The sequence below is a fragment of the Microbacterium oxydans genome (assembly GCF_900095745.1).
Lineage (GTDB): Bacteria > Actinomycetota > Actinomycetes > Actinomycetales > Microbacteriaceae > Microbacterium > Microbacterium oxydans_B.
The window spans coordinates 114,530-170,507 of sequence record NZ_FMIR01000018.1; the positions used below are offsets into that span (position 1 = coordinate 114,530).

Below are 55,978 nucleotides of genomic sequence, written 5' to 3' on the forward strand. Positions count from 1 at the left end.
GTCTTCCAGGCGACGCTCGCGACCGTATCGGTCGTCGGTGTGACCCTGGCGCTCTTCGCGAGCGGAAAGATCCGCGCGTCGAAGAAGGCGACCAAGATCTTCATGATCGCCATGATGGGCTACCTCGTCTTCTCGCTGCTGAACCTGGTCCTCATGTGGACCGGCGTGCTGCCGCAGGACCAGGCGTTCGGCATGCTCAGCGCCACCATCATGGGCATCCCGCTCGGCGTCATCATCGGCGTCCTGGTGGTCATCATGGCCGCGTACTCGCTGGTGCTCGACTTCGACCAGATCCAGCAGGGCGTCCGCAACGGGGCTCCCCGCCAGTACGGCTGGCTCGGCGCCTTCGGCATCATGGTCACGGTCGTGTGGCTCTACGTCGAGATCCTGCGCATCATCGCGATCGTCCGCGGCAACAACTGACGCGAACCGTCTTTCGAAAGGCCCGTCTCCCCTGGAGGCGGGCCTTTTGGCATACCCGGGGAGGTGTGCGCAAGGGGTTGTCGTGCGGTCTCGAAGAGCGGCAGTGTGGGTGTCACGAAGCCCTGGCACCCCGGGGCTCCCGACACATAGGAGCTGACCATGAGTTTTCTCGGCTTTCTTCTCCTCGGCCTCATCGCCGGGGCCATCGCCAAGCTGATCCTGCCCGGCAAGCAGGGTGGCGGGTGGTTCATCACCCTCCTTCTCGGCGTCGTCGGCGCCCTGCTCGGCGGCTGGCTCGGCAGCCTGATCCTCAACCGTCCGCTGACCGAGTTCTGGGATCTGGGCACCTGGCTCCTCGCCATCGCCGGCTCGATCGTCGTGCTGCTGATCTACGGTCTGATCGCCGGTCGCGGTCAGAAGGTCAACGACTGACGCTTCCCCGAAGTCCCACACGCCCGTCCCCTTCGGCAGCCTCGTGCTTCCCGAAGGGGGCGGGTCATTTCTCTGCCCCGGCGGCCTTCCGCTCGAGCAGCGACCGTTCGCGATCGTTCCCCGCGAGGCCGGCGGCGACCGCGAATTCGCTCCGCGCCTCCTCCTCGCGCCCGAGCCGGCGCAGCAGCTCCCCCCGGGTCGCGGGCAGCAGGTGGTACCCGCGCAGCGCTCCCGCGCTCGAGAGCTGATCGATGATGCGCAACGCGGATGCCGGGCCGGTCGCCATCGCGACCGCCGCCGCGCGGTTGAGCTCCACCACCGGCGAGGGGGCTACCCGTCCGAGCGCTTCGTAGAGCAGCACGATGCGGTCCCAGTCGGTGTCATCGATGGATGCCGCCACGGCATGACACTCGGCGATCGCGGCCTGCAGGCAGTAGGCACCGCGACCGCGGCCGAGTGCGTCGGCCGTCGCCAGCGCCGCTCGACCGCGGGTGATGCGCCCGCGATCCCACCGCCCACGGTCTTGATCGGCGAGCAGCACGGGATCGCCGTTCCGGTCCACGCGCGCGGCGAACCGCGCCGCGGTGAGCTCCATCAGCGCCAGCAGGCCGTGCACCTCGGGCTCGCGCGGCATCAGCGCCGCGAGCACCCGGCCCAGACGGATGGCCTCGTCGCTCAGCTCGGGCCGCATCCATTCCGGGCCGCTGCTCGCCGCATGCGCCTCGTTGAAGATGAGGTACAGCACGCCGAGGATGGCACTCAGACGCGCTGCATGTTCCTCGCGGGGCGGCACCTCGAAGGGAGCGTTCGCCGCGGCGAGGGTCTTCTTCGCCCGCACGATCCGCTGCTGCACGGTCGCCGTCGGCACGAGAAAGGCGCGGGCGATCTCCTCGCTCGACAGACCGCCGACCACCCGCAGCGTCAGGGCGACCTGCGCTTCCTTCGACAGCACCGGGTGGCAGGCGATGAAGATCAGACGCAGCACGTCGTCGTCGACCGCATCCGGGTCCCACAGCACGTCCGGCGCCTCGGCCTGCTCCCGCTCCAGGTCGTGACCGAGAGCGGCGACCCGGGCATCCAGGCGCTCCGCGCGGCGCCACCCGTCGATCGCCTTGCGCTTCGCGACCGCCGTGAGCCAGGCCCCCGCGTTGCGCGGCACTCCCTCGACCGGCCACTGCCGGAGCGCATCGACCAGCGCCTCCTGGGCGAGGTCCTCCGCGAGTCCGAAGTCGCCGACCATGCGGGTGAGCGCCCCCACGATGCGCGCGGACTCGATGCGCCACACCGCGGCGACCGCACGCTCCGCCGACCCGTCCTCGGGGGCGGAGCGCGCCGTCTCGTCGTTCGCGGATCCGTCCATCACTGCTGGGCGCGCTGTGCCGCTTCCTCGCGCCAGCCGGCTTCCTTCTCGATCCACTCGTTGTCGGCCGGGAAGTCCTCCACACCGGTGACACGACGCACTTCGAGGAACGATCCGGCGCCGAGGGGTGCGCGGCTCGCCCATTCGGCGGCTTCCTCGCGCGACGAGACCTCGACGATCCAGAACCCGTTGAACAGCTCTTTGGTCTCGCCGTAGGGGCCGTCGGTGATGAGCGGCTTCTCGGCGCTGAAGTCGACGACGAATCCCTCGGCGGCGTCGGTCAGGCCCTCGCCCGCGACCAGCACGCCGGCCTTGATCATCGACTCGTTGTACTTGCCCATGGCCTCGATGACCTGCTCGAAAGGCATCTCCTTGTATGCCTCGACGGCGGTGTCGTCTGCGCGCATGATGAGCATGAACTTCATGATGTTCTCCTTGTTCGAAGGGCCGTCTCTCGACCCTCTCACTTCAGACGTCGAACGGGAACGGCCCGGATCGACATCGTCGGCAGAAGTCTTCGAGATTTCTTTTGCCGTCGCGCATGGGTCCGTCGTCGAGCCGGATCCGGCGCGACGGAGAACGGGGTATCAGCGACGCGGCGGGGCTGCGACCGCGGTCGCGATCACGGAGGCGAGGGCGTCGAGCGAGCGCTGCGGGCTCCAGGCAGCGGCGACCGTCGGCGCCTCAGCGCTCAGCGCGGCGAGTCGATCGGGGTCGGTCAGCAAGGAACGGACCGCGTCTCCCAGCGCCTCGATGTCGCCGTCCGGGACCAGCACTCCCCCGCCGACGCCGAGGACGTCGCGGATGCCGTAGCGCACGTCGTACGACACCACGGGCGTGCCGTGGAGGAGCGATTCGACCACACCGAGCGGCTGCCCCTCGAACGCCGTCGACGTGACGAGGAGCGATGCGCGATCGAGGACGGTGCCGGGGGTCTGCGTGTAACCGGCGAGGACGACACGGTCCCCCGCCGCGAGTTCCTCGATCAGCGCCTGCAGTCGTCCCTGCTCGGGGCCACCACCCCAGATCTCCATCCGGGTGCCCGGCACGTCGGCCGCGAGGAACGCGCGGATCGCCTGGTCGACGCGCTTCCCGGGTGCGAGGCGTCCGAGCATGATCACGAGGCCGTCCTCGCGCAGGTCGTCGCGGGCCTCCACCGGAGCGATGGGATTCGGCACCACGACGTGCGACGCCGCGTCCCCGAACCGGGCCACCACATCGTCGCGCTGGGTGACGGTCGGCCAGATCACGGCGTCGAACCGGTCGGCCAGGCGGAACCACCGGGTCCAGAGCGTGTTCATGGTCGCGTCCGGCGTGTACGGCGCCTCGACGTGCATGGTGTGAATGGTGTGGACGATGCGCACGCGCGGATCCGCCCAGTCCGCGATGAGCTCGCCCAATTGGCGGGACTCGCAGATCACGACGATGCGACGGTCACCGAACGCGGCCGTCACGTGGTCGAGCCACGCGCGGTAGAGACCGCGGAAGCCGTGCAGCGCTCCGGAGACCTCGCCCGCGCCGTCGTAGACCAGTACCGGCTCCTCCGTGAGATGCCAATCCGGGTTGCCCGGGATCACCGGGAGCGCCGCGAACGGTCGGCCCTCGGCATCCGTCAGCACGCGGTACTCGACGTCGGGATCGGGGGTCACCGCGGCGTCGGCGGCAGCGCGCAGCCAGCCTGCCGCTCCGCCATCCGGCTGCACTGCCTCGTCGAAGAGGTTGCGCATCCGCGACGCGTCGAGAAGCGAGCCCTGCTCGACGAACGTCCCGCGGTGCGCAGCATGGTCCGCCGCGGTACCCGGGTCGAACGTGAGCAGCTGCGGGCCGGAGCCGTCGGCGACACCTGCGCCCGCCAGCTGACGGGCGCGCGCGAGCGTCGCGATCGTGTACCCGCCGTCCAGGCCCGGGATCAGCCGGCTGGACAGCACCAGGTACTCGGCGTCGGGCAGAGCCGGCGCCGCATCGGGGAGCATGGTGCTCCCTACTCCCACTCGATCGTCCCCGGCGGCTTCGACGTGACGTCGAGCACGACGCGGTTGACGTCGCGCACCCCGTTCGTGATGCGGTTCGAGATCTTCGACAGCACGTCGTAGGGCAGGCGCGTCCAGTCGGCCGTCATGGCGTCTTCACTCGACACGGGCCGCAGCACGATCGGGTGACCGTAGGTGCGACCGTCGCCCTGCACGCCCACCGAGCGCACGTCGGCGAGCAGCACGACGGGGCACTGCCAGATCTCCTGGTCGAGACCCGCCTTCGTCAGCTCTTCGCGGGCGATGGCATCGGCCTCACGCAGAATCTCGAGACGGTCAGCGGTGACCTCACCGATGATCCGGATGCCGAGACCGGGCCCCGGAAACGGCTGACGCCCGACGATGGCCTCGGGGATGCCGAGCTCGCGACCGATCGCGCGCACCTCGTCCTTGAACAGGGCGCGCAGCGGCTCGATCAGCTCGAAGTCGAGGTCGTCGGGCAGGCCGCCCACGTTGTGGTGCGACTTGATGTTCGCGGTTCCCGCACCACCGCCGGACTCCACCACGTCGGGGTAGAGCGTGCCCTGTACGAGGAACTTCACCGGAGCGCCACCGGAGGCCTTGGCCTCGGCGACGAGGTCGAGCTGCACCTTCTCGAACGCACGGATGAACTCGCGGCCGATGATCTTGCGCTTCTCCTCGGGGTCGGTCACACCCTCGAGGTGACCGAGGAAGGTGTCTGCCGCGTCGACCGTGATCAGGCGCACGCCCGTGGACTCGACGTAGTCGTTCTCGACCTGCTCGCGCTCACCCTTGCGGAGGAGGCCGTGGTCGACGAAGACGGCGGTCAGCTGGTCGCCGATCGCCTTGTGCACGAGCGCCGTGGAGACCGCGGAGTCGACGCCGCCGGAGAGAGCGGAGATGACGCGGGCGTCGCCCACCTGCTCGCGGATGCGCTCGATCTGCTCGGCGATCACGTTGCCGCTGTTCCAGTCGGACGCGAGACCCGCGCCCTTGTGCAGGAAGTTCTCGATCACGCGCTGGCCGTGGTCGGAATGCTTGACCTCGGGGTGCCACTGCACGCCGTAGAAGCCGCGCTCCTCGTTCGAGAACGCCGCGACCTTGGTCGCCTCGGTCGTGGCGAGCACGTCGAAGCCCTCGGGTGCCTTGGCGACCTGGTCACCGTGGCTCATCCACACGTTCTGCTCCGCCGGCTGACCGCCGAGCAGCGTGCCGCCGTCGCCGGAGATCGCGGCATCCGTCGCGCCGTACTCGCGCAGTCCGGTGTGCGCGACCTCGCCGCCGAGCGTCTGGGCCATGTACTGGAAGCCGTAGCAGATGCCGAGCGTCGGGACGCCGAGGTCGAAGACCGCCGGGTCGAGCTTCGGCGCGCCCTCCTCGTACACGGACGAGGGCCCGCCGGAGAGGATGATCGCGACGGGGTTCTTGGCGGCGATCTCTTCGGCCGTGGCGGTGTGCGGCACGATCTCGCTGTACACGCCCGCTTCGCGGACTCGACGGGCGATCAGCTGCGCGTACTGCGCGCCGAAGTCGACGACGAGCGCAGGACGCTGCTGGGTCTCGGACTGTTCGGTCAACGGACACCTTCCGGGGCGGGGGTGGAGGCCTCGGCGGCCTCTCGGGTGGCGAGATAGGTCTTGACCTCACGGGCGACGACCGCCTCCATGAAGAACGACAGCAGCGGGATGACGCCACCGAGCGCGAGGAGGATGAAGCGCGGGAAGCGCCAGCGCATCAGGCTCCACATGCGGAAGCACGCGAAGAGGTAGACGACGTAGAACCAGCCGTGCGCGACCAGGATGAACAGCGAGAGGTTGAACCCGTCGCCCAGCGAGGTCATCTCGCAGGAGTTGGTCATCGGGGCGAACAGCGACCACCACTGGCAGTCGGGTCCGGCGAGCACGCCGGCGAACCACAGCGGTCCTCCGGAGCCTCCCAGGAAGAGCTCGAGGTGGATCGGCGTGTACTTCAGCACCATCTCGGTCAGCAGCAGGAGCAGCATGACTCCTGTGATGATCGACGCGATCTGGTAGAACTTCAGCGCACCGCGGATCGCCGGAAAGCTGGCGACTTTCGGTTCGGGCATGCGTCCAGTCTAGCCGCCGGGATTCGCCGCTCGATCCCGCGCGACCGGCCTCACGACGCCGGGGGCCGCGCGATCAGGAGCTCGGCGTCGCCGCTGATCTCGATCCTGCCGGCGGCGGCCGGGATGAGGACTGCGGCGCCGGTCGGCAGCAGCTCGCCACGGAGGTCGACGGTGCCGTCGGAGACGATCACGATCGCGAACCCGGGTTCGATGACCGACGGTCCGTGCACCGGACGCCGCTCGAGTCGGAAGTACCGATCCGCCGCGCGCGGGAAGACCGAACCTGACCGCGGCGCCGGATGCACGAGGGCGGCGAGCTCCGCCGGGCTTCGCGCGGCGGTCGTGACGGCGGCGAGTGCGAGCTCGAAGCCCAGCCCGAGGTGCCCCTCGCCGGGGCCGTCGATGGCGAAGCCGTCCCACTCCAGCAGGATCGACAGGTCCTCCGGCTGCTGCAGTTCGAGCAGCAGCACCCCGGCACCGATCGCGTGGAGCTCACCCGGTGGCACCCAGACGACATCGCCGGGGCGGACCTCGACCTCGTGCAGCAGGCCGAGGAGCGCCGCCACGTCCTGGCGCGAGACCAGGTCTGCGAGCGCCTCGACCGTCGTCTCCTCGCGTAACCCGACGTGCACGGTCCCTCCCTCGAGGATGTACCAGGCCTCCGCCTTGCCATGCGCGCGGCCGAGATGCGAAGCGGCGAAATCGTCGTGCGGGTGCGCGTGCACGGGAAGCCGCTGTCCCGCGTCGAGGAGCTTCACCAGCAGACGCGTGTCCGCTCCCCACCGCTCGGCATGCACGGACCCGAGCCACGACACGGGATCCTCGGCGATCGCATCGCGCAGGACCCTCCCGTCCGGGAGCGTCGTCAGCCCGAGCACCTGCTCGCCGCGGATCGTCGTGGTCGATCCGACCCAGTCCTCGGGCTCACGCGGTGCGGACTCGCGCTCCCCGCGGAAGGCAGAGATGCGGGCACCGCCGCGGTAGAAGCGTTCGGCCGGACGGTTCGACGCGAGCCGGATCGGTTTCACGGGTACTCTCCGTCCTGGGCATGGGCGGCGAGGAACCCGCCCACGAAGGTGTCACCGAGGCCGATCGTGGTCGGGTGTTCGACCTCGAGGGCGAATGCCGGGACGCCGACGGCATCCGGCACGGCCGCCGTGACGGCAGCGACGAGGGTGGCTCCCTTCCCGTGCCGGGGCATCCGGGCCGTCTCGGCTGCCTGCGCCGCCGTGAATCCGTCACCGAGCCGATAGCGGGTGGCCGCCACGCGCACGGCGCTCTCCAGCGCGGCGCGGTGGCGGTCGGCCTCGGCTCCGATGGCGAGCGCCCAGTACCGCGTATGCACGACCAGCGCGGGGACGGGAATGATCCGACGGACGTCGGCCAGGGCGCGGATCACGTCTGCCGGATCGAGCAGGTCTACCGGCCGCCCGACGTACTCCTGCAGTTCGTCCTCGTTCATGCCGTACACGTCGATGCCGGGGAGCAGCCGGATGCGTACCGTCTCCGCGAAGGCGCGCGTGTAGAAGCCGGCGTCCTCGTAGTAGACCAGCGCATCCTCGGGCAGCCGGAGCAACGCCTCCTGGAGCTGCTCCAGGCGCTGCTCGAGCAGGGCATGGTCCTGCATGGTGTTGAAGCCGGAGACGAGGAGCACGGAGGCGGTGGCCAGCGTCTCCCCCAGCTCGGCCGCGAGCCGCATCTCACGGTTCGGCGGATCGTTGGCGAAGATCAGCCGATTGGGTCCCGGCGAGAAGACATCGCCGGCATGAAGTCGTATGCGTGCACCGGCCGGATACTGCACGATCAGGTGCGGATCCAGGGTGTCCTGCGTCGCCGAGCACACGAAGGACACCCCGGGAGGCAGCAGCCGGCGCACGTTGTCGTCGATGCTCACCAGATGCTGGATGCTCGGGATTCCGAGGCTGTCCAGAACGAGCCCCGCCCGCACGCCGGTGCCACCCAGGGTCACCGCGTACTCGAAGTGCGAGGAGAACGCCTCGATCACGTCGGATGATGCGACGAAGCGCTCCGCGCCCGTACCGGCGTCGACGAGGGCGAGGACGGCGACCAGGAGCGATCGCTCGTCGACGATGGGCGCCGTCGAGGTCAGCTCCTGCCGCCGCACATGGTGCGCGGCGGCCAGCCGTTCGAGTACGGCGGCATCCCACCGCAGTTCGTAGTCGACCGTTCCCCCGAGCCCGAGTACGAGCCGCCTGTCCTCGCCAGCGCTCATCCGCCGATCGCCCTCCCCTTCGAGATCTGCCGTCCGGTCAGTACAGGTCGGCCTTGCCGTCTGCGCCGAACAGCTCGATCTTCTCAGCCGCCGTGGCCTTCAGTGCGGCCATCGGCTCGGGCTGGATCGCGTTCGGCTCGCGCAGGCGCTCGTCGGTGCCGAGGATCTCGCGCATGCGGTTGTGGTACGAGACCTTGATGTCGCTGGAGATGTTGATCTTGTTGATACCGAGCTCGACCGCGCGGCGCAGCTCGGAGTCGGGGTTCGCCGATCCGCCGTGCAGCACCAGGGGGATGCCGACCGCGGCCTTGATCTCCTGCAGGAGGTCGTGACGGAGCTCCGGGTTCTTCTCTGCCGGGTACAGCCCGTGCGAGGTGCCGATCGCGATGGCGAGGCTGTCGACGCCGGTCTCCGCGACGAAACGCACGGCGTCTGCCGGGTTCGTGTAGATGATCTCGGCGGCGCCCGACTCGCCGTAGCTGTCGTTGGCGCCGATCGTGCCGAGCTCGCCCTCGACCTGGATGCCGACCGCGTGGGCGGCATCGACGACCTTTCGAGTGAGGGCGACGTTTTCGTCGAACGGCAGCAGGGAGGCGTCGATCATGACCGAGGTGAAGCCCGCCTTGATCGCGGTGATCATCTGCTCGTAGCTGCCGCCGTGGTCCCAGTGGATGGCGACGGGGACGCTCGAACGGTGCGCACGGGAGTGCATCGCGGCGATCAGGTCGGTGGTGATGTGCGAGACCTCGTCGGGGTGGATCGCGATGATGACCGGGGCGGCCTTCTCCTCGCTGATGTCCATGACGCCGTTGAACATCGCCCAGTCGCTGATGTTGAACGCGGGGATCGCGAAGTTGTTCGCGTTCGCGACATCGAGGATGGATTTGCCGGTGTAGAGCACTTGTATCTCCTGTTTCGTGGTGGTCGGAGCCCCGGACGGGACGTCGTTCAGCTCTTCACGGACCCGGCCGTGAGGCCGCTGATGAAGTACCGCTGGAAGAAGAGGAAGAGGATGAGCACGGGGATCGACCCGAGCACGCTCATGGCCATGATCTGGTTCCACTCGTAGGAGTGCTGGCCCATGAGGAGCTGGATGCCGATCGGCACGGTGCGCATGTCGATCGTGCGCGTGAGCGTCAGCGCGAACAGGTACTCGTTCCACGCGATCATGAAGGTGTAGATGCCGACCGAGACGATGCCGGGCACCGAGATCGGCACCAGGATGCGCCAGAGGGCCGTCATGGATCCGGCACCGTCGACCCGCACGGCCTCGTCGAGCTCCTTCGGGAGCGTGTTGAAGTAGCCGGTCATCATGATGATCGCGTAGGGCAGGGTGAACACCATGTAGGTGAGGATCAGCCCCGCGTACGAGTTGTAGAGGCCCAGCCCGACCATGAGCCCGAAGTACGGGATGAGCAGGGTGATCGGCGGCACCGCCTGCACGCTCACGATCACCACGTTCAGGATCCGCTTGCCCCGGAACTCGAAACGGCTGAACGCATAGGCGGCCTGGATCGCGACGATCAGCGTGAGCACGGTGACGGAGCCGGCCACGATGTAGCTGTTCAGGAAGAACCGCATCGTCTCGGCATTCGTGAAGATCGCGACGTAGGCGTCGAACGAGAACGTGTCGGTCAGCAGCCGCGGCGGCAGTTCGAAGATCTGCGTGTTCGACTTGAACGAGCTGGACAGCATCCACAGCACGGGCCCCGCGGCGAAGACCGCACCGATGAGGAGTCCGATCATGAGGCCGGTCTTGCCGACCCGACGCTGGTTCCGGGCGGTGAGAGCCATGGTCAGTCCCTCGCTTTCTGATGACGGACGTAGAACACGGCGAGCACCATCGACATCAGCAGCACGAGCACGGCAGAGGTCGACGCGAGCGAGAAGTCGTATTTGGCGAAAGCGAGCTTGTAGGTGAAGGTGCTGAGCACCTCGGTGACGTCGATCGGGCCGCCACCGGTGGTCATCCAGATGAGGGCGAACTGCTGCGAGGTCCAGATCAGGTCGAGCAGCACCAGGCTCACGATGATCGGACGCAGCTGCGGGATCGTCACGTTCCAGAAGCGCTGCGTGGCGCTCGCACCGTCGACGGTGGCCGCCTCGTGGAGTTCGGCGGGAACGCCCTGGAGCCCGGCGAGCAGGCTCACCATGAAGAAGGGATACCCCGCCCAGATGTTGATGAAGATGATCGTGCCCAGAGCGAGCTGGGGCGAGGCCAACCACTCGATGTCGGTGTTGAGCAGGAAGTTGACCACGCCGTTCGGGGCGAGCAGCATGCGCCAGAGGACCGCGATGACCGCGACCGTGAACAGCCACGGCAGCACGTAGAGGGCCCGGAAGAGCGACCGCGAGAACCGGCCGAGGATCGGGCTGTTCAGCATCATCGCGAAGGCGAGGCCGAGAACGAGGTGGGCGGCGACGCTCGTCACCGTGAAGAGGATGGTGTTGCCCGTCGCCTTCCAGAAGCGCGGGTCGGACAGGATCTCGACGTAGTTCGCGATGCCGACGAACTCGGGCGACTTGTTCAGGATCACGTTGTCCTGGAACGAATAGCCGATCACCATGACGATCGGCACGATCATCAGCACGAACAGCAGGATGACCGTCGGCGAGAGGAAGGCGTACGACTCGCCGGTCTTGCGCAGCTGCCGTCGGCGCCGCGAGAGTGCGACTCCGGTGACGATCACCTCGGTGTCGTCGGTTGTTCTGAGACTCATGGGAACTCGAGCTCCTTGGTTGGTCGGGTGCCGCATCGCGATCGCGATGCGGCACCCCGTTCAGGCGGGGAGGCGGGAGGTCAGAACTCCGCTTCCCACGAGGCCTGCGCCTTCTTGAGCGCGTCGGGGATCGACTGCTGCCCGTCGAGCGCGGCCTGGAGCTGCTCACCGAACTGGCGCATGAGGTCTTCGGCGACCGGGAGGCCCGTGAACTCGTTCGCCGGGTAGCCGGCCTGGTAGATGTCGAACGCCGTCTTGAAGAGCTCGTCGTCGTTCACGAAGTCCGGGACCGACTTCGAGTTTCCGGGGAAGGCCTTGGCCATCGTGGACAGCTCGGAGTTCGTCTGCTCGCTCATCAGGAACGACACCAGCTTGAACGCCGCTTCCTTGTGCTCGGAGTTCTCGGCGACGCCGATGCCCCAGGAGGCGTAGGGAATGCCGCGTTCGCCGTCGTAGCCGTCCTCGGCGGGGATCGCCGAGATCGAGAACTTCAGATCGGGGTTCGTCTCGCGGATCAGGTTGATGTGCGCGAGCGAGTCGATCATCATGCCGGCGCGGCCGTTGGTGAACTCCTCGACCTTGTCCTGCTCCTTCATGGTGAAGGAGCCCGAGGCGATGACGCCGTCGTCCCACAGCCCGCCGATGTACTCGACTGCGGAGGTCACGTCGTCGTTCGTGAGGTCGGGCTGACCGTCTTTGAGCATCGAGCCCCCGGATGCCCAGACCCACGACATGACGTCGTTCTGCACGCCGTTCGGCGATTCGAGGGACAGCGGGAGCACCCAGCCCGAAACATCGCCGCCGAGCGCCGACACCTTGGCCGCCGCATCCGCGAATTCGGTGCGGGTCTGAGGGGGCGCGCTCACCCCAGCCTGGGAGAGCAGGTCGTCGTTCGTGAACATCGGGTAGACGAAGTTCACGACGGGGATCATGTAGGTGCTGCCGTCGACCTGGATCTGGCTGGCCAGCTCGCTGTCGTCGTAGTCGTACTCCTTCATGAGCGCGCTCAGATCGGCGATGACGCCCTGAGAGGCGAAGTCGTTCACCCACGCGCCGTCGAGTCCGACCACGTCGGGCATGGTGCCGGATGCCGCACCGGCGAAGAGCTGCTCCTTGGTGGACGCGTACGGGCCGCTCACCAGGTCGACGGTGATGTCGGGGTTCGCCTCCTCGAACTCGTCGATGAGTGCGCGGAACTCGCCGTCGGGCAGTTCCGGCTCCCACCACTGCGCGAATTCGATGGTGACCTTCCCGTCACCGCCGCTGTCGCCATCCGAGCCGGGCGTGCAACCCGCCAGGGCCAGAAGGGTAACCGCCGCGGTTCCGGCGCCGACGATCATTCGGGTTCGTCGCTGCCCTCTTCCGACTGTGCTCATCACTTCTCCTCGTTGAGATCGTGCCGCATCACGCGCTTCAATGCTTGTTCATGCGGTTTTGAGCCATGTTATGCCGTCTCATGCCGATTCGTCAAGCGCATTCTTCACACTTTCGGACCCGCACCCCCGGCTTTCTGCGACATAACCGGACGCCCCCGGGTTTCGTCGACATGCCGTTTTCTGCACGAGTATGCCGCGTTGCCTCTGTTCCTGTGCTAGATATGGGTGCATGAATGCTTCAGCGACCGGACAGCGACGCCGTCTCCCCGCCGGACGGAAAGCCGACCTCGCCACCTACGTCGAGCAGACCGGTCAGGTGACCGTGAGCGATCTGGCGGAGCACTTCGCCGTGTCGATCGACACGATCCGCCGAGATCTCGACCAACTCGATCGAGAGGGAGTCCTGATCCGCACGCATGGCGGAGCGGTCAGCGCAGCCAGCGGCCAGCTCAAGGACCGCGCCCTCGACGTGCGCCTGCGCATGCAGACGGAGGAGAAGGAGCGCATCGCGCGCATCGCCGCCGGTCTCGTCGAAGACGGCTCCGTCGTGATGCTCAACGCCGGGACGACGACGCTCGCCGTCGCTCGTGCGCTGCGCAATCATCACGATCTGACGATCGCCACGAACAACCTGCGCATCCCCGGCGAACTGTCACCGTCGGTCTTCCGCGACCTGTACGTCTTCGGCGGGGCGGTGCGGTCGATCACGCAGGCCACGACGGGCCCCGTGACCTTCACGATGACCCCGGGCGGCCCGGAGGTCGACATCCGCTGCGACCTCGCCCTGATCGCTGTGGGTGCGGTCGACGAGGCCGGATACTCGACGTCGAACCTCGGCGACGCCGCCATGATGTCGGAGATGATCCAGCGCGCCGAGCGCACGGCCATCCTCGCGGACTCCACCAAGCTCGGGCGTCGGTTCTTCGCCCAGATCGCGCTGCTCGAGCGCGCGGACTACCTGATCACAGACGCTCCCCCTCCGCCGCGCATCGCCGCTGCCCTCGCGCAGGCCGACGTCCAGGTACTCACGCCGTAGGGCCAGACGCCTGTTCGCGCCCGCGGGGTACGCGCCTCGAACTCCGAAGCCGTGCGGGGGCGGAGGCAGGCCGCGCGACGGCGACGACGAAGGCCGCCAGGATTGCTCCCGGCGGCCTCCGCCTGTGTCATCCGACTAGCGGATCAGAACCGCTCTTCCCCGATCAGAACCACCGGGTGAGCAGTTCCCAGAGCCAGTCGAGGATCGCGCCGATGATGCCGCCGGCGCGGTTGACGGTGACCGTGGCGGTCGCCGCGTCCCCGTCGGCCTGAGAAGCGGCGACGGTGTACTTGCCCGACGGCGCGCTCTTCGGCACGGTGACCTGGGTGCTGAACGTACCGTCAGCCCCCACCTGGACCGTGCCGACCTGGACGGGCTTGCCCTTCTTCGGACGCAGCTCGATGTTCACCGTCTCACCGGGCACGTATCCTTCACCGGTCACCTTGAGGTTCTTGCCCGCCGTCACCTTGGACGACCCGAGGGCGATCGTGCCGGCGAACTCCTCCTCACCGGCGATCGTGAACGGCACCTGCACCGTCGTCCCGGTTCCGGCGACCGCGACAGTGAGCGACTGCTCGCCGAAGACGCCCGAGGGAACAGTGAAGGTGAGGCTGGCGCGCCCACCCTCATCGGTGGTGTCGACGACTGCGGGGTCGACGGCTCCGGTGGCGAGCACCGTGTCGCCCAGCGAGAGCGTCACATCGCCCGGCGCCGGCTCGCCCGCGCTGAAGGCCAGCGAGGAGAGCGACACCGTCACCTGGTCGCCGGCGCTGTAGCCGTCGGCATCCGCCGCGCTGACGGCGACACCGACCGCGCGCTGAGCCTGGTCGGGGCTCGCGGTCTTGTTCGCGTCGAACCAGTCGACCATCGACTGCAGGTCGATCTTGCCGGTGTCGCGCTTGCCCGCGCCCTCCTTGAAGGTGAAGAAGTTGTCTCCACCCGCAGCGAGGAACGAGTTGGCGGCGACCGTGTAGTTCGCTGCCGGGTCGACCGGCGTGCCGTTGAGCGTGATCGACGTGATCCGCGAGCCCTGCGCCGCGGTGGGGTCGTAGGTGTAGACCAGCCCCTCCGAGACTCCGAGCTTCAGGAACGGACGCGCCGAACCCGCCGGTTGCCACTGCTCCTCGAGCACGCCCTTCAGCTGCGTGCCGGTGAGCGTCAGCGTCACCAGCGTGTTGGCGAACGGCTGTACCGTCGCCGCCTCGCGATAGGTGACGTTGCCGTTCGGGTCGTTCGCGTTGGACGAGGCGTAGGTGAGGTTCGCGCGGATGCCCCCAGGGTTCATGAGTGCCAGGTCGGCGCCCGTGGACCACTGCTGCACATCGGCGACGAAGTTGCCGATGGTGGACTCGCCACCGCGGTTCTCCGTCTTGCCGTCGCTCTGGCGTGCGCGGTTGAAGTCGGCCGTGATGTCGCCGACCTTGATCGCGCCCAGCACGTCGGCCTCGGCCTTGGCCTGGTCGACGATCGCCTGCACCGCGGGCACCGCCGGGTACAGCGGCTTGCCGGCAGCGGTGAGGGGCTTGATCTCGTTGGTGATCGAGATCAAGTCCTTCGTCTTCGGGTCGACCTTGATGTTCATCAGGCCCAGGTTCTCGCCGTACTGCCCCGCCGAGACGACCGGGCGGCCGTCGATCACGTGGTTGTACGCGAGGTGGGTGTGTGCCGACACGATCGCGTCCACGTCGTCGTCGACACCGTAGACGATCTCGCCAAGGGGCGAATCCGGGGTGATGCTCGACAGCTCGACGCTGGAGGCGCCCTCGTGCACGAGCAGGATGACGACATCCGCCTCACCGTTGGACTCGTCACCGTCGCGCAGATCGTCGGCCACCGCATTCACGGAGTCGGCGATGCTGCGGACCTCGAGGTCCTTGATGCCCTCGGGCGAGACGAGCGAGTCGAGGTCTTCGGTGACGGCACCGACGAAGCCGACCTTCACGCCGTCGAGCTCCTTCACCCAGGCCGGTGCGAGCGCAGGCTCGCCGGTCTCGGTGACGAACACGTTCGACGAGATGTACTCCCAGTCCGCACGTTCCTGCACGCGGTCGCGCAGGTCTTCCCAGCCCTGGTCGAACTCGTGGTTGCCCGCAGCGCTGACATCGAGACCGGCCGCGTTCAGCGCGTCGATCGTCGGGTTGTCATCGTTGATGAACGAGGTGAACGTCGAAGCCCCGATCAGGTCGCCGGCACCGGCGAAGATCGTGTTCGGGTTCTCGTCGCGGAACTGCTTCACGGCTCCCGCGAGGACGGCGGCACCGGCGGCAGCACCGTCGGCCTCGATCCGTCCATGGAAGTCGTTGACCGTGACGACGTCGATGCTCACCGGCGGGATCTCCGAGGAGACGCCGACGATGATCGGGTCATGGTCGCTGGACCGGTAGGGCGTGCCCTCGTCGGTGGCGCCGTACGCGTAGCCGCGGTCGCTCCACTCCGGCGAGTTGATGCCCCACACGCCTGCGCCCGTGATCGACGAGGCGAGCGACGGCGACGCGATCACGTGGTCGAGCGAACCGAGCTCGCCGTCGAACGTGTACGTGTACTGGCCATCGGTCTTGTCGGCGACGAGGTCGCTCCACCCGTTCGACGTGAACACGTTGATCGGGTCTTCCTTGCCGTAGGCGTTGAAGTCGCCGATCAGCAGCATGTCACTGCTGCCGGTGGTCTCCTCGAGGTCGGCAGTGAAGGCGAGGATCGCATTCGCCTGCTTCACGCGGTCGGCGTTGAAGAAGCCCTGGCCGTCGGCCGGCTCCGCGCCCGCCCCCTCGGGCGGCGACTTCGACTTCAGGTGATTCGCCACCACAGTGACGACGCGACCGTCGATGTCGAACGCCTGCGCGATCGGCTCGCGGGCGTTGCCCCACACGGTCTCGTCGGTGACGGTCGCGCTGTCGCCCACCGTCTCGACGGCGTCTTTCTTGTAGATGATCGCGTTGGTGATGAAGTCGGTCGTCGCCGCATCGTTCAGCGCTGCGGGCGTGGGAACGTAGCCCCACACATCGCTGCCGGCGTCGGCGTTGAGGCCCGCGACCAGGTCTTTGAGGGCCGTGTCGACGGGCTTTCCGAGCTTGACCGAGTTCTCGATCTCCATGAGCGAGACGATCTCGGCGTCGAGTCCGTTGATCGCCGCGACGATCTTGGACTTCTGGATCGCGAACTGCGCCGCGTTCGCGGCCCCGCGGGCGTTCGAGTTCTCGCTCTTGAGCGTCGTGAAGTAGTTGTAGACGTTGAAGGACGCGACCTGGACGTCGCCGCCCACCTCGGGCGCGGATGCGGTGCGCGGGTTCGTCGCCTCGAAGCCGACCTTGAGGTCGGCGGACGAGGAGTCGTCGATCGGCACGACGGGCTGCAGACGCCAGTCGTTGAAGCCCCACTGCAGCACGTAGCCGTTGTCGCCGAAGTCGACCGTGTCGCCGTTGCGGACGACGGCATCCTTCGTGAAGTACGGCTGCTCGCCCGGGTGCCCACTGTTCGACACCTGGATGGACCAGCCGTCGTCGAGCAGGATGCGGTTGGCGCGGTTGGCTGCGGCGATCGCCGCGGCCTCGTCGCCCGGACGCGTGGTCTCGGTGCTCTTCACCGCGAGGTCGGCTCCGGCGTTCAGCCACAGCGAGCCGAAGTTGAACAGCTGGTGGCTGGACGCGAGGCGGTAACTGCCCTCGGGAGCCACGTACATGTTCTCGTACTGCTCGCGGTCGGCACCCTGCACCGTGGCGGGCAGGGGCGTGACGGCGGGAACGCCGACACCCGCGGTGAGCACCTCGACGTCGGCGGCCGCAGCGGGGTTGAGCTGCGTCTGGCCGAAGTACTCGCTCACGGAACCGGTGACCGAGACGAGGTCGCCGATCTCGAGGCTCGGAGCCAGTGCGTTCAGGAAGACGAACACGCCGTCGGAGGCACCGGGCGTCGCGTCCGTCGCACCGCCGGAGCCCTGCGTCTGGATGACGATGCCCTTGTAGCCGCCGGTGCGGTAGTCGGCGGTGACGACGCCCTCGACCTGCACGGTCTTGCCGCTCAGCGGAGACACGTCGGTCGTGCCCTGCACCTCGGCGATCGTCGCCTTGGTCGGCTCGCCGCCCGGGTCCGTGCCCGGGTCGGTGTCGCCGGAGCTCTGCGGGGTGATGGTGGCCGAGAGCGTGAAGTCGGCGCTGTTGTCGTCGGTGTCGACACCGTCGGTGCGATTCAGCGACTTCACGTCGGTGTTGCCGGCGGGCGGGGTGGCCGCCTTCGTCTCGAACGTGTTCGAGGTGCCGTAGCCGAGCAGGTCGACCACGCCGTCGACGCCCACGGCCGAACCCGGGGTGAGTGTCACGGCGGCCGTACCCTCGACCAGCGCCAGCGTTCCGGTGGTGCCGCTCGGGGTCAAGGTGCTGACCACGTCGGGAGCGGGCAGCTCCGCACCGTTCGCGCCGTTGCTGTTGCCCTGCACGAGGTAGTGACCGCCGGCCGGGATCACGCCGGTGAGCGCGGCGACGCCGTTGGCGGCGCCCGTGCCGGTGCCGGACCGGTACTGCAGCGACATGCCGTCGAGGGTGATCGGCGCCGAGGTCGGGTTGTAGAGCTCGACGAACTTGTTCTTGAACGCCGCCCCTGCGCTGCCGCCGGAGAGGTACGCCTCGTTGATCACCACCCCCGTGCCGGTGGTGTCGGCTGTGGCGGGCACAGCGGCCAGCGAGCCGAGGCTCAGCGCGGCGACGCAGGTCACGGCGAGAGCGCCGATGCGCCCCCGACTTCTACGGTGCGAGACGGAACCCATGCGGTTCTCGTCGTCTGGAGCGGACATCATCGGTGCTGTCTCCTCGGTCGGGTTCGACACTTCTCAGGACTGACGCTGCACACAGGGGAAACTCCCAGCATGCTCACATGGTGCGAGCATACGTAGCGGTCCGGACATCCTCAACGGAGTTTTCCGATTCGACATCCAGCGCTCACCGGATGGCCTCGACGACCCCTGACGAAGGTCGCTATCGGGAGGCGGCGGCACGCAATTGCGCACCGAATCGCGCGCGGATGCGCGGATCGATCAGACGGTTTCCGCGGCCGCCGCGTCTTCGAACTCTTCGACCTCGCGCTCCCAGGCGTCTTTCGCGAGGCGATACCAGAGGTAGAACGCGAACCCGGCGAAGATCGCCCATTCCACGGCGTAGAAGACGTTGAGCCAGTTCACCGGCGACATCTCCTCGGGGGCCGGCGACGAGATGTCGACCAGCCCGGCCGACGCGGTGGTCGAAGCCAGGTAGGGGCGGTAGACGTCGAGCTGCTCGATGTCGTGCCAGCGGCTGAGAAGCGCGGCGGGCGACATCCTGTCCAGCTGTGCGGGATCGGAGTGCGGGGGGACCTTGGGGCCCTCGTCCGAGATGATGCGCCCGGTGATATCGACAGGAGAGCCGTCGGCACCCGCCTCGAGTTCCTCCACCGCCGCGTCGGCGGTGGACCGATCCGGCGCCCATCCGATCGCGACCGCGATGGAGGTGCGCTCGTCGACGCGCAGCTGACCGGTGACCCAGTAGCCTTCGACGTCGTCGTTGAACCGGCTCGACACGACGATGAAGTCCTCGGGAACCCACGCACCGGAGGTCTCCACCCGCTGTCCCACCAGGGGCTCCGGGAGGTATTGCGCCGGCTCGAGGACGTCAGTGAGCTGCTGCACCTGCTCGGTCGCGCCGGGGTCCGGCGGATCGGTCTCGATCGCGCGCTCGAGCTGCCACTGGCCGAGCCAGGCGAACACACCGGCGACGAGGAGGCAGAGCAGCAGCATGCCGATCCAGCGTCCCCGGAGCATGACCTCACGAAGGGTCGGGGGGAACAGAGCAGGTGTCGTCACGGTGGTGCGCTGAACCTCAGGCCTCGTACGGCGCGAGCACGACCTCGACCCGCTGGAACTCCTTGAGGTCGGAGTATCCGGTGGTCGCCATCGACTTCCGCAGCGCACCGATCAGGTTCGCGGTGCCGTCGGCGACCGGCGCGGGGCCGTAGAGGATCTCTTCGAGCGTGCCGATGCCGCCGACCTCGACCCGACGACCGCGCGGGAGCTTCGGGTGGTGGGCCTCGGGACCCCAGTGGAATCCGCGTCCCGGCGCGTCGGTGGCACGGGCCAGCGCGACGCCGAGCATGACGGCATCCGCTCCCATGGCGAGCGCCTTGACGATGTCGCCGGAGGTGCCGACTCCCCCGTCGGCGATGACGTGCACGTAGCGGCCGCCGGACTCGTCGAGGTAGTCGCGTCGCGCGGCGGCGACGTCGGAGACGGCAGTCGCCATCGGCGCGTGGATGCCGAGGGTCGCGCGGGTCGTGGACGCCGCTCCCCCGCCGAAGCCGACGAGCACTCCGGCTGCTCCGGTACGCATGAGGTGCAGGGCCGCGGTGTAGGTGGCGGCTCCGCCGACGATGACGGGGACGTCGAGGTCGTAGATGAATTTCTTGAGGTTCAGGGGCTCGGCGACGCTGGACACGTGCTCGGCCGAGACCGTGGTGCCGCGGATGACGAACAGGTCGACTCCCGCACGAGCCACCGTGTCGTAGAACTCCTGCGTGCGCTGCGGCGTGAGCGAGCCCGCCACCGTGACGCCGGCCTCGCGGATCTCGGCGAGGCGGCGAGTGATGAGCTCGGGCTTGATCGGCTCGGAGTACAGCTCCTGCATGCGGACCGTGGCCGTTGCCTCGTCGAGACCGGCGATCTCGGCGAGCAGCGGCTCCGGGTTCTCGTACCGGGTCCACAGCCCCTCGAGGTCCAGCACGCCCAGTCCGCCCAGCTGGCCCAGCATGATCGCCGTCTGCGGGCTAACGACCGAGTCCATGGGGGCTCCGAGCACCGGGATGCCGAAACCGAAGGCGTCGATCGTCCAGGCAGTGGACACGTCCTCCGGGTTGCGCGTGCGCCGAGAAGGCACCACCGCGATGTCATCGAACGTGTACGCGCGACGTGCGCGCTTTCCTCGGCCGAGCTCGATCTCCATGGTCACCCCTCCAGCCTACCCGGCGGTCGGACGCCTCCGTGCGGGGAGAGGGATCCGAGCTCGGGAGCCATCCCGCGTCCTGAACCCGCGCCGTCAGCGCGCACGAGCCACCCGCTTCTCGTCCCACACGGGTTCGCCCGATTCATAGACGTCGCCGTCCGACCCGAAGACCAGGAAGCGGTCGAACGACCGGGCGAACCAGCGGTCGTGGGTGACCGCCAGCACCGTCCCCTCGAACCGCGCCAGGGCCTGCTCCAGCGCCTCGGCGGACTCCAGGTCCAGGTTGTCGGTCGGCTCGTCCAACAGCAGCAGCGTCGCCCCGGAGAGTTCGAGCAGCAGCACCTGGAACCGCGCCTGCTGCCCGCCCGACAGCGAGTCGAACGTCTGCTGCGCCTGCCGCACGAGCCCGTACCGGTCGAGTGCCGAACTCGCGGCATCCCGAGGCATCCCCGCACGACGATCGTCGCCGCGGTGCAGGATCTCCAGCAGCGTGCGCCCGACGAACTCCGGGTGCGCATGGGTCTGCGCGAACAGCCCCGGCACGACGCGTGCACCGAGAGTCGCCGTGCCGGTGTGCGCGACCGCGCTGACCTGCTCTCCGGTCGTCGTGACATGGCCGAGGGTGGCATCAGGGTCGCTGCCGCCGCGCGCGAGCAGTCGCAGGAAGTGCGACTTGCCCGATCCGTTCGAACCGAGCACTGCGACCCGGTCGCCGTACCAGACCTCCGCATCGAAGGCACGCATGAGCCCGGTCAACTCGAGACGCTGTGCGACCACGGCCCGCTTGCCGGTGCGGGAGCCGCGCAGACGCATGTCGAAGTCCTGCGCGGGCGGTCGCTCCTCGGGCGGCCCCGCCTCCTCGAACTTGCGCAGGCGGGTCTGCGCCGCCTGATAGCGCGAGGCGAAGCCGTCGTTCGCCGACGCCTTCACCTTGAGGTTCGCGACCAGCGTGCGCAGCTTCTCGTGCTGCTCGTCCCAGCGCCGACGCAGCTCGTCGAGGCGGTCCATCCGGTCGGTCCGCGCTTGCTGGTAGGTGGCGAACCCTCCACCGTGCACCCACGCCGTGGCACCGGCGCCGCCCGGCTCGAGCGTGATCAGCCGGTCGACGGCACGGGCGAGCAGCTCCCGGTCGTGCGAGACGAGCAGCACGGTCTTCGGCGTCTGACGCAGCTGATCCTCCAGCCAGCGCTTGGTCGGCACATCGAGGTAGTTGTCCGGCTCGTCGAGCAGCAGCACCTCGTCGGGTCCGCGCAGCAGGGCTTCGAGCGCGAGCCGCTTCTGCTCTCCGCCCGAGAGCGTCGTGAGCTCGCGATACCGCGCCCGCTCGAACGGCACGCCGAGCGCGGCCACCGTGCACTGATCCCAGACGGTCTCGTGCTCGTAGCCGCCGGCGTCCGCATACTCGGAGATCGCCGACGCGTACGCCATCTGCGTGTCGTGCTCGTCGCGCTCGATCAGTGCGTTCTCGGCGGCCTCGAGAGCTTCGGCCGCCGCGCGAATGCGGGCCGGGGCGACGCGCGTCAGCAGCTGGTGCACCGTCTCGCCCGCCTCGCCGTGACCGACGAACTGATCCATGACGCCGAGTCCGCCGTCGATGGTCACGACCCCGTCATCGGCCGCCTGATCGCCCCGGATGATCCGCAACAGGGTGGTCTTGCCCGCCCCGTTCGGTCCGATCAGGGCGCTGGTGGAGCCGGCGCCGACCCGAAAAGTCGCCTCGTCGAGAAGCGGTCTGCCGTCGGGGAGCGTCAGTGAGACGCTGGAGACATCGATGTAGCCCACGGTGCGTGGCCGTCCTTCCGCCCGCGCATGCCGAGCCGACCAGGCTATCAGGCGTGGACGCCACGCACCGAACCGCGCTCAGGCGAGAGCGCTCGATGTCGGCACGGGCGCCGCGAAGAGATCGAACACGGGGCAGTGCGCATCGACGACGGTGCGCAGGTTCTCGTACTGCTCGGCGCTGTCCGGTCCCGTGATGTCAACCGAGACCCGGACATCGTGGAAGCCCGCCCTCCCCGACTCGTCGATACCGAAGAGCGTGCGCACATCGAGGTCGCCCTCCGCGGTGATCTCGATCTCATCGATCGTGAGACCGAGCGCCTGCGCGTAGAGACGGTACACGACCACCTGACAGGAGATGAGCGCACCCAGCGCGTACTCGACGGGGCTCGCCGCGACGTCGTCACCGGCCAGCGCGCCGGGCTCGTCGACCAGGAACCGGTGCTTCCCTGCGCGGATCTCGGTGGCGACGGAGCCGATGCCCCGCCCGCTCACCCGGTAGGTGAGCTGTGCGTTCGCGGCATCCGCGGCGATCCGCTCGTTCCACGCGGTTCCCGCGTCGGTGAGTCGCTGCGAGCGCTCGGCGGGAGTGACATCGGCGATGCCGGCGAGCTGGTCCTGGAGAAGAGTCATGGCCCGACGGTAACGATCCCCGCGCTCGGGCGGCATGAGCCCCGTCATCCGGCTTCACACCCGGACACGGAGCGTCACGGATGCGATGATCCGCGGTTCAGGTCACCGCCGGAGCTGCTCGACGCGTTCGGATTCGCCCCAGGCGCGATCCGCCGTGAGCGCGACCGCGTCGAGACGCGCCGCTACCGCGAGGCACAGCCGATCGCCGAGCGAAAGGCCGCTCCCACGCTTCCACAGCCGGGCCGCCTCCTCGGCGTCACGGTGCGACACCGGCTCGACGCGCAGTCGATAGCTGAGCAGCAGTCCGGACGCCACGCCCCAGTCGGCACCGGAGGCGCGCACCTTCTGCGCGACCTCGGACCAGTTCGCCGCTCCGACCACCGCTTCGTCGAGAGCCTCCTCGACGCGATCGGCTCCGGGTTCGCCCTGCAGGAATGCGAGGAGTGCGGACGCATCCAGGACGATCACGCAGCGGCGTCCTCGGAGCTTGCGGCCGCCCGACGTTCGGCGAGAAGCGATTCCAGAACGTCCTTGCCTTCCAGCTGAGACCTGACGAGGGCCTTGGCCTGCTCGCGGGTGACCAGGATGACCCCACCCGCAGTCTCGATCATCAGCAGCGGCACACCCTGCTCCCAATGCTGGCGGCTGCGGAGCTCGGCCGGGATGACCAGACGACCACGATCACCCATCGGTGCGACGAATGTGGTATCCATTGCCCCACGGTACCACTCGCGCTCTCGCGGTGGGAGATCAGTCGGCGCGGCTCACACTCATCAGCACTTCGGTGCGGGGCGCCGACGGCAGGACGAAGCGGAACTCGGTGCCCACGCCCTCCTGGCTGGTGACATCCATGCTCCCGCCGTGCGCCAGGACGATCGCCCGGGTGATCGTGAGCCCGAGCCCCACGCCCGGCACGGCGTTGCGCGTCGCGGTCGACGCACGGAAGAACCGGGTGAACAGCATCCCCTGTTCGTCTTCCGGGATCCCGACGCCCGTGTCCTGCACGGCCAGCTCCACTCCCCCGTCGACCGGACGGACGCGGGCGTTGACGCGCCCGCCACGCGGGGTGAACTTGATCGCGTTGGACAGCAGATTGTCGAGAGCCTGACCGATCCGCCCGGAGTCGATCAGGAGAGGAATGGCGTCAGCACCGACCTCCGCCGCGATCTCTATGCCCTCGCGCTGCGCGTGCGGACCCGCCGAGACAACCGCCGATCGGACGAGCTCGGCGATATCGACCTCTTCGCGCTCGAGCGGGAACCTCCCGGACTCGACCTGCGCGGTGAAGAGCAGATCGCCGACGAGGTTGAGCAGACGCTTCGCATTGCGCTCGATGATGCCGACGAACTCCTGCTGGTCCTCGGTGAGAGGCTGGCCTGGATCGTTCTGCAGCAGATCGAGGAAGCCGATGATCGCGCTCAGCGGCGTGCGCAGCTCGTGGGAGATCATCCCCACGAACTCGTCCTTCATGCGCGCGACCTCGACCGCCCTGGTCTCGTCGGTGAGCACGAACAGGTATCCCTGCTGCGCGCCGGCGCCGTCCTTGTGCGGGGTGACGGTGACCCGGGCGGGAACCGTCGTACCGCCCGCCGTCGTCACCTCGACGTCCCCGTCGACCGGGAGCCCGGCGTCAGCCTGCGAGAACAGCGCCTGGATTCCGGGCGAGAGCTCCGCGTAGCCGGGCAGAAGCTCGTGGTCCGAGCCGGGACGGTCGACGTTGTCGGCGGCCAGCATCGACAGGACCGCCGTCGAGAAGAAGCGGTCGATGCGCACGTCGTCGCGGGCCTCCTCCGCCGAGAGTCCCAGCAGGCGTTCCGCTCCGGGATTCCAGGCCGTGATCTTCCCGCTGCAGTCCGTCGCGATCACCGCCTGCGCCGTGATCGACGCCCACAGGCTCTCGAACGAGTCCAGCAGCTCGCGGTACTGACGTTCTTTGTCGCGGAGCTGCACGATCATCGCGACGTTCTCCGACAACGCTCGCGTGCGTTCGACGACGAGCTCCTCCGCCTGGTCGACGCGCATGCGCTGCTGTCGGGACAGCTCATTGACGACGGCCGCGACCGCGGAGAACACCAGCGGCCCGATGACCCCGCGCAGCCACTCCACCGACGTCGAGGGCGGATCGGCGAAGTACGGCAGGAGCAGGGCGATGGAGGTGAGTCCGCCGACCACGAAGACCCAGCGGATGCCGGGGGCGGCCGCGATCCACACCACAGGCAGGATGACCAGCGAACCGAAGATGGACGAGGCGCCGCCCGTGCCGGCCCGGAAGAAACCGAACCCGATGATGTCGATCATCGGGACGAGCAGCACGACCCAGCCGTCATAGACGTGACGGGCGCTGAGCACCGCAGCCTGCAGCGTCGCAGCGAGGAGAAGGCCGATGCCGAGGAGGGCGACGCCGAGGTTCGTGAAAGGCAGGTCCGCGTTCCCCCATGACAGCAGCGCCGCGATGACAATCGCGGCCGCCGACGGCAGCTGCTTGACCAGCGGGCTCGGGTTGTCGAACATCCGGTACCACCGGCTCTCGGCCCGGTCGATCGGGGTCGCCCTCACCGCTTCACCTGCTCCACGATGCGATGCAGGTCGGCGCCCGTGATCGGTTTCGGCAGCGCGGCATCCGCCGGCGGGTAGTCAGCGGCATCGAGCACCGAGCTGATCACGAGGAAGCAGTCGGGGAATCGCTCCTGCACCAGGCGCGCGCAGGCCTGCCCGGAGATCCCCGGGAGCAGCAGATCGAGCACGGCGACCACCGGATCGATGTCCGGGAAGGCCGCGATCGCCGACTCGGCGTCGTGCGCGATGAAGACATCGAAGCCCTCACGATCGAGATAACGCCGCAGGAGCGCAGCCTGGTCGGGAGCGTCCTCGACGACGAGGGCCAACGGCCTCCCGGTCATCGAAGGAACAGCTCTCGCACGACGACGACCACGACGACGACGACGAGCGCGAGAACAGCCTGCGGGATCAGTCGTCGCTCGCGCCGGGCATCCGCGACGATCTCCTCCCGCTCGGCTTCGGGTGACGGTGCAGCGTTCATGAGTCGACGCGTCCGATCTTCTCGGTCTTGATCCAGGAGGCGTCGGCACGACGCCACTCTTTGATGTAGGAGTCCACGGTGATCGCGCACAGCAGGGAGCCGTAGCCGCAGATGTAGAGCAGGAGCCCGGCGAAGAAACGCCCGCCCGGAAGCTTCTCGACCGCGCGCGCGAGCCAGATCCCGAGCATCGAGATCGGGCCCCAGAGGTAGAAGATCACGGCCCAGAGGATGCGCGTCTCGTCGGTGAGATCCAGTCCGACGGCCTCGAGACCGGATTCGAATGCCCACGGGAAGAGGGCGATCGCCATCAGGAGGAGCGCACCCAGCCCCGGGAACATGATCGCCTCGCGCCAGGAGTGCCGGCCCGTACGGGGATCGAGCTGCACCGCGTACAGCATCGAATACAGGTAGATGCAGGCCGCCGAGATCCACATGAAGCGGAACACGAACTCCGCGATGTCGCTGTGCAGCACGAGCAGAGCGAGCATTCCCGCCGCGGCGAGCAGCATGAACGCGGGCAGCAGGAGGATGGTGAACCAGGCCAGTCCGAACGAGAAGCTGCCCAGGTTGTGCTCGCGGCTCGGACGGAACCACAGCTTGCGGTAGATCGAGGTCAGCTGCACGTTGCCGCGGGCCCAGCGCAGTCGCTGCTTCCAGAGGCTGTCGATCGTCCGCGGCTCTTCGGCGAGCACGACGGCGTGCGGCTCGAACACCATCCGGCGACCCTTGAGCTGACCCTCGAACGTGGTCATCGTGTCTTCGGCGAGAGTCCCCGTCGGGATGTGCCCGCCGATCGCCTCGAGGTTGGCCCGCGAATGCAGCTGGGCGCCGCCGGCGAGACAGGCGATCGCGCCGCCGACGTTCTGCACCCGACGGGCGGAGAGCTGGCCGATCACGTACTCGATCGCGATGAACCGCGTGAGGTAGTTGCGGTCGCGGCTGCCCTCGGCAATGTAGGCGGTCACCGCCCCGACCTTGTCATCGGCGAGATGCCGGCTGAGTTTGCGCAGGGAGTCGCGCGCGAAGATCACGTCGGCGTCCATGATGAGCACGGCTTCGGTCCAGGCATCGGCGAGGACCACGTCCAGGCCGTGGTTGAGCGTGTGCGCCTTGCCCTCGCCGCCCTTCTCGCGCCGCAGGTGCACGACGCGGCCGGGGTGGGCTTCGGCCTTCGCCGCGACGATGGCGGGCGTGTCGTCGGTGGACGCGTCGTCGACGACGAACACGCGCAGGCGCTCCGCGGGGTACTCCAGCTGCAGCAGCCGCTCGATGGCCGGCCCGATCACGAGCCCCTCGTTCCAGGCCGGGATGATGACGGCGACGTTCGGGTGGAACGGCGCGGCTTTCTTGTAGTGATTGCGGAACGCGTGCACCGGCAGCATGAGGAACTGCAGTCCCGTGTTGATCACCGGCAGCGTGCCGACCAGGACGCACAGCAGGAGGATGACCACGAACACGGTCTGCAGCCAGGTCAGATCGGCCATCAGCTGCCCCCGACCGCATCGAGCAGCGGGATCACGCGCGAATAGCGGCCGACCTCGGCGGCGTCGTGGCTGTCGGTGGAGGCGACGATCTCTCCTCCGGCGCGGCGGAGGGCCGACAGCGCTTCAACGCCGGGGCATCCCCACTTCTCGTTGACCTCGACGAGGGTGTCGGTCTGCGCCGCCGCGCGCGCCCACGCCTCCGTGCGCTCCGGGCCGAGATCGAGCTCGGACAGACCGATCTTGGGGAGGATCGAGAAGCAGTGCGCGAGCTGATTCCCGGGATGCCGACGCATCGTCGCGATGAACGCGTCGACGAACTGATCCAGCACATCGTCCGGGGCCCACCCCGAGGCGATCCGTTCGCGCACGGTCGAGGGACCGAGGGGGCCCTCCGTTCCCGGGAACTGGTGGTCGGCGATCAGGATCCGGTCGATTCCGTCCGGGAGGATCGGGATGTCGAGCGAGCCCGCAGCATCGAGGATCTTGGCCTCGACGCCCGAGAGCACGGTCAGTCCATCGGGCACCCGCAGCGCCCGGACGGCGGCCAGGTACTCGGGTACCCACGTGGTGCTCTGACGCACGTGGTCGACGAGACGCAGCGTGGTCAGCCCCGCCGCGACCGCGGCATCGACGTTCTGCGCGAGCGTGGAGACGGCGTCGTCCGAGAAGGTCGAGTGCACGTGATGGTCACCGCGCAGCACGGCGTGGGTCACAGCTCCTCCTGATGACCCGCGTGCTCGGAGACCAGCAGGTCGTCGACCTCGACGATCACATCTTCGAGGAAGCGCACCGACGCGACCTCGCGGAACGGGACGCGCACCGGCAGCTCGCGTCCGAGGAACAGGTCGGCCACGAGTGACGGGATGTCGACACCGGCGGCGATCGTCAGCGGCAGCGCGCCGGGGAAGCGCGGATTGACCTCGAGCAGCACGGCCCGGCCGGCGCGGTCCCGGCGCAGCTGCACGTTCGCGACGCCGACGAGTCCGATGGCGCGGGCGATCGATGCCGCCGCCTCTTCGAGCTCCGGGTCCTGCACGGTGCGTCCGGCGATGGCGACGCCGGAATCGACCCGGGCACGGGTGCGGGGCACCGCGGCGACCACGTGACCCGTCGCATCCGCGATGACGTCGACCGAGTACTCCTCCCCCGGAAGGAAGTCCTGCACGATCAGACCCTCATCCGTGGGGAGCGCCTCGAGTGCCGCACGATCGGGCACGAGCCGCACGCCCCGGCTGCCGGCGCCCTGGCGCGGCTTGGCGAAGACCGGGAACTCCCAGTCGACGGCCTGCGCGTCGGGTCCGGCGAGCACCGTGCGGGGAGTGAGACCGGTGGGAGCGCACCGTTCGGCGAGCGCGAGCTTGTCCAGCGCGGTGTTCAGCGTGTCCGCCGACGGGGCGGCGAGCACGGCGGGTGCCAGTTCGTCCCGTCGCTCGGCCAGCGCGATGAGCTCGACGTCGACGGTGGAGATCACGAGATCGATCCGGTCCGCCTCGACCATCCGCGCGATCGCCGGCACGAAGTCGTCGTCCCTTCCCGGAGGGACCAGGCGACGCTGCGCCGGTGGCACCAGATAGATGCCGCTCGCCCAGCCGTCCATGTCGGCGGCGAACACGGTCAGATCGGATCGGCGGAGGAGGGATCGGATCACGGCGACTCCGGCCGGTCCACCCGCTCCGGTCACCAGGACACGTGTGGTCATCAGCTCTCCCGTCGGCTGAGTTCGTGGGCGCCGATGAACTCGGCCGTCTCGCGCACCACTTCGAGGGGTTCCACGGCTGTTCCGCCGCCGAACCGCGACCAGTACCGCGCGGTCGCGGTGACGAACTCGGGAGCCAGGTAGTCGCGGTTCGCCGTCTGCGAGCCGAAACGCTCGAGCAGCCGGAGCTTGTCGTCGAGATACTGATCGATCCGCACGAACCGGGTGGGACGGAAATCGATCGTCGACGACGGGCTCTGGTAGCAGGCGACCGTGCCCACGCGGCGGGTCGCCACGATCGTGGCCTCGCTCACGGCGCGGTGGTCCTGGTGCCGGTCATTGCTCGAGTGCGTGTAGACGATGGTCGGCTGAATCTCCTGCACGACCTCCTCGATGAGGCGCACCGTCGATCCGCCGCCCGAGATCTCGGTGTCCACGAGGTCCTTCAGGAACAGCCGGGCGCCGAGCATCTCCGCCGCCGCCAGGGATTCGTCCTGTCGGCTCGCGGCGTCGCCGCCGCGGGCCCCGCGAGACAGGGTGAGGATCGTGATCTCGTCCTGCGCCCGAGAATGAGCGGCGAGAAGTCCGCCGACCCCGATCTCGACGTCGTCGGGATGGGCGCCGATCGCGAGCACACGCTCCGTCGGGCGCGCCTCCTCCCGGCGACGGCGTCCTTCCTCGACCAGTCGCATGACCGACTCGACGAGCTTGGCGTTGTCGAGGGGCTTGGTGAGGAACTCGTCCGCCTGCGCGCGCAGCGCCGAGACCGCGTACTCGACCGACACGTGGGCGGTCATCACCACGACGGGCACGGTGGGAACCGTGCGCCGGAGTTCGGCGAGGAGTTCGAGTCCGTTGAGTCCGGGCATCTCGATGTCGGTCACGACGACGTCGGGGCGCACCTGCGCCACGCGTTCGACGGCGGCCCGCCCGTCTTCGGCGACGTCGACGATGCAGCCGGCCCGCCTCTCGAGCACGGTCTTCACGAGCAGGGCGACGTCGGCGTCGTCGTCGACGACGAGGACTCTGGGAGCATCCTCAGGCATTTGTACAGCTCTCCTTGGGGAGGTTCCCTGACCGATGGGGATCGGCGAGTGCGATCTCGGCGCCTTCAACACCGGACCGCTGGGAAAGTCGAGCGGGGTATGTCGATTCTGGCATAGCCCGTTCGCCACCCGGGCCGCGCGGATCACGACCTCGCGGCAGCGGCCTTCTTCTCCTGTTGGTAGACCCGGATCGCCTCGTAGCGCTCGGCGGAGCGTGCACGGCGCTTGGTCGCCTCCTCGTCGCGATTCTTGGGCGGCGCGGTCGTGACGAGCTCGTCGAGGAGGGCTCTCGTCGCCTGTGCGATCTCAGCGACGGCGCGGTCGAACACGGCCTGATTCGCACGCGACGGCGCGTTCGCTCCGGAGATCTTCCGGACGAACTGGAGCGCCGCGTCGTGGCACTCGTCATCGGTCGCGGCGGGCTCGAGGTTGTTCAGCGGGACGATGTTTCGGCACATACCGGCACGCTACGCCGCGCCCTGGACAGACGGAAGGGGCCGGATGCGCACGGCATCCGGCCCCTCTGCGAAGATCCCGTCGGGATCCGACGTCACTTCTTGTAGTTGGGCGCTTCCACGACGATCTGCACGTCGTGCGGGTGCGACTCCTTGAGCCCCGCCGAGGTGATGCGCACGAACTTGCCGCGCGTCTTGAGCTCTTCGATCGTGCGGGCACCGACGTAGAACATCGACTGGCGGAGTCCGCCGACCAGCTGATAGGCGACGGCGGCGAGCGGGCCGCGGTACGGCACCTGCCCTTCGATTCCCTCGGGGATCAGCTTGTCGTCGCTGGGGACATCGGCCTGGAAGTAGCGGTCCTTGGAGTACGAGGTCTGCTTGCCGCGGGTCTGCATCGCCCCCAGCGAGCCCATTCCGCGGTACTGCTTGAACTGCTTGCCGGACTGGAAGACGATCTCGCCCGGGGACTCGTCGGTTCCGGCCAGGAGCGAGCCGAGCATGACGGCGTCGGCGCCGGCGACGAGCGCCTTGGCGATGTCGCCGGAGTACTGCAGTCCTCCGTCGGCGATCACGGGCACGCCGGCCGGTCGGGCCGCCAGAGAAGCCTCGTAGACGGCGGTGACCTGCGGCACGCCCACACCCGCGACGACGCGCGTGGTGCAGATGGAGCCGGGCCCGACGCCGACCTTCACGGCGTCGACGCCCGCGTCGACCAGAGCCTGCGCTCCCTCGCGGGTCGCGACGTTGCCGCCGACGATGTCGATGTGTTCGAACGACGCGTCGGCCTTCAGGCGGCGGACGAGGTCGATGACGCCCTGGGACTGCCCGTTGGCGGTGTCGACGACGAGCACGTCGACACCGGCGTCGCGCAGCGCCTCGGCGCGCTCCCACGCGTCTCCGAAGAAGCCGATCGCGGCACCGACGCGCAGACGACCCTGGTCGTCCTTGGTGGCGAGGGGGTACTTCTCGCTCTTGTCGAAGTCCTTGATGGTGATGAGGCCCGCGAGCTTGCCGTTCTCGTCGATGAGCGGCAGCTTCTCGACGCGGTGCTTCGCGAACAGGGCGATGACCTCGCCGGCGGCCACCCCGACCGGCGCGGTGACGAGGTTCTCGCTCGTCATGACGTCTTTGACGAAGGTGCTCTGCCGCTCGAAGCCCGACACGAAGCGCATGTCGCGGTTCGTGATGATACCGACGAGCTTGCCGTCGTCGTCGACCACCGGCAGTCCCGAGATGCGGTACTTGGCGCACAGGTTGTCGACCTCTTCGACGGTCGCATCCTGCGTCGTGGTGATCGGGTCGGTGATCATGCCCGACTCGCTGCGCTTGACGCGGTCGACGTGCGCGGCCTGGTCGGCGATGGAGAGGTTGCGGTGCAGGATGCCGATGCCGCCCTCGCGCGCCATGGCGATCGCCATTCGGGATTCGGTGACCGTGTCCATCGCACTCGACAGCAGCGGGGTGGCGACCGAGATTCGGCGGGTGATCCGCGACGAGGTGTCCGCCTCGCTGGGGATGACGTCGGTGTGCCCCGGCAGGAGCAGCACGTCGTCGTACGTCAGTCCGACGAAGCCGAAGGGATCGTGCTGTTCCATGGATTCTCCTTCTGCGCGAGTCGCGCATGTCCGAGTGCGAGGGGGGTGGTCGACGTCGGCCTTTGCGGGGCCACGGCCCGTATGAAGATTCTAAGCGCGACGCGCCCGAGAACATTCCCGGAGCCCGCCGTTATCGGACCGTTGACCGCGACCGTAGGTGATTCGGGGATCGCACACTACGCTCAAATGCGTCGTCCATCCCTGCGGTTCATACCCGATGCCGCAGTGACAGCACTCACAGTGGAGGTTGCGTGGGACCCACAACAATCGCCGTGCAGCGAAGGCGCCCCTGGGCCGTCATCTGCCTCGGTATCCTCATGGCGCTCATGGCGTTCCTGTTCCTGCCCCCCTCATCGGCCTCGGCCGAGACGACGGATGACGGGCAGGAGGTCACGGACTTCTACTTCGCCGGTGTCGTCACCAACGCGGATGAGCCGGTCGAGGGCGTCGTCATGTCCATCGAGGGCAACGGCTTCGAAGCCGAGACCGAGACCGACGCCGACGGCAAGTGGCGCCTCTACGTGCCGGAGATGGAGACGTACACCCTCACGGTGGATGAATCCACGCTGCCGAAGGGCGTCATCGTCGATGCGACGCAGCTCCCCGAGGGCATCCAGCCCGTGTCGGGGACGACCGCGTCGTTCGAGCTCGAGTTCGGCCTCACCGGCACGAAGATCGTCAACTTCTTCCTCGGGGCGGGCGAACGGGTCACCGTGTCGTTCCTCGACCAGCTCCTGTCGCGCATCGTCGGGGGCCTGAACTTCGGTCTCCTCCTCGGACTCGCCTCGATGGGCGCCGCGCTCATCTACGGCACCACCCGCCTCTCCAACTTCGCCCACGGCGAGATGGTCACGTGGGGTGCGGTCGTCGCGCTGCTGTGCACGACGTTCTGGCATCTGCCGCTCTGGCTCGGCATCATCGCCGCCGTCATCGGCGGAGCCGCGCTCGGGTGGGCGCTGGATGCCGGGATCTGGAAACCTCTGCGCCGAAGGGGCCTCGGGGTGGTCCAGCTCATGATCGTGAGCATCGGCCTCTCCCTCGCCCTCCGCTACGGCATGCAGTACTTCATCGGCGGCAACACCTACCAGCTGCCGGGAGCGAGCCCCGAGCCCATCCGCCTCGGCCCCATCTCGCTGTCGTACATCGACATGATCGCGATGGGGACGAGCATCATCGTGATCCTCGGTGTCGCGTTCTTCCTCACCAGGACCCGCACCGGAAAGGCGACCAGGGCCATCTCGGACAACCCGCAGCTGGCCGCGGCATCCGGCATCGACGTCGACAAGGTCATCCGCACGGTGTGGATCCTCGCGGGCGCCCTGGCCGCGATCTCCGGCATCCTGTGGGCGTACTTCCGCCCCGGGGTGAAGTGGGACATGGGTATGCAGATGCTGCTGCTGATGTTCTGCGCGATCACGCTCGGTGGCCTCGGCTCGGCGATCGGCGCCCTGATCGGCTCGATCATCGTCGGCCTCGCCGTCGAGGTGTCGACCCTGCTGGGTGTGCCGTCCGATCTCAAGTACGCCACCGCACTCGTCGCGCTGATCATCATTCTGCTGGTGCGGCCGCAAGGCATCCTCGGACGCAAGGAAAGGTTGGGCTGACACATGGACTTCGGAAGCATCTTCGGCAACACCGCCTCCTATCTCTTCAGCCCGACGACGATCGCGTACGCCCTGGCGGCGACCGGCCTCGCCGTGCACTTCGGCTACACCGGCCTGCTCAACTTCGGTATGGCCGCGTTCATGGCCATCGGCGGCTACGGCTACGCGATCTCGATCCTGACCTTCGGGTTCCCGTGGTGGGCCGGCGTCCTCGTCGGCATGCTGGGCGGGGCGGCGTTCGCGCTGATCCTCGGTATCCCGACCCTGCGTCTTCGCGCCGACTATCTCGCCATCGCGACCATCGCCGCCGCCGAGGTGGTGCGGCTCATGTTCGTGACCGAGCTCTTCAAGGACTGGACCAACTCCGCCGGCGGACTCTCCGGGTATCACCAGAGCTTCCGCGACTCGAACCCCTTCCCCCCAGGCACCTACGGCTTCGGCCCATGGACCTACAACGCGACCGATCTATGGGTGCGCGTGGTCGGACTGATCGCGCTCGTGATCGCCGTGCTCGTGGTCTGGGCGCTCATGCGCAGCCCGTGGGGCCGTGTGCTCAAGGGCATCCGCGAAGACGAGGATGCGGTGCGCTCGCTCGGCAAGAACGTCTTCGCCTACAAGATGCAGGCGCTCGTGGTCGGTGGTGTGATCGGCGCCCTCGGCGGCATCATCTTCATCCTGCCGTCCGCGGTGATCCCCGGCAGCTACTCCACGTCGCTGACCTTCTTCCTGTGGACGATCCTCCTGCTCGGCGGCGCAGCCACCGTGCTCGGACCGACGCTCGGCGCGGTGCTGTTCTGGGTGGTGTTCGCCTTCCTCGGCGCGCTCCTCCCCGCGATGGCGAACGCCGGGTACCTGCCGATGTCCGGCGCACAGGCCGACGTCGTGCGGTACATCGTGATCGGCGTCGTGCTGATGCTGATCGTCATTTTCCGCCCGCAGGGCATCCTCGGAAACAAGAGGGAGATGACCTTTGTCAAGTAATGACGACGCGGTGGTCACGCCCGCGAAGAGCACGCCCCGCGCCAAGACCGGGGGCCTGGCCGCCGGTCCCGCCGCGCCCGGGGTCAAGAAGGTCGACCCGATCCTCATCGCCGATGCCGTGGAGCGCCGCTTCGGCGGTCTCACCGCGGTCGATGTCGACCACCTGGAGATCCCGCGCGGAGCCATCACTGCACTGATCGGCCCGAACGGCGCCGGCAAGACGACCCTGTTCAACCTGCTGTGCGGCTTCGACAAGCCGAACGCCGGTACCTGGTCGTTCGACGGGAAGAACCTCTCCGGCATCCCCTCGTTCAAGGTCGCGCGGATGGGACAGGTGCGCACTTTCCAGCTCACCAAGTCGCTGTCGCTGCTGACCGTGCTCGAGAACATGAAGCTCGGTGCGAAGGACCAGCGCGGCGAGGGCTTCTGGGCGGGGCTGTTCCCCTTCCTCTGGCGCAAGCAGGATCAGGAGATCGAGGCGCGCGCGCACGAGCTGCTCACCCGCTTCAAGCTCGACGCCAAGGAGCAGGACTTCGCCGCATCGCTCTCGGGCGGTCAGCGCAAGCTCCTCGAGATGGCCCGTGCCCTCATGAGCGACCCGACGCTCGTCATGCTCGACGAGCCCATGGCCGGCGTGAACCCCGCGCTCACGCAGTCGCTGCTGGAGCACATCCTCGACCTCAAGGATCTGGGGATGACGGTGCTGTTCGTCGAGCACGACATGCATATGGTCCGCCACATCGCCGACTGGGTGGTCGTGATGGCGGAAGGCCGTGTCGTCGCCGAGGGGCCGCCCGACCAGGTCATGGAGGATCCGGCCGTCGTGGACGCCTACCTGGGCGCACACCAGGACGTCGACCTCGGGGCCGTCACGGGCCGCCTCCCGGTGATCTCGGAAGAGGACGCGGTCCGCATCCGGGAGCAGATCGAGACCGAGGTCGAGGCCGAAGTCGAGGCCGAAGACGTCGAGGAGGAGAAGGCATGACCGACGCATCCGCCCCCACGCCCGCGCCCGCACCCGCACCCGCTGAGCGCAACGAGATCAAGAACGACGACGTGATCGTCGAGCTGAACGATGTGCACGCCGGGTACCTGCCCGGGGTGAACATCCTCAACGGCGCGAACCTCGTGGCCCACAAGGGCGAGCTGATCGGCATCATCGGCCCGAACGGCGCCGGCAAGTCAACGCTGCTCAAGGCGATCTTCGGCATGGTCGAGATCCGCTCGGGCGACGTCACGGTGAAGGGCGAGAGCATCGTCGGGCTCAAGGCCGACAAGCTCGTCCGCCGTGGTGTGGCCTTCGTGCCGCAGACGAACAACGTGTTCCCGTCGCTCACGATCCAGGAGAACCTGGAGATGGGGCTGTACCAGAACCCCAAGATCTTCGCCGAGCGCCTGGAGTTCGTGAGCAGCATCTTCGGTGAGCTGGGCAAGCGCCTCAAGCAGCGCGCGGGTTCCCTCTCCGGCGGTGAGCGGCAGATGGTCGCCATGTCGCGCGCGCTGATGATGGATCCGTCGGTGCTGCTGCTCGACGAGCCGTCGGCTGGCCTCTCCCCCGTGCGTCAGGACGATGCCTTCATCCGCGTCTCCGACATCAACAAGGCGGGCGTGACGACGATCATGGTCGAGCAGAACGCGCGCCGCTGCCTGCAGATCTGCGACCGCGGCTATGTGCTCGATCAGGGCAAGGACGCCTATGAGGGCACCGGGCGCGAGCTGCTGAACGACCCCAAGGTCATCGGGCTGTACCTCGGCACGCTCGGCACCGACGCCGCCTGAGCCGCGTCACACAGAAGGGGGATGCCACGCGGCATCCCCCTTCTTCGTGTCCCCGATGCGTGAGCCGGGGGACGACGAAGGCCCCGGATGCTGAGCATCCGGGGCCTCGTCTGTGCGCTTACTTGAGGCGCGTGGTGGTGTTGTCGGCGCCGAACTCGTAGACGCCGATCGCGGCGCCCTTCGGGTCGTTGTTCTCGTCGAACGTGATCTCGCCGGAGAGACCGTCGTAGTCCGCCGTGCCGCCGCCGTTGATGATGTCGGCGCACTCGGCGTACGTGGTGCACTTCTCACCCTTGTCGCCGCCGCCGGACACGGTGCCCATCTGCTCAGCCATGTCGGCGCCCTCGACGGAGCCGGCAGCCAGAGCCGACAGCGCCATGAGGATGACGGCGTCGTAGGCCTCAGCCGAGTAGGTCACGGCGTCGATCGGGTCGTTGCCGTCGGCCGTCCAGACCTCGTTGAGCTGGTCGAGGAAGTCCTGCGGCAGCTCAGCGCCGGCGCGGGTTCCCTTCGAGCCCTCGAGGTTGACCGAGACGTCGGTGCCCCAGTCCTTCAGGTTGCCGTCGACGAGGTACAGCGAGCCCGTGTCGACGCCCGCGTTGCCGAGCAGCGGCGCGATGGTCGCGAACTGGTCGTACGAGACGACCGCGACGGCGTCGGGCTTGGCGGCCGCGATCTCAGACACCTGAGCGTTGAACTGACCGTCGCCCTGGTTGAAGGATGCATCGGCGACGACCTCGCCGCCGGTGCCCTCGAACGTCGACTTGATGGCCTCGAACAGACCGGTGCCGTAGGGGTCGTTCTGGTAGATGATGCCGAGGGTCTTGTGACCGTCTTCGGCGATCTGGTTGCCGAGGACCTCGCCCTGCAGGTTGTCGCTCGGTGCCGTGCGGAAGTACAGCGGGTTGATGCCCGAGAAGTCCGGCGACGTGTTCGACGGCGAGACGGTGAGGATGCCCGCGCCGGCGTTGCCGTCGAGGATGAGCTTGGTGACGCTCGACGACGCGGCGCCGACCATCGCGGTGATGCCCTCGTTCTGGAGGTTGGTGATCGACGTCTCGTACGCCTTGTTGTCGAGGTCGCCCTCGTCGGCGGTGGTGAGGTCGATCGTCACGCCGGCATCGGCCTCGTTGATCTCGTTGACAGCCAGCTGCACGCCGGCTTCCATCGGAGCGCCGAGGAAGGCGAGCGAGCCGGTCGCGGGAAGCAGCGAGCCGAGCTTGAGCGTCAGATCGACGGCCGGCTTCTCACCACCTTCGCTGGGCTCGGCGTTCGGCGTGCTGCTGCAGCCGGCGATGACGATGGCGGATGCGCTGATCAAAGCGATCCCTGCGAAGACCTTCGCGGTGCGCGAACCCTTCATTGCGTTCATGGTGCTCCCTTGCGTAACTGAACGTGGATTGTGACCACGGGCGGGTGCTCTAACACTAGGGCGTGATACCCGTCCACAGGGGGTGCAAGTATCTCGGTGCGTTAACGATCCGATACCGGGATTCCGGGCCGGAGAACCGCGGGTTCAGACGAGTTCGGGCTGGCCGATCCGGCGTCCTCGACGGGCGGCGATCAGCAGGTCGACGACGAAGACGCCGATCGCGATCCAGACGATGATGAACCCGGCCCAGCGCTCCGGCGGCATCGGCTCGTGCAGGATCGCGACGCCGATGAGGAACTGCATCACCGGGGTGATGAACTGGATCATCCCGATCACCGTGAGGTTGATCCGGCGGGTTCCCGCCGCGAACAGCAGCAGGGGCACGGCCGTCGCCACACCGGCGAAGGCCAGCAGCACCGCGTGCACCCACCCGTTGCCGCCCATCGTGATGCCCGCGGGAGTCGTCGCGACCACGATCAGCTGCACGACGGCGATCGGGATGAGCCAGAACGATTCGAGGGCGAGACCGCTGACGGCGTCCACCGCCCGACCGATCTTCTTCTTGATGAGCCCGTACACCCCGAACGACGCGGTCAGCGAGAGCGCGATCCAGGGGAAGTCACCGTAAGCCACGATGATCACGACGACCGCGATCGCGGCGATGGCGATCGCGGCCCACTGCAGCCTGCGGATGCGCTCTTTCAAGACGAAGACACCCAGCAGCACCGTGGTGATCGGGTTGATGAAGTAGCCCAGGCTCGTCTCGACCACGTTGTCGCTGAGCGTTCCGATCAGGAACACCTGCCAGTTGATGTAGATCAGGACACCCGCGAGCGCAGTCCATCCCAGCAGCTTCGGCTGCCGCAGGATCACGCCGAACGGCCCCCAGCCGCGCGTGACCGTGAGCAGCAGGATGCAGAAGACGAACGACAGCAGCACCCGCCACGCGACGACCTCCCACGGACCGGTCGGAACCAGGAGGAGGAAATAGAGCGGGAGCACGCCCCAGAGGAGATAGGCGGCTCCGGCGTAGGCGACTCCGGCGGTCTGGGTGGCGCGGGTCGTCTCGGGGGTCACCGCACAACACTATGCCCGCGTCGACGGTCCGAAGAGCGACGGTGAGCCGTCCTCGCGGAGTTCGGCAGGAATCGGATGCTCGATGGCGGGATGCAGAAGGGGGCCCGGATGCCGAAGCATCCGAGCCCCCTTCGAGGACCTGGGCACCGCCTCTTCGAGAGCGGCGGAACCGGGTTCAGCAGATCAGCGGACGACGACCGCCAGGACGTCGCGAGCGGACAGGACGAGGTACTCGTCTGCGCCGAACTTGACCTCGGTGCCGCCGTACTTGCTGTACAGGACACGGTCGCCGACGGCGACGTCGATCGGAACGCGGTTGCCGTTGTCGTCGATGCGGCCGGGGCCGACAGCCACGACCTCGCCCTCCTGGGGCTTCTCCTTGGCGGTGTCGGGGATGACCAGGCCACTCGCGGTGGTCTGCTCGGCCTCGACCTGCTGGATGACGATGCGGTCTTCGAGCGGCTTGATGGAAACCGACACGGTCTACCTCTTCTTTCTTGACACTGACACGAAAGACTTGTTCGCACTCTCAACCCGAGAGTGCTAATCCAGTCTATGCGCTGGGCTGGCACTCATGCAATGCGAGTGCCAGCGCACGCCGCGATTCACCGACGCGAGCGGGAATTAGGCTGAGGGCGTGGAGATGTCCGAGCTGCGTGCCCTGCTGATCCCCGCCGGTCTCGAACTGCTCGACGCGGTCGGGACGATCGGGTCGACCGCCGACGTCGCGCGGGCCGTGTCGCGGCTGCGTGCCGCCGGACACTCCCCCGAACTGGTCTCGGCGGTGGTCGGCCAGGCGCACCTGCGGTCCAAGGCGACGGCGAAGTTCGGCCCCTTCGCCGCGCGGATGCTGTTCACCAGAGCCGGGCTCGAGCAGGCGACGCGGCTCGGTGTGGCCGCACGGCACGCCCAGCGGATCCGCAGCGCGGGGTTCACGACCGTGGCCGATCTCGGCTGCGGGATCGGTGGCGACGCACTCGCATTCGCCGGAGCCGGGCTCGACGTGCTCGCCGTCGATGCCGACGAGGTGACCGCCGCCATCGCGGCCTACAACCTCGCCCCGTTCGGTGAGGGTGCAGTGGTGCGGCACGGCACGGCGGAAGACGCCTTCGAGGGCGCGGAGGCGTCGGCCGCGCGCGCGATCTGGATGGACCCGGCGCGGCGCACCTCCGGGCACAGCGAGACCCGTCGTGTCTCTGCCGACGACTACTCCCCCTCGCTGGACTGGGCGTTCGACGTCGCCGCGCGCGTGCCGACGGGCATCAAGCTCGGCCCCGCGCACGACCGCGACACTCTTCCCGTCGACGCCGAGGCGCAGTGGGTGAGCGCCGACGGCAGCGTCGTCGAGCTGGTCGTGTGGAGCGGCGCCCTCGCCCGAGAAGGCGTGCGGCGCTCGGCACTCGTGATCCGCGACGACCGCTCGCACGAGATGACCGCGCCCGCTGACGTCGCCGACGAGCCCGTGCGCGAGCTCGGCGCCTTCCTGCACGAGCCCGACGGCGCCGTGATCCGTGCCCGCCTGATCGGCGATGTCGCACGGAGCCTCGACGCCGGGATGCTCGACGAGCACATCGCCTACCTCACGTCGGATGCCGCGCTGACGAGCCCGTTCGTGCAGTCGTTCCGCGTGCGCGAGACCCTGCCCGCCAACCCCAAGGCGATCAGCGCCGCTCTCCAGGCGCACGGCATCGGTCGCATCGAGATCAAGAAGCGCGGAGTCGACATCGACCCCGCGGCGTTCCGGAAGAAGCTCGTGCTGCGCGGCGATCAGGAGGCCACGCTGATCCTCGCGCGCATCGGCGATCAGCGGCGGGCGATCCTCGCCGATCGGGTTCCTGCCGCCAGCTGACCGTCGCCGAGCCCCGCCGGGGTCAGCCGCCGTCGCTCGGGTCCTCGACCTCGATCTGCTCACCCGGCGACACCTGGATCACGACGGGGTCGTTCTCGACGCCGGGCACCGCGGACTCGACCGAGACGGACAGGTACGGCGTCAGCTGGCCCGTGAACTGCAGGTCGAGCGCGGCGGTCGAGACCCGCGCGCCCGAGGGATCGACGGTCTCGAGTTTCACGGTGAGGCCCTCCGCGAATGCGGTCTCTGAGGGCTTGCACACCACGGGACCGGCGGCATCCACGATCAGGCATCGCTCCGTCGCTCCGGCATCCGACAGCCGATCCCCCAGCCACACCGGCGCGTTTCGGAAGGTTCCGACCATCGAGAGGCCGAGCTCGAACCCCTCCGTGGTGAGCGATTCCGCTCGGTCGCGCACTTCTTCGGGGAACTGGGCCAGGAGCGAATCGATCCCGCCCCATCGTTGGATCGCGACCAGCGGCTCCCCCGCCGTCGAGAGGAGCATCGTGGCGTGGATCGTGTCGGAACCCGTGTCGCCCGGGAGCGTCAGCGATGTGGACAAGCCGCGCTCCGTCTCTTCCGCGGCGAGACAGTTGGTCTGCGACTGCACGCCGACGTCGAGGATCAGGCAGGCGTCCGATCCTTCGTCTTTCGTCGCGTACCAGACCAGTGCATCCTCGTCCTGCGCCACCGCGCGGATGGACCCGGGATCGAACGCCTCCGTGGCCAGCTCTCCCCGGCGCTGCTGCTGCTCCTGCGTCAACGGGATGCTCGCGGCCCGCGGTGCGAACAGTCCCCAGCCGACGCCGACCCCGATCGCGAGCAGGACGGCGGACGCAGCGACCGACGTCATCATCGCCCGACGGCGCGTCACACCTCGAGCCGTCGTCGGCATCGGCGGCGACGTCGGCGATGCCTGCGAGTCCGGAGCGTCCTGTGGGTCTCTCCCGGCGGCAACGTCGGCGGCATCGGACACCGGGAGCGCTTCATCGACGAGCCCGATCACCCGTTCCGCCTGATCCTGTCTCGTCGGCCCGCCAGCGCTGTCGGATTCTCCGCCGGGCTCGATCCGCTCGGGTGGAACGACGGCAGAGCTCGAACGATGCGAATCCTCGAGCGCGCGCAGACGCTGGGATTCCGCCTCGGTCAGCAGTCCACTCCGGCCATAGGCCTTTCGCTGCAGGACCCGAAGCTCTTCGGCCTCAGTCGCCGACGGCACCCGAGGCATCTCCCTCCCGGGTGATGGTCAGATACCCGGGCCCCCGATTCGACATCAACTCCAGGTGCGTCACGCCACCCGTCTCGGCGTCGACGACGTTGAGCACGAGGCCCGAGGCCTGCTCCTGCATGGTCTGCGGGTCGGCGCAGGCCACTGGAGCTTCATCCGTCGACCCGTCGTAGATGAGGCACTGGTTCTGCGACTCGGTCTGCACGGCGGTCCAGATCGGCACGTCGCCGTCGTAGCCGACCACCCAGAGCGAGCCGGCCTCGAAGCCGTTCTCCGACAACCGGGCCGCGGCCTCCGATTCCGCCTCGTTCGCGTAGGTGATGCCGCTCTCGCTCGTGTCGTAGTCGTACGCGCTCACCGCGACAGCGGGTTCGCCCGACGCGGTGAAGAGCATCTGCGCGCTGACCTCGCGCTGCAGGTCCCCTTTGCCCTTGACCGAGATCGAGCCGTACATGCCGGTCGCGGCGATCATCTCGGTGCGTTCGCAGGTCGGAACCGTCGCCTCGCCCGTGCCCAGGATCAGGCAGGTGCGCTCCTGGCCGCCCTTCGTCGCCGTCCAGATGACCACGTCCTCCTCGACGCCGAGCGCGTGGATCGAACCGGGATCATACACACCGGTCGCGACGAGATCGTTCTGCCATCCCTGCTGATCGGCGGTCAACTCCACCGCTGCGGCGCCGGATCGACCGAACGCGAGCCAGCCGATCCCCACTCCGATCGCGAGCACCACGACCGCCGCCAGGGCGACCGGGCGCCAGCGAGGACGCAGTGCGGAGAGCGCGGAGCGCCAGGACGACGATGCGGACGATGCTCCGTCCTCGACGCCTGCTGAGGGTTCGCCCGCCGGCACTCCGGCAGGGGCAGCATCGATTTCATCGGCGGCATCGTCGGCTCCCGCTGACTTCGCCGCAGACTCCGAATCCTCGACGGGTGGTCCGGCGACGACGCGCTCTGCGGATCCGCTCTCGGCGGCCGGTGCGACCCGACGGTCCTCCAGCTCGCGAAGACGTTCGGCTTCGGCCTCAGTCAGCGCGGAATCACGACCGTACGCCCGCGCCTGCAGAGAACGCAGCTCCTCCGACTCCTCCCGCTCGAGCATCCGGTCAGCCGAGCTTCTCGAACTGCATGCCCGCCCAGACCAACCAGCCCAGGCTGTACACCGTGGCGCAGAGGCCGAGAACGAGCGCCCAGAGCGCGATCGCACGGCTCTCGAGCGGACGCCGCAGCGACATGATCGCGGCGATGACCGCGACCACCGCGACGGGGATCCCCCAACCGACGAAGAACGACGCTCCGAGGGCCACGATCGCGGCGAGCAGGGCCCACGGCGCGAGCCGGGTGTCGTCGATGGGGATGGCGCCCGTCGTCGGCTCCCACTCCGCCTCCGCCGGGGCGTCGATGTCGGGTCCGCTCACCACCACCGGTTCGATGCCGACGGGGCCGGTGGGGAGTTTCGTGTACCCCTCGCGACGGGCACCGGGAAGCCGCGGCGCTGCCCCGGGATGCTGCTCGACCTCGTCGCTGGCGCGTTCGACGCGCGCCGGCGGCGTGGCGGGAGTCTTCGCGTCGCGCGAGCCGGAGCCGTCGCTCATGCGGGCACCGCCTCGGCGATCTGGATCTCGGTGACCGGAAGCGTGGAGTCCGCCCCGAACGCCAGAGTCGACGGGCGGCGGCCCGAGGAGATCAGCTCGGCCGCCAGCGCAGCGATCATCGCACCGTTGTCGGTGCACAGCGACAGCGGCGGGATCCGCACCGTGACGCCGGCCTCATCGGCACGCCGGAGGGCGACCTCGCGCAGCCGACGGTTCGCGATCACACCGCCACCCAGCAGCAGGCGCGGCACCCCGAGGTCGGCGCAGGCCGCGAGCGCCTTGGTCACCAGCACGTCGACGACCGCCTCGCGGAAGCTCGCGGCGACGTCGGCCACGGGTACCTCGACCCCGTCGGCCTCGCAGCGCTCGACCCACCGCGCGACGGCGGTCTTCAGACCCGAGAACGAGAAGTCGTACCGATGCTTCGCCAGATCCGAGGCGCGGGAGAGCCCGCGCGGGAACCGGATGGCGTTCGGGTCGCCATCGGCCGCCGCCCGGTCGATCTCGGGACCACCGGGGTACGGCAGGGACAGGAGGCGGGCGACCTTGTCGAAGGCTTCGCCGGCGGCGTCGTCCATCGTCTCGCCGAGCAGCTCGACATCGGTGGTGAGGTCGCGGACGTGCAGCAGCGAAGTGTGGCCACCGGAGACCAGCAGCGCGATGGTCGGGTACTCGAGCGGCGCGGAATCGGCGGTCAGGATGTCGGCGGCGATGTGTCCGACGAGGTGGTTGACGGCATACAGCGGTTTGTCGATCGCGACGGCGAGGCCCTTCGCCGCTCCCACTCCGACCATCAGGGCACCCGCGAGACCGGGACCGCTCGTGACGGCGACCGCGTCGAGGTCATCGAGACCCACGCCCGCTTCGGCGAGCGCCGCGTCGATCGCGGGCTGCATCGCCTCGAGGTGCGCCCGCGCGGCGACCTCGGGCACGACGCCGCCGTATCGGGCGTGCTCGTCCATGCTCGACGCGATGGTGTTCGAGAGCAGGGTGCGCCCGCGGACGATGCCGATGCCCGTCTCGTCGCAGCTCGTCTCGATGCCGAGGACCAGAGGTTCGCTCATGCCTTCGCCTCCTCGGTCGTGTCGTGCGATGCCGGGTGGCGGCGCAGTTCCAGACGCATCACGATCGCGTCCACGTCGTCCGGCTGATAGTAGCGGGGGCGACGGCCGATCTCCTCGAAGCCCTCCGCGAGGTACAGGCCCTCTGCCGCGGGGTTGTCGGCTCTGACCTCGAGGAACACCTCACGGGCACCGCGCTCGGCCGCCGCGGCCAGCAGCCCGTGCAGGAGCGCGCGGCCCCGGCCCTGTCCGCGGTGCTCGGCGAGGAGCGCGATGGTCTGGATGTCGGCGTCGGCACTGCCGGTCAGGGCACGCACGCCGCCGTAGCCGATGACCTGGTCGTCGTGCTCGTCGACCAGGTAGCGGCCGTGGATGCTCGCGAGCTCGGCGGCCATGGTCTCGCGGCTCCACGCGTCGGTCGGGAAAGAGCGCTCCTCGATCGCCATGATCGCGTCGAGGTCGTCCACGGTGGCGTCGCGCAGGGTCATGAGCCGACCTTCTTCGGCGCACCGGGCACCGTCACGTCGGGGTGGCGCATGTACAGCGGCTCGTCGCCCGTGAGCGTGCGACCGGCGGCCAGGGCGCGTGCTCCGACGCGCGCCAGGTCCGGTGCCGACAGCGTGGCGACGTCGATGCGGCGGATGCCGTCGAGGTGCGCGTCGGCGTCGGCCGCCCGCACGAGGACGGTGTCGGCGATGACGCGCGGGATCCCATCGGCATCCACCCCGTCGAAGACAGTGATCGCGACCTCACGGCGGCGGGCGTCGGTGACGATCGCGAACGGCTGCGACTCGGTCTCGAGTGCGGTGAGCGCGGCGGCGAGATGGCTGGGGACCGGGACGACCGGGATGCCGCGTCCGAGGGCGAAGGCCCGTGCCGCGGCGATGCCGATGCGGAGCCCGGTGAAGGGTCCCGGGCCCATGCCGGCGACGACATGCGTCACCTCGCCGTCACCCGCATCGCTGAGCGCCTCGAGGAGCAGGTCGCCGATCACCTCGGCGTGGCCCAGCGGGTCGGTGGCGGCGGTTTCGGCGCGTCGCGCCCCGTCGGCATCGATGAGGGCGACAGCGGTGCCCAGGGAGGTGTCGACGGCAAGGATCACGTCTCCAGGGTAGCCGTGGTCGCGCTGGGAGAGCGGCCCGGAGTGCCCGCGGCTCGCGCCTCAGCCCAGCGGCGCGCGGAGCGGGTAGTCCTGATCCTCGAGGATCACCTGCGACGCGGCTCCCGTGGTGCGATTGACGATCACGGGCGCCATCAGGTTCACACTCACGCCTTCGGCGGAAGGATGGGCTACCACGAGGACCAGTGCGTCGTCGGCCGAGCCGAGCGCGAGGTTCTCGGCCTGCTCGTCGCTGAGGATCGGCGCATACTCGCCGAGCACGGTCCGGGGGTCGACGAGGTACAGGCGCAGATCCGCGTCGTCCACGGCTCGCATCGAGAACAGGCCGTCGGCACCGTCGACCGGCGCGAGAGCGAAATCGACGTGCGGCGCGAGTCCGGGAGGGGGCGTGAGGAAGCTGAGTGCGGCGGTCATCGCAGGAAGTCCATCAGCGAGGGCTGGAGAACGCGCGCGTTCACCGCGAGCGCGGAGCGGTACACGAGTTCCTGCGCCTGCAGACGCACGAGCACCTCGATCGAATCGACGTCCTCGACCGCCGTGCGGCGGGATTCGAGGGACACGGAATTCTGCACTGCCGCCTCCTTGGCGCGTTCGATCTGAGACTGGCGTGTTCCGACGGAACCCTGCACTCCGAGCATGGCGGTGCGTCGATCGTCGATCTCTGCGAGACGAGGGCCGACGTTCGTTCCGGAGCGGAGGTCGGCGACGATCTTGTCGACGAGCGCGAACACCGAGTCATCGCCGGTACCGAAGACCGCGGCGCCGTCGGTGTCGACGCGGACCGATGCCGCATCCGAGACGCGACGGCTGACTTCGGAGCCCGCCACGCCGCTGTACGAGTAGTCCGCGGCGAACGCCGCCGTGTCCGAGGTGCCGGCGAACACCGAGCGACCGAGAAGCCGGGTGTTCGCCTGGGACAGGAGCTCCTTGCGGATGCCCTCGAGCTCGACGGCGAGCGCCTCCTTGGCGGTGGCATCCAGCGCACCGTCGTTCGCCCCCTGGGCGGTGAGGTCGCGGACCCGGCCCAGCAGCGACGTGCTCGCGGTTATCGCGACATCCGCCGCCGTTACCCACGCGAGCCCGTCGTCGATGTTGCGTGCGTACTGGCCGTTGCGGCGCTGCTCCGCATGCAGGGCGAGGGCGGCGGCCGCGGCCGCCGGGTCTTCGGACGGAGTGGCGAAAGCCCGCTGCGACGTCGCCTGCTCCTGCAGACGCGCCAGCTCGGTGAGGTTGGACTGCAGCTGGCGCATCGCCGTCTGCGTCATGGATGACGATGTCACTCGAGAGATCACGGTGCTCCTTTATCAGCGTCCGACGAGGCCGGTGCGGTTGATGAGGACGTCGAGCGCCTCGTCCACCGCCGTCATCACGCGGGCTGCGGCCTGGTAGGCGGTCTGGTAGGTGAGCAGGCTGATCGTCTCCTCGTCGCCGTCGACGGCGGCGACGGACTGCTGCGCCCCGACCGCGGCGACAGCCGCCGAATCGGAGACCTTCGCCCGCTGCACGTCGGCTGCCGTCGCGACGCCGAAGCGCGTGACGTGATCGGACCAGAGCGCGTCGGGCGAGGTGGCGCCGCGCCCGATCTGCGAGATCAGGTCGGCGTTGGTCGCATCCAGCGCACCGGCACCCGGTGCGGCGAGCGCCAGCTCGGACGGGGTCGTCACGGCGACCCGCAGTCCGAGCGCGGCCGACCCGGTCGTCGGAAGGGTGAAGAAGTCTCCACCCGGCTGCCCGGACGAGGTGACGCCCGCACGGTGCTGCGCGTTCAGTGCCCCGGCGAGGGCCGTCGCCACCGCGTCGTAGGTCGAGGCGAGCTGAGCGAGCATCCCGCCGTCGGCTGCCGGCGCGAGCACGGCGAGCGAGCCACCGAGCTCACCGCCGTCGATCGAGGCCGGGAGATCGGGGGCGGATGCCCACGAGACGGTGAAGCGCTGCCCCGCGTCGATCGTGGCCGGGCCGTTGAGGACGAGGTGGCGCGCATCGGAACCCGAGACCAGCGCGTTGCCGCCGACGCGGAGGGTCATCGACCCGTCGCTCTCGATCGTGGCCGCCGCCCCGGACATGCGGGCGACGTTCTGTGCGAGCACGCTCCGCTGGTCCATGAGCTCGTTCGCCGAGCGCCCGGAGGCGAGGGCGTCGCGGATCTCGCCGTTGAGCACCGCGATCTGGTCCGCAGCCGCGTTCACCTGCGTCACCGTGCGCTCGGCCGTCGCGCGCGCGTCGCTCCACTGGGTGGCCACGGTGCGGTAACCGCCGGCGATGTGGGAGGCGAGCTCCTTGGCGGATTCGAGGATGGTGGATGCCGCTGCACCGGAGTCCGGTGTGTTGGCGAGATCTTGCCACCCGGACCAGAACTTCGACAGTCGCGCCGCCAGTCCGTTCTCGGTGGGCTCGGCGAGCGAGGCCTCGATCGTGGTCGCGGCGACGGCGCGCGTGGACCAGAAGCCCGATGCGGCGAGCGAGTCGCGGACCCGGGCGTCGAGCAGGGCATCACCGAGACGGGCGACGCCGTCGATCGAGACGCCGTGTCCCGGCAGAGCGCCGACGCTGAATCGGCCCGACTGGGCGATAGCCGAGACCGCGGAGGTCTGCACCCGCTGGCGCGTGTACCCCTCGGTCTTCTGGTTGGCGATGTTCTGCCCGACTACGTCCATGCCGCGTCGGGCGGCCGCGAGTCCGCTGGCCGCGGTGTTCAATCCGCTGAAGGTCGACATGATCCCCTTCCGGTCACATCTCGGTGTCGATGATGCGCGCTGCGTCGTCGCGTGCGCGGTCACCGTTCGTCGTGTACTCGCCCGTCTCGTGCCCCAGCGCGGCGAGCGTCTCCTGAGTGGCACGGAGCACGCCGCTGAGCTGCTCCGTGTTCGCGTCGCGCAGCTGCTCGACCTCGGCGGCGAGTTTCGTCAGCGCGCGCATGTGGTCGGCGAAAACCTCTTGCCACGCGCCCTCCGGCGCGTGTGCGACGAGTTCGCGGATCGTCGCACCCTCCGGAGCCCCCCACTCCTCGGCGACCGCGGCGACCTCGACGGTGCGCGCGAGTCCCGCGCCGCGCAGGCGATCGAGGACCTGATCGATCTCACGCGCGGCGAACTGGATCCACTGGGATCGTCCGGCCGCGAGCAGCAGCTGCTGTTCGTCTAGTTTGAAGAGCAGCATCTCGAGCAGTTCACGCTCGCGCCACAGCTGTATCGATAGTTCGTTGGCTCCCATGATCCCCTTTTCCCCAGTGATCGCCACGCCTGTTAACGCGGCCAAAGGTCACTATCGGCTGCCGCGCCCCTAAGGTTACTATGTGGAACGGCGGTGGGTAGTTCTCCCCATGTACAGATCACAAGAAGTGTGATAAGTGCATCTACTCATCTCCTTGGAGCTTCCGGAGTGAATCCAGAGAGGTGGATCATCCCCCATGTCGTCGCGCGCTGAGCGCAATCTCCTTATCGAGAGCAACCTCCCCCTGGTCGGCTACCTCGCCTCTGAAACGCACAACCGAGCAACCCATATCCCCCGTGACGAGCTCGCGGCCGTCGGAGCGCTCGCGCTCGTGACCGCCGCCGATGCCTTCGACCCGTCGCTGGGCGTCCCCTTCGGCGCCTACGCGCGCCGCCGCATCCTCGGCGCGTTCGCGGATGAGATGCGTTCCATGGACTGGGCCTCCCGCGGCATCCGCAAGCGCATCAAAGAGACGGTCGCCGTGCGCGAGACCCTCACCGCAGGACTCGGCAGAACGGCGACAGCGGCCGAGGTCGCCACCACGATGGGCGTCGCGAAGGATGTCGTCCTCGAAGCCCTCGGCGATGCCGCCCGCACCGTCACCACTCTGGAAGACCCCGCCGCCCGCGACGTGGCAGCCGACATCCCGCTTCCTGAGGAGTCGGCGCTCGTCGGAGAGCGCCGCGAGGTGCTCGAGCAGGCCGTCGCCGCGCTGCCGGAGCGCATGCGCCGGATCGTGCAGAGCGTCTACTTCGAAGAGCGCCCCGTCAAGGAGATCGCCGAAGAACTCGGCGTCACCCACTCCGCGGTGTCGCAACAGAGGTCGGAGGCCATCCGCCTGCTGCGCGACGCCCTGGACCGGTACTTCGCCGAAGGCGCCGCCCCCGCCACGACGACCCGGGTGTCGGCCGGAGCACGGGACGCCTACTTCACGCGGATCGCCGACGCGGCCAGCGCGCGGATCGCCGGCGTCTTCCGCGAATCGGCCCCCGCCTAGCCCGACACCTCCGAAGGTCGCTCTCGCGACCGGAGAAGATCCGGGTAGTCGTCATCACCGGCGGTGCTGCCGGACATATCTCATGTAACGACCCTTCACGATGGGAGTGACATGGATACCCCAGACCGTCTGGACCTGCTTCTCGAGCGCTCGGCACCCGCGCCGTTGCGCATCGACGACGACCTCCGCCGCACGATGGACGAGGCCGCGCACACGGCTCGCGCGCAGACGTCGGCTGCGCAGCCGCGCGCCGCCCGACGAACACCGCGCCTCGTCGCGGGCTTCGGGCTGGCCGTCCTGTTGACCGGTGGCGCCGGTGCTGCCGTTGCCGCGGGAGGCTTCGAGTGGTTGCCCTGGGCGCAGGAGCCCGATGCGGCCTACGTCTTCACGCTGCCGAGCGGCCGCGAATGCGAGCTGCGGGTCGTCGTCGAACAGACGGAAGACGTGGGCGACTGGAACGCGTTCGTCACCGACGTCGGACATCTCGCCGTCGAGAGCACCGCTGTCGAGCGGTGGGCGGATCGGATCCGGTCGGATCCCCACGCGATCATCCCGGTCTTGAACGACGACGGTCAGCGAGAGGACGCCGGGCCCGCTGCGGAGCCGTCTGAGGACGATGTGTACGCGACCGCTCATAACGTCGCGATGCGCGAAGCCGTGACCCAGCGGGCTGAGGAGGCAGGCGTCGTGTGGGGCTATGGCGGCGATGAGCAGCTGCAGTGCGAGGCAGTGGCCCCGTGACCTCGATCAATCGCAAGAAACGGCTGCTGACCACGGTCCTGCGCGAATCGAACGGGGACGTCCTGCGGTTCCTGCACCGGCGCGTCGGGTCGGACGATGCGCCCGATCTGTTCGGAGAGACACTGCTGATCGCGTGGCGGCGCGTCGAGGACCTGCCCGACGACGCGACCGAGGCGCGGATGTGGCTGTTCGGGCTGGCCCGCGGCACGCTGTTGAACCACACGCGGGGCCAGCGCCGTCGCTTGGCCCTGGTCGATAAGGTGCGCGCCCACATGCCCGTGGCGGCGGCACCTCCGGCGGACGAGGGCGGTGAGGTCCGCGACGCCCTGGAGCGTCTGAAGCCGGAGCTCGCGGAGATCGTCCAGCTCGTCCACTGGGACGGGTTCACGCTCGGCCAGGCGGCCGACATCGTCGGCATTCCCGCGGCGACGGCGCGATCCCGATACGCCCGCGCCAAGGAAGATCTCCGAGTTGCGCTGGGGGTCATCGCCTAGCGGCGCCACGCGCCCGGCTAACGCGCGCGCCGCCTCCGCCGATAGGTGTGTGCGGGAGACCACGGATGGTCTCTCGCACAATGAAATTCACGGAGGAGAACCCTTATGGGTATGCAGATCAACACCAACGTGTCGGCGCTCAACGCCTACCGCAACCTGTCCAGCACGCAGAACGACCTGTCGAAGTCGCTCGAGAAGCTTTCGAGCGGTCTGCGGATCAACCGTGCAGCGGACGACGCCGCCGGCCTCGCGATCTCCGAGGGCCTGCGCTCGCAGGTCAACGGCCTGAACGTCGCGGCCCGCAACGCCCAGGACGGCATCTCGGTCATCCAGACCGCGGAAGGCGCCCTGACCGAGGTCCACTCGATCCTGCAGCGCGTTCGCGACCTGACCGCTCAGGGTGCGAACGACTCGAACAACGCGAAGTCGCGCGAAGCGATCCAGAAGGAGATCAACACCCTCGGTGATGAGCTCACCCGGATCGCCGAGAGCACGAACTTCAACGGCATCAAGCTGCTCTCGGGCGGCACGACGCTGACGTTCCAGGTCGGTGCGGGCGCAGTCGCCGCCGAGGACCAGATCTCGGTCGACCTGACCAACTTCGCCACCCTCGGAGCGGACATCAAGGGCTACGCGGCGACGATGACGGATGCGGCCACCTACGGTGCCGCGCTCGCTGACATCGACACGGAGATCCAGGCGGTCTCGACCGCACGTGCCGGTTACGGTGCGCTGCAGAACCGCTTCGAGTCGACCATCAACAGCCTCAACGTGTCGGCGGAGAACCTCGCCGCCGCCGAGAGCCGGATCCGCGACACCGATATGGCGTCCGAGATGGTCAAGTTCACCTCGGCGAACATCCTGTCGCAGGCGGGCACGGCCATGCTGGCCCAGGCGAACCAGTCCAACCAGGGCGTTCTCCAGCTCCTGCGCTGAACCACGCCATAGGGTCCGGGCGGCGGCTGCGATCGTCGCCCGGACTCTATCCGCTCCCGACCTGCAAAGGCGATCATGTCTCTCTCGCTCGACGGCCTCGTCTCCGGCCTGAAGACCACAGAGGTCATCAAGGCCCTGATGGACGTGCACGCCATCCCGCGCTCGCTGCTCAAGGCGAAGATGGATGACAAGAACGGCATCGTCACCCAGCTGCAGACGCTGAACACCGCGATCCAGAACCTCGCCACCGCCGCCGGGAAGGCCGCGTCGCCCGACGGGCTGGCACGGTTCACGACATCGTCGTCGTCGAACACGGTCACGGTCGCGACGCGCACCGGTGCCGCCCCGGTCTCGGCGGAGATCGTCGTCGACAAGGTCGCGAAGACCCACACCATCGTCTCGGCCGCGTCGAACGGATGGCCCGTCGACCCGCCGGTGATCACCCTCGAGAACGCCAAGGGCGAGCGTCTGCAGATCGAAGCCGACGGCGCCTCGATGCAGGAGGTCGCCCAGGCCATCAACGAAGCGGGCTTCGGAGTCGTCGCGTCAGCAGTGCCCGCGGGCCGCGACGCCGACGGCAACCCCCTGCACCGCCTGCAGCTGCGCGCCGCAGACTCGGGCGAGGGCGGCCAGTTCCGCGCCTATCGCGGAGACGTCGCCGCGGTCGAGGCGGGCACCGCATCCGACATCGCCACCGAAGCAGGGGCCGCCGTGATCGCGGTGGGCGCCGACGCACAGTTGCGGCTGTGGGCGGGCACCAGCGCCGAACAGGTGCTGACCTCGTCGAGCAACACCTTCACCGATCTGTTCGACGGTGTCGACGTGACGGTGTCCGCGGCATCCGCCGACGCCGTCATGATCGGCGTGACCGTCGACACCGAGGCCCGGACGAAGGCCTCCGCCGAATTCATCGCCGCGGTCAAAGACATCCTGACGCGCATCGACAACGGGTCGAAGGCCACCGTCGCCGCGAACCCGGGCGACAAGACCACCCTCGGCGTCTTCACGGGCGACAGCACCGTCCGCTCGCTGCGGACGGCGATCGCCGACGCCATCCAGCATCCGGTCGACGGCGTCTCCCCCTCATCGATCGGCATCGAGACCGACATGTACGGCGTGCTCAGCTTCGACGAGGAGAAGTTCGCCGAAGCCCTCGCGAAAGACCCGGATGCGGTCGCCGGCCTGTTCTCCGACGTCGCCTCGCGCGTGCAGGACACGGCGAAGGTCTACTCCGACAAGTACGACGGCCTGCTCACCTCCCGCATCACCGGCCAGGAGAGCGAGGTCAAGAGCCTCGGCGAGCAGATGGAGCGCTGGGACGTGCGCCTCGCCCAGCGGAAAGCGACGCTCGAGCGCACCTACGCCCGCCTCGAGGTCATGCTGTCGCAGCTGCAGTCGCAGTCCACCTACCTGTCGTCGCAGATCGCCGCCCTGCCGACCTCGAGCTCGGGGAAGTGAGCATGAACGCCGCCCTGCGTGCGCAGCAGCGCTACCGTGACGATGCCGTGCTGTCGGCACCACCCGAGCGTCTCGTGACGCTGCTGTACGACCGGCTGCTGCTCGACATCGAGCGCGGCGAGGCCGCCCAGCGGGCCGAGGACTGGACCGAGGCGAACGCCCAGCTGCAGCACGCGCAGGCCATCGTTTCGGAGCTGACCTCGTCGTTGACCGACGACTGGAACGGCAGCGCCGGCCTCCGCTCGGTGTACGTCTTCCTGTCGCAGACCCTGATCGGCGCCAACATCGGCCGCGATCCCGAGCGCACCCGGGCGTGCCACGGGATCGTCGCCCCACTGCGGGACGCGTGGCACGAAGCCGCCAGGACCGTCGCGGAGACCCGTTCGTGAGACCCGCCGAGGAGTCCGAGCTGGGGAACCCCGACGAGTGGACCGCCCTCCTGGATCGACTCGAGCTCGACGCCGACCGGATCCTCGCGGCCGCCCCCGGAACCGCCGAGACGGCTGTCATCGAACCGTGGACGCCGCCCTCCACTCCCCTGCCCGTGCATCTCGCCGATCGCGCCCGCCGGGTGGTCGAGCGTCAGCGCCTCGCGATGGAGCGCGCCCGCACCGATCTCGACGACCTCCGACAGCACCTCGGCGTCGTGGACCGGATCCCCGGAACGCGGCGTCCCGATGCTCCCGCATTCCTCGACGTCGACGGCTGAGACCGCTCCCTAACGCCGTGCGCGACCCTGCCGATAGAACAGGGAGAGCACGGATGGCTCGCAAGACTCGGCCAGGGATCGGCCACACCACCACACACGGGGAGCGGTCGTGTTCGATTCTGTGACCATCAACGCGCTGACGAGCGCGCTCGACGGCCTCGCGCTGCGGCAGCGGGCGATCGCCGACAACATCGCCAACATCAACACCCCCGACTACCACGCCAAGCGGGTGCGCTTCGAAGAGGCACTCGCCGACTCGGTGCAGGCGGGCGACGGACGGGTCGGCTCGACGGTCGGCACCTCGCTCGAGCCGACGCGCCTGAACGGCAACAACGTCAACCTCGACACCGAGACCCTGTCCAGCGTCGACACGATGCTGCGCTACCAGTTCGCCACGCAGGCCGTGAACGGCTCGTTCGCGTCGATGCGCGCGGCGATGAGGACCTCATGACCTTCGACGCGATCGGCATCGCGAGCACCGGGCTGACCGTGCACCGCAAGTGGCTCGACGCCATCAGCGACAACATCGCGAACATCAACACCGTGACGGCGACCGACGGCGCCGCCTTCCGTGCGCGGTACATCACGGCCCAGACCAGCGACCAGTCGCCCGGTGTGTATGTCGCCGGCGCCGTGCAGGGCAGCGCCGAGGGGCGGCTCGTGCACCAGCCCGACCACCCGCTCGCCGACGCCGACGGCTACGTCCGCTACCCCGACATCGACCTCGGCGACCAGATGAGCCAGCTCATCCTCGCGCAGCGCGGCTACCAGGCCAGTGCCGCGATCGTCGACCGTGCCCGCAACGCCTACGAATCCGCCCTCCAGATCGGACGCAGCTGATGGATCCCCTCTCCGGCGTCGAGGGCATCTCCTCGGCGTTCACCCTCGCCCCGCCCACCGCTCCGGCGAAGGCGGCGGACGACACCGCCTTCGCGAACAGCGTCACCGGTGCGATCGACGAGCTGCGCTCCCTGCAATCAGAGTCCGACGCGCTCAAGGTCGCCGCCGTCACGGGTGACCTCGACGACATCCACTCGGCCATGATCGCCTCCTCGCGCGCATCGGTCACCCTGGAACTCGTCGCCGCCGTGCGCAACAAGGGCGTCGACGCGTTCAACGAGATCATGCGGATGCAAGCCTGATGCCGCAGGCTGTCACCAACGTCTTCCAGCGGATCGGACGCGTGATCGCGGGCTTCACGCTCGCGCAGCGCACCATCGCGATCATCGGCGTCGCCGTGCTCGCGCTCGGGATCGTCGCGCTCTCCAGCTGGCTGACCCGCTCGACCTACACCCCACTGTTCTCGGGGATGAGCGCCTCCGATGCGAATGCCGTCGTCGAGCAGCTGCGTTCGTCGTCCGTCCCCTACGAACTCGCCGACGGCGGAGCCACCGTGCTCGTGCCGGAGAAGGACGTCTACGACCAG

The 55,978-nt window shown here is 68.7% G+C and carries 59 protein-coding genes (2 of these 59 cut by a window edge); 19 read left to right on the plus strand and 40 right to left on the minus strand.

The genetic code is table 11. The features are described 5' to 3' along the window. On the plus strand, positions 1-423 hold the 3' portion of the coding sequence (locus BQ2383_RS13245) for a Bax inhibitor-1/YccA family protein (RefSeq protein ID WP_091034910.1). 504 nt of this gene lie to the left of the window's left edge; the window shows 423 of its 927 coding nt (coding positions 505-927); its start codon lies off the left edge, out of view; the stop codon is at positions 421-423. Between the two features lie 159 nt (positions 424-582). Next, positions 583-855, plus strand: coding sequence for a GlsB/YeaQ/YmgE family stress response membrane protein (locus BQ2383_RS13250; RefSeq protein WP_028502343.1), 273 nt, complete (start codon positions 583-585; stop codon positions 853-855). 64 nt (positions 856-919) lie between these two features. Here BQ2383_RS13250 and BQ2383_RS13255 read toward each other — a convergent pair whose 3' ends face one another. The 11 genes from BQ2383_RS13255 to BQ2383_RS13305 form a co-directional block, all read right to left on the minus strand. Continuing rightward, positions 920-2,215: an RNA polymerase sigma factor gene (locus BQ2383_RS13255; RefSeq protein WP_091034912.1), complete on the minus strand. Its 1,296-nt coding sequence runs from the start codon at positions 2,213-2,215 to the stop codon at positions 920-922. After that, complete coding sequence (locus BQ2383_RS13260; protein ID WP_091034915.1) at positions 2,215-2,640, minus strand: YciI family protein; 426 nt, start codon at positions 2,638-2,640, stop codon at positions 2,215-2,217. The genes BQ2383_RS13255 and BQ2383_RS13260 overlap by 1 nt, the downstream gene beginning before the upstream one ends. Positions 2,641-2,802: 162 nt before the next feature. Beyond that, positions 2,803-4,188 (minus strand): glycosyltransferase, encoded by a 1,386-nt coding sequence (locus BQ2383_RS13265; protein ID WP_091034918.1) that lies wholly within the window; start codon positions 4,186-4,188, stop codon positions 2,803-2,805. Positions 4,189-4,196: 8 nt separating this feature from the next. Further along, complete coding sequence (gene guaA, locus BQ2383_RS13270; protein WP_091034920.1) at positions 4,197-5,783, minus strand: glutamine-hydrolyzing GMP synthase; 1,587 nt, start codon at positions 5,781-5,783, stop codon at positions 4,197-4,199. Then, positions 5,780-6,292, minus strand: coding sequence for a DUF3817 domain-containing protein (locus tag BQ2383_RS13275; protein ID WP_029262271.1), 513 nt, complete (start codon positions 6,290-6,292; stop codon positions 5,780-5,782). The genes guaA and BQ2383_RS13275 overlap by 4 nt, the downstream gene beginning before the upstream one ends. A gap of 50 nt (positions 6,293-6,342) precedes the next feature. After that, entirely contained in the window at positions 6,343-7,320 is a 978-nt protein-coding gene (locus BQ2383_RS13280) for a class I mannose-6-phosphate isomerase (RefSeq protein ID WP_091034922.1), read from the minus strand. Further along, positions 7,317-8,525 carry an ADP-dependent glucokinase/phosphofructokinase gene (locus BQ2383_RS13285; RefSeq protein WP_091034925.1) on the minus strand — a complete coding sequence of 403 codons (1,209 nt, stop codon included), beginning with the start codon at positions 8,523-8,525 and terminating at the stop codon, positions 7,317-7,319. The genes BQ2383_RS13280 and BQ2383_RS13285 overlap by 4 nt, the downstream gene beginning before the upstream one ends. A gap of 37 nt (positions 8,526-8,562) precedes the next feature. Next, positions 8,563-9,426 carry a ketose-bisphosphate aldolase gene (locus BQ2383_RS13290; protein WP_091034927.1) on the minus strand — a complete coding sequence of 288 codons (864 nt, stop codon included), beginning with the start codon at positions 9,424-9,426 and terminating at the stop codon, positions 8,563-8,565. A gap of 47 nt (positions 9,427-9,473) precedes the next feature. Beyond that, entirely contained in the window at positions 9,474-10,319 is an 846-nt protein-coding gene (locus BQ2383_RS13295; protein WP_091034929.1) for a carbohydrate ABC transporter permease, read from the minus strand. 2 nt (positions 10,320-10,321) lie between these two features. Next, entirely contained in the window at positions 10,322-11,245 is a 924-nt protein-coding gene (locus BQ2383_RS13300; RefSeq protein WP_091034931.1) for a carbohydrate ABC transporter permease, read from the minus strand. Positions 11,246-11,325: 80 nt separating this feature from the next. Then, a complete protein-coding gene (locus BQ2383_RS13305) occupies positions 11,326-12,621 on the minus strand; it encodes an ABC transporter substrate-binding protein (RefSeq protein WP_091034933.1) in 1,296 nt (431 codons plus the stop codon). A 229-nt stretch (positions 12,622-12,850) separates the two neighbouring features. Here BQ2383_RS13305 and BQ2383_RS13310 point away from each other — a divergent pair, with 229 nt between their 5' ends. Beyond that, entirely contained in the window at positions 12,851-13,657 is an 807-nt protein-coding gene (locus tag BQ2383_RS13310; RefSeq protein WP_091034936.1) for a DeoR/GlpR family DNA-binding transcription regulator, read from the plus strand. 163 nt (positions 13,658-13,820) lie between these two features. Here the strand turns inward: BQ2383_RS13310 and BQ2383_RS13315 are convergent, their stop codons facing one another. The 16 genes from BQ2383_RS13315 to guaB form a co-directional block, all read right to left on the minus strand. Beyond that, positions 13,821-18,443, minus strand: a complete 4,623-nt coding sequence (locus BQ2383_RS13315) for an ExeM/NucH family extracellular endonuclease (RefSeq protein ID WP_091034938.1) — start codon at positions 18,441-18,443, stop codon at positions 13,821-13,823. A gap of 237 nt (positions 18,444-18,680) precedes the next feature. Beyond that, positions 18,681-19,439, minus strand: coding sequence for an SURF1 family protein (locus BQ2383_RS13320; RefSeq protein WP_208617678.1), 759 nt, complete (start codon positions 19,437-19,439; stop codon positions 18,681-18,683). A 58-nt stretch (positions 19,440-19,497) separates the two neighbouring features. Next, positions 19,498-20,613, minus strand: a complete 1,116-nt coding sequence (locus tag BQ2383_RS13325; protein ID WP_091034943.1) for a GuaB3 family IMP dehydrogenase-related protein — start codon at positions 20,611-20,613, stop codon at positions 19,498-19,500. Between the two features lie 93 nt (positions 20,614-20,706). Further along, on the minus strand, positions 20,707-22,395 hold the full coding sequence (locus BQ2383_RS13330; RefSeq protein ID WP_091034945.1) for an ABC-F family ATP-binding cassette domain-containing protein: 1,689 nt from the start codon (positions 22,393-22,395) through the stop codon (positions 20,707-20,709). A gap of 78 nt (positions 22,396-22,473) precedes the next feature. After that, positions 22,474-23,025, minus strand: coding sequence for an OsmC family protein (locus BQ2383_RS13335; RefSeq protein WP_091035867.1), 552 nt, complete (start codon positions 23,023-23,025; stop codon positions 22,474-22,476). Positions 23,026-23,127: 102 nt separating this feature from the next. Then, positions 23,128-23,493: a type II toxin-antitoxin system VapC family toxin gene (locus BQ2383_RS13340; protein ID WP_091034947.1), complete on the minus strand. Its 366-nt coding sequence runs from the start codon at positions 23,491-23,493 to the stop codon at positions 23,128-23,130. Then, positions 23,490-23,738 carry an AbrB/MazE/SpoVT family DNA-binding domain-containing protein gene (locus tag BQ2383_RS13345; RefSeq protein ID WP_091034950.1) on the minus strand — a complete coding sequence of 83 codons (249 nt, stop codon included), beginning with the start codon at positions 23,736-23,738 and terminating at the stop codon, positions 23,490-23,492. Before BQ2383_RS13345 ends, BQ2383_RS13340 begins: the two co-directional genes overlap by 4 nt. A gap of 37 nt (positions 23,739-23,775) precedes the next feature. Next, the gene (locus BQ2383_RS13350; RefSeq protein ID WP_091034952.1) at positions 23,776-25,581 is read right to left on the minus strand and encodes a sensor histidine kinase; all 1,806 of its coding nucleotides are present in this window, start codon (positions 25,579-25,581) and stop codon (positions 23,776-23,778) included. Then, on the minus strand, positions 25,578-25,925 hold the full coding sequence (locus BQ2383_RS13355; protein ID WP_029262253.1) for a response regulator: 348 nt from the start codon (positions 25,923-25,925) through the stop codon (positions 25,578-25,580). The genes BQ2383_RS13350 and BQ2383_RS13355 overlap by 4 nt, the downstream gene beginning before the upstream one ends. After that, positions 25,922-26,065, minus strand: coding sequence for a hypothetical protein (locus BQ2383_RS19395; protein WP_167381624.1), 144 nt, complete (start codon positions 26,063-26,065; stop codon positions 25,922-25,924). Before BQ2383_RS19395 ends, BQ2383_RS13355 begins: the two co-directional genes overlap by 4 nt. Beyond that, complete coding sequence (locus tag BQ2383_RS13360) at positions 26,062-27,549, minus strand: glycosyltransferase family 2 protein (RefSeq protein ID WP_091034954.1); 1,488 nt, start codon at positions 27,547-27,549, stop codon at positions 26,062-26,064. Before BQ2383_RS13360 ends, BQ2383_RS19395 begins: the two co-directional genes overlap by 4 nt. After that, the gene (locus BQ2383_RS13365) at positions 27,549-28,262 is read right to left on the minus strand and encodes a PHP domain-containing protein (RefSeq protein WP_091034957.1); all 714 of its coding nucleotides are present in this window, start codon (positions 28,260-28,262) and stop codon (positions 27,549-27,551) included. The genes BQ2383_RS13360 and BQ2383_RS13365 overlap by 1 nt, the downstream gene beginning before the upstream one ends. After that, entirely contained in the window at positions 28,259-29,248 is a 990-nt protein-coding gene (locus BQ2383_RS13370; RefSeq protein ID WP_091034959.1) for an ATP-grasp domain-containing protein, read from the minus strand. Before BQ2383_RS13370 ends, BQ2383_RS13365 begins: the two co-directional genes overlap by 4 nt. Further along, positions 29,248-30,291 carry a response regulator gene (locus tag BQ2383_RS13375; RefSeq protein WP_091034962.1) on the minus strand — a complete coding sequence of 348 codons (1,044 nt, stop codon included), beginning with the start codon at positions 30,289-30,291 and terminating at the stop codon, positions 29,248-29,250. The genes BQ2383_RS13370 and BQ2383_RS13375 overlap by 1 nt, the downstream gene beginning before the upstream one ends. A 143-nt stretch (positions 30,292-30,434) precedes the next feature. Beyond that, a complete protein-coding gene (locus BQ2383_RS13380) occupies positions 30,435-30,749 on the minus strand; it encodes a DUF2277 domain-containing protein (RefSeq protein ID WP_091034964.1) in 315 nt (104 codons plus the stop codon). A 92-nt stretch (positions 30,750-30,841) separates the two neighbouring features. Continuing rightward, positions 30,842-32,344, minus strand: coding sequence for an IMP dehydrogenase (guaB, locus tag BQ2383_RS13385; RefSeq protein ID WP_091034967.1), 1,503 nt, complete (start codon positions 32,342-32,344; stop codon positions 30,842-30,844). A 251-nt stretch (positions 32,345-32,595) separates the two neighbouring features. Here guaB and BQ2383_RS13390 point away from each other — a divergent pair, with 251 nt between their 5' ends. Genes BQ2383_RS13390 through BQ2383_RS13405 form a run of 4 tightly spaced genes read left to right on the plus strand, consistent with a single transcriptional unit; the run spans position 32,596 to position 36,708 of the window. Then, positions 32,596-33,948: an ABC transporter permease subunit gene (locus tag BQ2383_RS13390; RefSeq protein ID WP_374225446.1), complete on the plus strand. Its 1,353-nt coding sequence runs from the start codon at positions 32,596-32,598 to the stop codon at positions 33,946-33,948. 3 nt (positions 33,949-33,951) lie between these two features. After that, on the plus strand, positions 33,952-34,929 hold the full coding sequence (locus BQ2383_RS13395) for a branched-chain amino acid ABC transporter permease (RefSeq protein WP_091034972.1): 978 nt from the start codon (positions 33,952-33,954) through the stop codon (positions 34,927-34,929). Next, positions 34,919-35,914, plus strand: coding sequence for an ABC transporter ATP-binding protein (locus tag BQ2383_RS13400; protein ID WP_205829191.1), 996 nt, complete (start codon positions 34,919-34,921; stop codon positions 35,912-35,914). Before BQ2383_RS13395 ends, BQ2383_RS13400 begins: the two co-directional genes overlap by 11 nt. Continuing rightward, on the plus strand, positions 35,911-36,708 hold the full coding sequence (locus tag BQ2383_RS13405) for an ABC transporter ATP-binding protein (RefSeq protein WP_244176013.1): 798 nt from the start codon (positions 35,911-35,913) through the stop codon (positions 36,706-36,708). The genes BQ2383_RS13400 and BQ2383_RS13405 overlap by 4 nt, the downstream gene beginning before the upstream one ends. A gap of 118 nt (positions 36,709-36,826) precedes the next feature. On the opposite strand, the gene BQ2383_RS13410 is transcribed toward BQ2383_RS13405, so the two are convergent. From BQ2383_RS13410 to groES, 3 genes are all read right to left on the minus strand, one after another. After that, a complete protein-coding gene (locus BQ2383_RS13410; protein WP_091034977.1) occupies positions 36,827-38,080 on the minus strand; it encodes an ABC transporter substrate-binding protein in 1,254 nt (417 codons plus the stop codon). A gap of 144 nt (positions 38,081-38,224) precedes the next feature. Continuing rightward, positions 38,225-39,157, minus strand: a complete 933-nt coding sequence (gene rarD / locus BQ2383_RS13415) for an EamA family transporter RarD (RefSeq protein WP_091034978.1) — start codon at positions 39,155-39,157, stop codon at positions 38,225-38,227. A 183-nt stretch (positions 39,158-39,340) separates the two neighbouring features. Continuing rightward, entirely contained in the window at positions 39,341-39,637 is a 297-nt protein-coding gene (gene groES / locus BQ2383_RS13420; protein WP_028502311.1) for a co-chaperone GroES, read from the minus strand. 163 nt (positions 39,638-39,800) lie between these two features. Here groES and BQ2383_RS13425 point away from each other — a divergent pair, with 163 nt between their 5' ends. Further along, entirely contained in the window at positions 39,801-41,006 is a 1,206-nt protein-coding gene (locus BQ2383_RS13425; RefSeq protein WP_432206345.1) for a THUMP-like domain-containing protein, read from the plus strand. A 22-nt stretch (positions 41,007-41,028) separates the two neighbouring features. Here the strand turns inward: BQ2383_RS13425 and BQ2383_RS13430 are convergent, their stop codons facing one another. The 10 genes from BQ2383_RS13430 to flgN are packed head-to-tail and all read right to left on the minus strand — an operon-like array spanning position 41,029 to position 49,217. Then, positions 41,029-42,225 carry a hypothetical protein gene (locus BQ2383_RS13430; RefSeq protein WP_091034983.1) on the minus strand — a complete coding sequence of 399 codons (1,197 nt, stop codon included), beginning with the start codon at positions 42,223-42,225 and terminating at the stop codon, positions 41,029-41,031. Then, positions 42,209-43,333, minus strand: coding sequence for a hypothetical protein (locus tag BQ2383_RS13435; RefSeq protein ID WP_091034986.1), 1,125 nt, complete (start codon positions 43,331-43,333; stop codon positions 42,209-42,211). Before BQ2383_RS13435 ends, BQ2383_RS13430 begins: the two co-directional genes overlap by 17 nt. 4 nt (positions 43,334-43,337) lie before the next feature. Further along, complete coding sequence (locus tag BQ2383_RS13440; protein ID WP_091034989.1) at positions 43,338-43,826, minus strand: hypothetical protein; 489 nt, start codon at positions 43,824-43,826, stop codon at positions 43,338-43,340. Continuing rightward, a complete protein-coding gene (tsaD, locus tag BQ2383_RS13445; RefSeq protein WP_091034991.1) occupies positions 43,823-44,890 on the minus strand; it encodes a tRNA (adenosine(37)-N6)-threonylcarbamoyltransferase complex transferase subunit TsaD in 1,068 nt (355 codons plus the stop codon). The genes BQ2383_RS13440 and tsaD overlap by 4 nt, the downstream gene beginning before the upstream one ends. After that, positions 44,887-45,375: a ribosomal protein S18-alanine N-acetyltransferase gene (gene rimI, locus BQ2383_RS13450; protein ID WP_091034994.1), complete on the minus strand. Its 489-nt coding sequence runs from the start codon at positions 45,373-45,375 to the stop codon at positions 44,887-44,889. Before rimI ends, tsaD begins: the two co-directional genes overlap by 4 nt. Then, entirely contained in the window at positions 45,372-45,989 is a 618-nt protein-coding gene (tsaB, locus tag BQ2383_RS13455) for a tRNA (adenosine(37)-N6)-threonylcarbamoyltransferase complex dimerization subunit type 1 TsaB (RefSeq protein WP_091034998.1), read from the minus strand. The genes rimI and tsaB overlap by 4 nt, the downstream gene beginning before the upstream one ends. 60 nt (positions 45,990-46,049) lie before the next feature. After that, on the minus strand, positions 46,050-46,421 hold the full coding sequence (locus BQ2383_RS13460; RefSeq protein WP_091035001.1) for a flagellar assembly protein FliW: 372 nt from the start codon (positions 46,419-46,421) through the stop codon (positions 46,050-46,052). Further along, positions 46,418-47,299: a flagellin gene (locus BQ2383_RS13465; RefSeq protein WP_091035003.1), complete on the minus strand. Its 882-nt coding sequence runs from the start codon at positions 47,297-47,299 to the stop codon at positions 46,418-46,420. The genes BQ2383_RS13460 and BQ2383_RS13465 overlap by 4 nt, the downstream gene beginning before the upstream one ends. Before the next feature lie 12 nt (positions 47,300-47,311). Then, a complete protein-coding gene (gene flgK / locus BQ2383_RS13470) occupies positions 47,312-48,721 on the minus strand; it encodes a flagellar hook-associated protein FlgK (RefSeq protein WP_091035005.1) in 1,410 nt (469 codons plus the stop codon). A 13-nt stretch (positions 48,722-48,734) separates the two neighbouring features. Continuing rightward, entirely contained in the window at positions 48,735-49,217 is a 483-nt protein-coding gene (gene flgN, locus BQ2383_RS13475) for a flagellar export chaperone FlgN (RefSeq protein ID WP_029262230.1), read from the minus strand. Positions 49,218-49,413: 196 nt separating this feature from the next. Between flgN and BQ2383_RS13480 the strand changes: the two genes are divergently transcribed. The 11 genes from BQ2383_RS13480 to fliF all read left to right on the plus strand — a co-directional run. Then, positions 49,414-50,214 (plus strand): sigma-70 family RNA polymerase sigma factor, encoded by an 801-nt coding sequence (locus BQ2383_RS13480; RefSeq protein WP_091035007.1) that lies wholly within the window; start codon positions 49,414-49,416, stop codon positions 50,212-50,214. Positions 50,215-50,325: 111 nt separating this feature from the next. Beyond that, on the plus strand, positions 50,326-50,955 hold the full coding sequence (locus BQ2383_RS13485) for a hypothetical protein (RefSeq protein WP_091035010.1): 630 nt from the start codon (positions 50,326-50,328) through the stop codon (positions 50,953-50,955). Beyond that, entirely contained in the window at positions 50,952-51,449 is a 498-nt protein-coding gene (locus BQ2383_RS13490) for an RNA polymerase sigma factor (RefSeq protein ID WP_091035011.1), read from the plus strand. Before BQ2383_RS13485 ends, BQ2383_RS13490 begins: the two co-directional genes overlap by 4 nt. A gap of 105 nt (positions 51,450-51,554) precedes the next feature. Beyond that, positions 51,555-52,385, plus strand: coding sequence for a flagellin (locus BQ2383_RS13495; protein ID WP_091035013.1), 831 nt, complete (start codon positions 51,555-51,557; stop codon positions 52,383-52,385). Between the two features lie 75 nt (positions 52,386-52,460). Further along, positions 52,461-53,843, plus strand: a complete 1,383-nt coding sequence (fliD, locus tag BQ2383_RS13500; RefSeq protein WP_091035015.1) for a flagellar filament capping protein FliD — start codon at positions 52,461-52,463, stop codon at positions 53,841-53,843. 2 nt (positions 53,844-53,845) lie between these two features. Beyond that, positions 53,846-54,232, plus strand: coding sequence for a flagellar export chaperone FliS (fliS, locus tag BQ2383_RS13505; protein ID WP_029262226.1), 387 nt, complete (start codon positions 53,846-53,848; stop codon positions 54,230-54,232). Next, positions 54,229-54,552 carry a hypothetical protein gene (locus BQ2383_RS13510; RefSeq protein ID WP_244176014.1) on the plus strand — a complete coding sequence of 108 codons (324 nt, stop codon included), beginning with the start codon at positions 54,229-54,231 and terminating at the stop codon, positions 54,550-54,552. The genes fliS and BQ2383_RS13510 overlap by 4 nt, the downstream gene beginning before the upstream one ends. 109 nt (positions 54,553-54,661) lie before the next feature. Further along, positions 54,662-55,003, plus strand: coding sequence for a flagellar basal body rod protein FlgB (locus BQ2383_RS13515; protein WP_029262224.1), 342 nt, complete (start codon positions 54,662-54,664; stop codon positions 55,001-55,003). Next, positions 55,000-55,392, plus strand: a complete 393-nt coding sequence (locus tag BQ2383_RS13520; protein WP_029262223.1) for a flagellar basal body rod protein FlgC — start codon at positions 55,000-55,002, stop codon at positions 55,390-55,392. The genes BQ2383_RS13515 and BQ2383_RS13520 overlap by 4 nt, the downstream gene beginning before the upstream one ends. Beyond that, a complete protein-coding gene (gene fliE, locus BQ2383_RS13525; RefSeq protein ID WP_029262222.1) occupies positions 55,392-55,694 on the plus strand; it encodes a flagellar hook-basal body complex protein FliE in 303 nt (100 codons plus the stop codon). The genes BQ2383_RS13520 and fliE overlap by 1 nt, the downstream gene beginning before the upstream one ends. Continuing rightward, positions 55,694-55,978: the 5' end (the start) of a flagellar basal-body MS-ring/collar protein FliF gene (gene fliF, locus BQ2383_RS13530; RefSeq protein WP_091035017.1), read on the plus strand. Its footprint extends 1,344 nt past the window's final position; only the first 285 of its 1,629 coding nucleotides appear in the window; its start codon is at positions 55,694-55,696; the stop codon falls past the right edge of the window. The genes fliE and fliF overlap by 1 nt, the downstream gene beginning before the upstream one ends.

Excerpts from the sequence above, each read along its gene's own strand:
- BQ2383_RS13310 (WP_091034936.1), top strand. The coding sequence starts at position 12,851 with ATGAATGCTTCAGCGACCGGACAGCGACGCCGTCTCCCCGCCGGACGG.
- BQ2383_RS13440 (WP_091034989.1), bottom strand. The coding sequence starts at position 43,826 with ATGAGCGACGGCTCCGGCTCGCGCGACGCGAAGACTCCCGCCACGCCG.
- BQ2383_RS13495 (WP_091035013.1), top strand. The coding sequence starts at position 51,555 with ATGGGTATGCAGATCAACACCAACGTGTCGGCGCTCAACGCCTACCGC.
- BQ2383_RS13345 (WP_091034950.1), bottom strand. The coding sequence starts at position 23,738 with ATGGATACCACATTCGTCGCACCGATGGGTGATCGTGGTCGTCTGGTC.
- BQ2383_RS13375 (WP_091034962.1), bottom strand. The coding sequence starts at position 30,291 with ATGCCTGAGGATGCTCCCAGAGTCCTCGTCGTCGACGACGACGCCGAC.
- BQ2383_RS13275 (WP_029262271.1), bottom strand. The coding sequence starts at position 6,292 with ATGCCCGAACCGAAAGTCGCCAGCTTTCCGGCGATCCGCGGTGCGCTG.
- BQ2383_RS13480 (WP_091035007.1), top strand. The coding sequence starts at position 49,414 with ATGTCGTCGCGCGCTGAGCGCAATCTCCTTATCGAGAGCAACCTCCCC.
- BQ2383_RS13435 (WP_091034986.1), bottom strand. The coding sequence starts at position 43,333 with ATGCTCGAGCGGGAGGAGTCGGAGGAGCTGCGTTCTCTGCAGGCGCGG.
- BQ2383_RS13335 (WP_091035867.1), bottom strand. The coding sequence starts at position 23,025 with ATGACTCTTCTCCAGGACCAGCTCGCCGGCATCGCCGATGTCACTCCC.
- flgN (WP_029262230.1), bottom strand. The coding sequence starts at position 49,217 with ATGGGAGCCAACGAACTATCGATACAGCTGTGGCGCGAGCGTGAACTG.
- BQ2383_RS13255 (WP_091034912.1), bottom strand. The coding sequence starts at position 2,215 with ATGGACGGATCCGCGAACGACGAGACGGCGCGCTCCGCCCCCGAGGAC.
- rimI (WP_091034994.1), bottom strand. The coding sequence starts at position 45,375 with ATGACCCTGCGCGACGCCACCGTGGACGACCTCGACGCGATCATGGCG.
- BQ2383_RS13405 (WP_244176013.1), top strand. The coding sequence starts at position 35,911 with ATGACCGACGCATCCGCCCCCACGCCCGCGCCCGCACCCGCACCCGCT.
- BQ2383_RS13370 (WP_091034959.1), bottom strand. The coding sequence starts at position 29,248 with ATGACCACACGTGTCCTGGTGACCGGAGCGGGTGGACCGGCCGGAGTC.
- BQ2383_RS13325 (WP_091034943.1), bottom strand. The coding sequence starts at position 20,613 with ATGGAGATCGAGCTCGGCCGAGGAAAGCGCGCACGTCGCGCGTACACG.
- BQ2383_RS13265 (WP_091034918.1), bottom strand. The coding sequence starts at position 4,188 with ATGCTCCCCGATGCGGCGCCGGCTCTGCCCGACGCCGAGTACCTGGTG.
- BQ2383_RS19395 (WP_167381624.1), bottom strand. The coding sequence starts at position 26,065 with ATGAACGCTGCACCGTCACCCGAAGCCGAGCGGGAGGAGATCGTCGCG.
- fliE (WP_029262222.1), top strand. The coding sequence starts at position 55,392 with ATGGATCCCCTCTCCGGCGTCGAGGGCATCTCCTCGGCGTTCACCCTC.
- BQ2383_RS13320 (WP_208617678.1), bottom strand. The coding sequence starts at position 19,439 with ATGCTCCGGGGACGCTGGATCGGCATGCTGCTGCTCTGCCTCCTCGTC.
- flgK (WP_091035005.1), bottom strand. The coding sequence starts at position 48,721 with ATGTCGACCTTCAGCGGATTGAACACCGCGGCCAGCGGACTCGCGGCC.
- BQ2383_RS13295 (WP_091034929.1), bottom strand. The coding sequence starts at position 10,319 with ATGGCTCTCACCGCCCGGAACCAGCGTCGGGTCGGCAAGACCGGCCTC.
- BQ2383_RS13360 (WP_091034954.1), bottom strand. The coding sequence starts at position 27,549 with ATGGCCGATCTGACCTGGCTGCAGACCGTGTTCGTGGTCATCCTCCTG.
- tsaD (WP_091034991.1), bottom strand. The coding sequence starts at position 44,890 with ATGAGCGAACCTCTGGTCCTCGGCATCGAGACGAGCTGCGACGAGACG.
- fliD (WP_091035015.1), top strand. The coding sequence starts at position 52,461 with ATGTCTCTCTCGCTCGACGGCCTCGTCTCCGGCCTGAAGACCACAGAG.
- BQ2383_RS13315 (WP_091034938.1), bottom strand. The coding sequence starts at position 18,443 with ATGATGTCCGCTCCAGACGACGAGAACCGCATGGGTTCCGTCTCGCAC.
- BQ2383_RS13355 (WP_029262253.1), bottom strand. The coding sequence starts at position 25,925 with ATGACCGGGAGGCCGTTGGCCCTCGTCGTCGAGGACGCTCCCGACCAG.
- BQ2383_RS13380 (WP_091034964.1), bottom strand. The coding sequence starts at position 30,749 with ATGTGCCGAAACATCGTCCCGCTGAACAACCTCGAGCCCGCCGCGACC.
- fliS (WP_029262226.1), top strand. The coding sequence starts at position 53,846 with ATGAACGCCGCCCTGCGTGCGCAGCAGCGCTACCGTGACGATGCCGTG.
- BQ2383_RS13300 (WP_091034931.1), bottom strand. The coding sequence starts at position 11,245 with ATGAGTCTCAGAACAACCGACGACACCGAGGTGATCGTCACCGGAGTC.
- BQ2383_RS13410 (WP_091034977.1), bottom strand. The coding sequence starts at position 38,080 with ATGAACGCAATGAAGGGTTCGCGCACCGCGAAGGTCTTCGCAGGGATC.
- BQ2383_RS13425 (WP_432206345.1), top strand. The coding sequence starts at position 39,801 with ATGTCCGAGCTGCGTGCCCTGCTGATCCCCGCCGGTCTCGAACTGCTC.
- BQ2383_RS13260 (WP_091034915.1), bottom strand. The coding sequence starts at position 2,640 with ATGAAGTTCATGCTCATCATGCGCGCAGACGACACCGCCGTCGAGGCA.
- BQ2383_RS13285 (WP_091034925.1), bottom strand. The coding sequence starts at position 8,525 with ATGAGCGCTGGCGAGGACAGGCGGCTCGTACTCGGGCTCGGGGGAACG.
- BQ2383_RS13395 (WP_091034972.1), top strand. The coding sequence starts at position 33,952 with ATGGACTTCGGAAGCATCTTCGGCAACACCGCCTCCTATCTCTTCAGC.
- BQ2383_RS13460 (WP_091035001.1), bottom strand. The coding sequence starts at position 46,421 with ATGACCGCCGCACTCAGCTTCCTCACGCCCCCTCCCGGACTCGCGCCG.
- BQ2383_RS13485 (WP_091035010.1), top strand. The coding sequence starts at position 50,326 with ATGGATACCCCAGACCGTCTGGACCTGCTTCTCGAGCGCTCGGCACCC.
- BQ2383_RS13305 (WP_091034933.1), bottom strand. The coding sequence starts at position 12,621 with ATGAGCACAGTCGGAAGAGGGCAGCGACGAACCCGAATGATCGTCGGC.
- BQ2383_RS13250 (WP_028502343.1), top strand. The coding sequence starts at position 583 with ATGAGTTTTCTCGGCTTTCTTCTCCTCGGCCTCATCGCCGGGGCCATC.
- BQ2383_RS13520 (WP_029262223.1), top strand. The coding sequence starts at position 55,000 with ATGACCTTCGACGCGATCGGCATCGCGAGCACCGGGCTGACCGTGCAC.
- guaB (WP_091034967.1), bottom strand. The coding sequence starts at position 32,344 with ATGGAACAGCACGATCCCTTCGGCTTCGTCGGACTGACGTACGACGAC.